Origin of the sequence: Cryobacterium sp. W22_MBD10_FK3 (assembly GCF_052113745.1) — a bacterium.
Lineage (GTDB): Bacteria > Actinomycetota > Actinomycetes > Actinomycetales > Microbacteriaceae > Cryobacterium.
The window spans coordinates 111,213-166,669 of record NZ_JBGQOH010000002.1 but is presented as its reverse complement, the minus strand read 5'-3'; the positions used below and the strand labels follow the sequence as shown (position 1 = coordinate 166,669).

The following is a 55,457-nucleotide window of genomic DNA, read 5'->3' as shown; positions in this document are numbered from 1 at the left end:
CCCTCGACGCTAGCCACAGCCGCGCCGCCGGACATCCCCCACCAGACGGAGTAGGGCCGTGACCGTCTCGCGAAAGCGGCTCAACGGTTGCTTCGACGTCGCTGAAGCAGCCACACGGGCGCTCTCGCGAGCTTGACGGCGCGCGGATGCTACGGGTCGTGGCGCGCGCGGCTGGGCTGCACGCGCGGCGGTTCCCCGGGCATCTTGGGATAGTCCGGCGGGAACGGCAGCTCCCCCAAGCCCTGAGCCAGATCGCGTTCCCACCACTCGAGCAGAGTGTCGATGCGGCCCGGCCGGTCATGCATCCGCGCCCAGGGATCACCGACGTCGCGCAGGCGATCCGGCACCGACAGAATCGTGTGCGCCGTAGGGTCTGTGCTCTCCAGTTCGTCCCAGGTGATCGGGCACGACACCGGGGCGTGCGCCAGCGCCCGGGGGCTGTATGCGCCCGCCATCGTGCGGTCCCGGTTGGCCTGGTTGAAGTCCACGAAGATGCGGCTGCCCCGCTCCTCCTTCCACCAGGCAGTGGTGACGGTCTTCGGCAGGCGGCGCTCCACCTCGCGGGCGGCCGCGATCACGGCGTGCCGCACCACCTGGAATTCGCGGGTCGGCTCGATGGGAGCGAACACGTGCAACCCGCGGTTGCCGCTGGTCTTGACGAACGCCGTGAGCCCGGCTTCGGCCAGCACCGCGCGCAGTTCGATGGCCACCGGGATCGCGTCGTCGAAGTCGGTGCCGGGCTGCGGGTCCAGGTCGATACGCAGCTGATCGGGGTTGTCGGTGTTCTCCGCCCGAGACGGCCAGGGGTGAAAGACCACGGTGTTCATCTGCACGGCCCAGACGGCGCCGGCGGGTTCGTCGATCACGAGCTGCGGATGCGTGCGCCCGCTCGGATAGACCACCGGCACCGCCCGCACGAACTCCGGCGCCCCCTTGGGCGGATTCTTCGAGAAGAACTGCTCGCCGTCGATGCCGCCGGGAAACCTCTGCAGCGACACCGGCCGGCCCCCGTTCGCCGCGACGAAGGCCTCTCCCACAGCCACGATGTACTCGGCCAGGTCGAGCTTGGTGATGCCTGCCTCCGGCCACAGCACCCGGCTCGGGCTGGACAGACGCATGGTGCGCTCGCCGTGCGGCCCGGCAACGGTGAGTTCAGTCGATTCGCTCGCCATGCGCCCCAACCTAGCCCCGATCTCGCCAGCGAACCGTGAGCCGGGCGCCGCATCTCGCGATTCTTGGGGCTCTGCTCCCGGCTCGATGATGAGATCGTGCGGGCTGGCGCCGGGGAGGCTGCAATGTCGGTGGTAGGTGAGACGATCTCAGCATGAGTAGCCCTGATGTGGCACCACCGCCGGCTTCGGACGATGACGACTACTCTCCGAAGCCCAACCTGGACGAACACGTCCGGGTCGAACTCGCCCAGATCACCGAGGAAGCCGCCGCCGAGTACCGTTCGATCGCTGCCGCCGAGGCCCGCTACGCCGCGAAGCTGGTGGAGTTGCAGGAATGGAGCGAGCAACCCCAGGTCGCCTCGAGGCTGCACGGCGACCTGGCGGGCATCCGGGCCGCCGACCAGAACGCGGCCACGATGACCGCCGATCAGGCCCGGGCGGCCGCGTTCACCCGGTGGGGCAACCCCGAGGTCGCCCGGCGCACCGTGGTGAGCGAACTGGCCTGCCTGATCCACGTGGCCGAACGCACCGTGGAACGCCGGATGGACCAGGGCCGCGCGCTCAGCTACAGCGCCCCGGCAACGTTCGACGCTCTCGCGGCCGGGCAGATCAGTTACCGGCACGCCCTGGCCCTGCTCGAACAGCTCGACACCCTCCCGATGGAGCACCAGGCCGCGTTCGAAGAAGCCGTGCTCCCGCACGCCAAACGCCTGCCGGTGGGCCGCTTCATCACCAAGGCCCACCGGTTGCGGGAGAAACTGCACCCGGAGTCCATCGTGACCCGCAGCACACAGGCCCTCGCGCAGCGGCACAGCCGCTGGGAGGCCGCCGCGGACGGGATGGGCTGGCTGCACTGGTACGGCACCGCGCACGACACCAAAGCCGCCTACGACCGGATCAACGCCATGGCGGTGTCACTGAAGAAGATCGGCGACCCCACAGCCACCGACCGTCCGGACGCCACGTCCGGCAGCGGTGTCGCGTTCGGAATCGGCGCGGCAGCCGGCATCGGCGCGGCAGCCGGCATCGGCGCGGCAGCCGGGATCGGCGCGGCAGCCGGGATCGGCGCGGCAGCCGGGATCGGTCAGGACCCGGCCGAGGAGCTCCCCACCCGCACCCTGGATCAGCTCCGCGCCGATGTCACCCGGGCGCTCCTGCTAGACGGCATCACGCCGGACGGGATGGGCGCCGGCGTCCGCGGCACGGTGATGATCACCGTGCCCGTGCTGACCCTGCTCGGCCTGGACGAGGAACCCGCCACCCTCGAAGGGTACGGGCCGATCTCGCCCGAGACGGCCCGGGAGATCGCCGGCCACGCACCCAGCTTCACCCGGTTGCTCACCCACCCGGAGACCGGGGTGGTGCTCTCGCTGGGCAAGACCCAGCACAAGAACACCAAAGCCATGAAGAAATGGCTCCGGGTGCGTGATGAAACCTGCCGGTTCCCCGGGTGCGCCCGCCCCGCGGTGACCAGCGACGTCGACCACACCGACCCGTGGGCCGACGGCGGCCGAACCGACAGCGACAACCTCGCCCACCTCTGCGAACCGCATCACCGGCTCAAACACCTCTCGCAGTGGCGGGTCACCCAGGAGCCGGGCGGGATTCTGCTGTGGACCTCGCCCGGCCAGCGCAGTTACCGCACCGATCCGGCCAACCCGATGGGACCACCCCGGCCGCGGCCACCGACGGTGGGGCCGACCACCCGGAAGCGGCCCGCCGATGACAGCTACCTGCTGCCCCGGCATCGGCCGAAGCGGCACCCGACGCCACCGGTGCCCGACAATCCGCCGTTTTAGGTCCCCGACGGTCGCGCCCGTCGCGGAGACCCCACTTCGCCCGCGAATCAGGATGGCTCGGGAGCACCGGCGATGTTCACCAACCAGGACACCCCGAACCTGTCGACGCACATGCCGAAGCTGTCTCCCCACGGCGCGACTTCCAGCGGCATCGTCACCGATCCGCCGTCGACAAGCCTGGTCCAGTAGCCGCGCAGCTGGGCAGCGTCTTCGCTGTCTCCGCTGAGCGACACCGAGAAATTGTTGCCGGGTATGTACTCCATCGCGTTCGGGGTGTCCGCCGCCATGAGCGACAGACCGTTCGGGGTGGTGAGCGCCGCGTGCATCGTCTTGTCCTGCTCACTCGGATCCTCACTGGCCTGGAATTCGGCATACGTGCTGCGGGTCAGCTCGCCGCCGAAGATCGAGTGGTAGAACTCCATGGCGTCCTTGGCATTGTCGCGGAAGTTCAAATAGGGGTTGAGCTTCGTGCTCATGATGGTCTCCTCGCTGCCGGACTCGCGCCCGTGCCGTTGGTTTCTGGAAGGAACTGTCTGGAACGCACTGTCTGGAAGGAACTGTCTGGAACGCACTGTCTGGACTGTTCTGTTTGGAATGTTCTGTCTGGAACGTGCGCCTGCCTACCCTGCAGAGATTATCGACCGGTCGGCGCGGATACGCGAGGTGCACCCCACGATCGGCCCGAACGATGAGCCGCGCCCCTAGACAAATAGTTGCGCCGCAGGCAACAGCTGGGCGGGCACGGGCCGGGAGATCAGGTAACCCTGGGCGGTGTCGCAGCCCATCGCCCGAAGCAGATGCAATTGCCCGGCCCGCTCCACCCCTTCCGCAGTCACCCGCAGGCCCAACGCGTGGGCCGTGTCGATGACCCCGCCCACCAGGAGCGCATCCTGAGGCGAGTCCTCGATCGCGTCGATGAAGGTCTTGTCGATTTTCACCGTGGTCAGCGGAAGGTCTCTCAGCATGGCCAGTGAGGAGTACCCGGTTCCGTAGTCGTCGAGCGCGATGCTCAAGCCCGCGTCACGCAACGCCTGCAGCTGGCCGATCGCCCGCGGCAGGTCGGTGATCTCGGACCCCTCGGTGATCTCCACCTGCAGAAATTCGGCGGGCACCCGATGGGCGGCAAGTGCGGCGAGGACCTGGGGAACCACCGTGCGGGCGGCGAGCTGCAGCGGTGACACGTTGATTGCGATGCTGCGTGGCTCACCGGCATCCAGCCATCGGCGCGCCTGAGCGCACGCCTGGTCTATCACCCACTCACCGATGCGGTGGATGTCTCCGGACAGCTCGAAGATCGGGATGAACTCCGCCGGTGACACCTCCCCCAACACCCTGTCGTGCCAGCGCAGGAGGGCCTCGACGGCGGTGCATTCCCCGGTGACCAGGTCAAGCTGTGGTTGAAAGTGCAGCGTGAAGGTCTCGGATTCGAACGCGGCCGTCAGCCGGCGCCGGATCAGCGCGTTGCGGGTGATCGGCGCGGCGCCCTTCCCATCGAGCCGGGCCACCTGGCGTTTGCCGGCCTTCTTGGCCTTGATCATGGCTCCGTCGGCGTGCCTGAGCAGAGCGTCGAGTTGGCTCAGCTCCAGTTCGTCGACCACGTCGACAGCCATCGAGACGCCCACCGACGCCGACAGGTGCAGCAGATGACCGTCGCTCGTGAATGGAGCGGCGGCCTGGAGCACCACCCGGTTCGCGACGTGCAGAGCCTGCTCCTCGGTGACATTCACCAGCAGCGCCGCGAATTCGTCGCCGCCGAGCCGGGCCAGCACATCAGTGGGACGCATCAGCCCCCGCAGCCGGTCGGCGAACCCGACCAGAACCTCGTCGCCCGCCCGGTGTCCGAAGGTGTCGTTGACGGCCTTGAACCCGTCCAGATCGATGAACAGCACAGCCACGCCGGCCAGGTCATCCGCGGTGAACGTCGAACCTCGCTCCTCGAGCTGGCGCCGGTTGGCGAGCCCGGTGAGGGAATCGTGCAGGGCGGCGTACCTGAAGTCGGACGACAGCCGTTCGAACAGCTGCGACACCGAGACAACACCCGGCCCCGAATCGGTCAGCACGAGCACATCCCGGTACCTGGACTCCTCGGGCAAGGTGAGGATGCGCCGGGCTGCGTGACCGAGTTCCAGGTTTCCCGGCAGCGAGAACGCATTTCCCGACACCATCTGCGCGGCCGTCGACCGCACGTGCAAGCCCCGGCCGTAACCGAGTCGCCCCGTGAGCGTGTATTCCACGTGCTCGCGGGTCAAGAGCGCATACCGGTCGCCGTCGTGCACCACCAGCGACCGCAGCGCGCGGTCGGCCCGGAAGGTGCGATCGATGTCGGCCAACGGCGTGTCCGCAGGCACCAGACGGGCAGGCGAAGTCAGCTCGCCGAGACTGACGGGCCGGTCAGCCCGCAGTTCCCGGTTTGCCGTCTGGGATTCTAAGCTCATACAAAATGAATACCGGACGCCGTGAGTGTCACCTAACCCGCTCGCCGCTGTTTGCTTCGCGTTAAGGTGCGGGGGGCACCCCCAGAATGGCCGTCTGTGCCGGCGGCAGCCCTCGACGCGAACGTGGCTGCTGGCCTACCTGGCGCGGGTCACCTGGCCGATGCCCGGTCGAACCGACGCACAAAGGCGAGGGCGGGCTCGGCCACGTCGCGCCATCCGCTGTCGATGACCAGGGAGTGGCCGCGACCGGGGATCTCGGCGATTTCGGTGATGCCTTCGTTCTTGGCCTGCAGCTTGTAACTCGCCCGGGTGATGGCGAGCGGCACCGTGTTGTCGTTCTCCCCGGCCAAGACCAGCAGCGCGCCGCGGTTGGGGTTCTTGGTATCCACCCTGGTCTCACCGCCGAACGGATTGAAGTTCGCCACCGCGGCCTGGAACAGTGGCGCCCCGGACGCGGGTACGTGATAGTCGGTGTACAGCTGCTTGGCCTCGGACTCGTCCAGGTTGTTCGCCCAGCCGTACTGGAACTGCTCGAAGGTGAGTGAGATCGCCTTTCCGCGGTTGCCCGGGTTACCCAGCACCGGGGATGCCGACTTGAGCGCCGAAGCGGGCAACGGCAGCACACCCTTGAACGGCGCGTTGTCGATCGAGACCGTGGCGAAGGCCACGCCCTCCCCCGCCAGCTTCTGGGCGATCAGCCCGCCGAACGAGTGACCGATCACCGCGGGCGTTTGGGTGAGCCGTGAGATCGCTTCGAGGTAATGGTCGGTGACCTGTTGCACCATCTTGTGGGCGAAGGCCTCGGGCGCTTCGTAGGCCTCCGCCACGGTGCGGGGGTCATCCGGCCAGCCCGGCGCGATGGTCGTGTAGCCGTTGGCTTCGAACATGTCACGCCACGACTTCCAGCTGCTGGAGAGCAGCCAGAGTCCGTGCACGAAGACCACGGGGGTGAGCCCGGACGCATTGGCCCGGTCGATCTCGTCCAACTCCCACGGCGCGAGGGTGGGCGCTTCGGTGTCAGCCATGTCGCTGGTCCTTTCTGTCGGAGAATCGGGTTCAGTCGGGTTGGGGTACAGGTCGTGAATAGCCGGGACGACCCGTCTGCGCAAGGCTTCGCTGGCGCTCGGCTACGCTGACGTTCACCCGTCACCTCGCAAAAGGACGCCCATGGACCACGTCGCCACCCTCGTCGCCGATATTCACGCCACCAAGCCGGAGGCCCTCGGCATCATCGCCGCGGCCCTGGATGCGACGGTGCAGGGCGCTCACACCGCGTCCGCTTTCGTCGCCCTGCCGCACGGCGTGCGGGTCGAGGTGGAGATCCCCAAGTTCGGGGAGGCGCCGCCCCTGGCCATCGACGTGCACGATCCGCGCGGCGAGGCCGAGGCTCGCTCGTCAGCACAATCCTTGCTTGAGCTGCTCACCGAGGCCACGGCGTGGCCAGTGCACCATCTGCACGACTGAAGAAACTCCATGCGTACGCACGGTTTTTTCCCGTACCGTGGAGTGATGAGCAATCTGACCCCCAGCACGCTGCGTCCGAGTTACGTGGAGCCCGGCAAGGACTTCGACCGCGACACCAACTACATCGAAGACCGCATCACCCGCGACGGCCGCGACGGCTGGCCGGTGGAACCCGGCCGCTACCGCCTGGTGGCCGCGCGCGCATGCCCGTGGGCGAATCGCACCGCCATCGTGCGCCGGCTGCTCGGCCTGGAGCGAGTCATCTCGCTCGGCCTGCCCGGCCCCACCCACGACAAGAACAGCTGGACCTTCGACCTCGACCCGGACGGGGTCGACCCGGTTCTGGGTATCGAACGCATCCAGGACGCATACTTCGCCCGGTTCCCTGACTACCCCCGGGGCATCACCGTGCCGGCGATCGTCGATGTGCCCTCGGGCAAGCTCGTGACCAACAACTACCCGCAGATCACCCTCGACTTCGAGACCGAGTGGGTGGAATATCACCGGCCCGGCGCCCCGGACCTCTACCCCGAGGCCCTGCGTGCCGAGATCGACGAGGTCGCCGACCTGATCTTCCACGACGTCAACAACGGCGTCTACAAGTGCGGCTTCGCAGGCAGCCAGAAGTCGTACGAGCGGGCCTACAACACCCTGTTCGAGCGGCTCGACTGGCTCGAGGAGCGACTGGCCGGCCAGCGCTACCTCGTTGGCGACACGATCACCGAGGCCGACATCCGCCTGTTCACCACGCTGGCCAGGTTCGATGCCGTTTATCACGGCCACTTCAAGTGCAACCGCAACAAGCTCAGCGAGATGCCGGTGCTCTGGGCCTACGCCCGCGACCTGTTCCAGACCCCCGGCTTCGGCGACACCATCGACTTCGAGCAGATCAAGCGGCACTACTACGTGACCCACAGCGACATCAACCCCACCGGCATCGTGCCCAAGGGGCCGGATGCGTCGGTGTGGCTCACCGCGCACGGCCGCGAGGCTCTGGGCGGCCGGCCGTTCGGCGTCGGTACCGCGCCGGAGGCGCCGCTCGAAAACGAGCGGGTACCGTCGCTCTAGGCCCCACCGCGCCAGTGATTGCGAAAATCCCCCTTCGTTTCGATGACGACGGGGGATTTCTGCAAGTGAACCGGGTTAGCGGGCGAGCCAGCCGCCGTCGACCGGCAGCGTGATCCCGTTGATGTAGTCGGAGGCGCTGCTGGAGAGGAACACCGCGGCACCGACCAGGTCGGACGCCTCGCCCCAGCGGCCGGCCGGGATGCGGTCGAGGATCGCCTTGGAGCGCGCCCCGTCCGCCCGCAGGTCGGTGGTGTTGGCCGTGGCGATGTAGCCGGGTGCGATGGCGTTCACGTTGACACCGGAGACGGCCCATTCGTTCGCCAGCGCCTTCGCCAGGCCGACGATGGCCGACTTGGATGCGGTGTATCCGGGCACGTTCACGCCGCCCTGGAAGCTCAGCAGGGAGGCGGTGAAGATGATCTTGCCGTGGCCACGGGCCACCATGTTGGCGCCGACGGCACGACTCAGAACGAACTGCGACGACAAGTTCACGGCGATGACTTCGTCCCAGAACTCGTCGGAGTGCTCGGCGGCGGGGGCCCGGCGGATGGTTCCGGCGTTGTTGATCAGGATGTCGGCGTTCAGCGCGGCCAGGTCGGTGCCGAGGGCGGTGATGGCGGCGCGGTCGGCGTAGTCGGTGTCGTAAGGGGTGAAGGTGCGGCCCAGGGCTTCCACGCGCTGGGAGACCTCGCTGCCGGTCATGGGCATGTTGACACTCACACCCACGATGTCGGCGCCGGCCGCTGCCAGCCCTTCCGCCATGGCGAGCCCGATGCCGCTGCTGGCACCCGTGACGATGGCTACCTTGCCGGTGAGGTCGAAGGGATTCGCGGTCATGGTGGTGCTCCTCTATGAGTCTGACGGATGGGACGAGTCGGGCGGATGATGTAGCGTTCTGCCGGGCGGAACTCTGTTCCACCTAGTGACTACTCTAGGGGGGATCCTCCGAAAGCGCGACCCTCGCCACCGTCTGGGTCGGCGCCGACTGACCGCGAGTACCCTCGAAAGGTGCCCATCTCCCCCGCCACCGAGCCCACAACGCTCGCGGCCGCGGACTGGCGTGAGCTGGAGCGGCGGCATCAGGAGCGCGCGGACGCCGCCACCCGGGGACGCCGGGAACGCGCCGGCACCGAGCACACCCATCCGGTCGACGACTTCCTGTTCACCTACTACCCGTTCCGTCCTGGGCTGCTCCGGCGCTGGCACCCTGGGGCGAACGTCGTGCTGCAGGGCGCGGCCGCCGACGAGCGCGCCACCTGGAAGTGGTACCGCTCGGCCGACAACGATGTGGTCGTGGACCACGCCGCCTTCACCCAGAAGAACGCGCGCAGCATCCGCTTCATAGTGAACCTTCTGGGCCGAACGGCACAGCGGGCCGGCAACTTCGGCTGCTTCGGCCTGCACGAGTGGGCCATGGTCTACCAACAGGGTGAACACCGCCACGAATCCCCGCTGCGGCTCAGCCAGGACGACACCGACACCGTGGTGGAAACCCACCGAATCAACTGCACGCACTTCGATGCGTTCCGCTTCTTCACACCCGCCGCCGTTGACCTCAACTTCGAGCAGGCCCACCCCGTTCGGCCGAGCCGGGAAAACCAGCCCCAGCTCGAGCAACCCGGCTGCCTGCACGCGGGAATGGACGTCTACAAGTGGGCCATCAAGCTGGGTCCGCTGGTTCCCGGAGACCTGTTGCTGGACTGCTTCGACCTCGCCCGCGACATCCGGGAGCTCGATATGCAGGCATCGCCGTACGATCTCACCGCGTGGGGCTACACCCCGGTGGCAATCGAAACGCCGGCCGGCAAGGCGGAGTACGTGCGACGTCAGCGCGGATTCACCGAGCGGAGCAACGTCTTGCGGGCCCGGGTGATCGCCGCGGTCGACCTGCTGCCCGACTCCTCGACCGAGGCCTGGATTCGCACCTAGCGCGCAGACTCACGGGCGTTGGAGGGACCGTGTTGCCCCGCTCGCGTTCTGGCAGCCGCAGCGACAAGTCCATCCGGCGGAACGCGTGGGTCGGCGAGGCGGGAGCATGCCTGGCCTGCCGGCTCAGGCGAGATCGCGACGGCGGATGCGCTCCAACTCGACGCCGATGCCGATGTCGGCCACGACGACCCGGCCGGCGTAGTCGGCGCCGGGGTGCGTCAAAAGCCCCGGTTTGCAGCCGCCGAAGGTGACGGTGAGGTCGGCCCGCAGCACCATGGGATCTGGCACGCTGCCGTCGTCCACGCCGATGCCGCTGGGCAGGTCGACGGCCACGACGAGGGGCGGGTGTTCGCCAGAGAGCACAGGCGCGATCGCGGCCACGGTCGTGCGCGCCGCCCCGCGCAGCGCCGGGCCGGCCGTGTTCCCGGTGCCCAGGATGCCATCCAGGATCAGGTCGGCCGCCCGGGCGAGCCCTGTGACCACCTCGGGCAGCTCGTCGACGGGCCGCAGGTCGGCGCCCCGCGCGAGCGCCGCCTCGAGCGCCTCGGGGTGCAGACGGTCACTGGTGGGCAGGATGCACAGGCCGGCACCCTGACCGGCCAGCAGCTCCGCGGCGAACAGGGCATCCGCGCCGTTATTGCCCGAACCGGCCAGCACCAGCACTCGCGCGCCCCTCACCCCGGCTCCCCCGATGCCGCCGCGGCGCGCCGTGAGGAGCGTCACGGCCTCGGCAGCGAGAGCCTCGGCCGCCCTGGCCATGAGCGGCACGCCCCGCTCCAGGAACGGGGCCTCTGCCTCGCGCACCTGGGCGGCGGTGTAGGTCTGGACGGGTGGGTTCTGCACGCCGCCACCCTACGCCGCACTCGGCCGCATCCGGCGCCCCCGCACCTGCCCGGGTCCTACGCTGGAGGCATGAATGCCTCCAGGTCGACACCGCTGCGGCCGATACTCACGCTCACCGTCAATCCAGCCCTCGATGTCAGCACCTCGACAGAGACCGTGGTCGGCGAGCACAAGATGCGCTGCGGCCTGTCCCGCCTCGATCCGGGCGGCGGCGGCATCAACGTCTCCCGCGTCATCCAGCGGCTCGGTGGCCAGACTCTCGCGATCTACGCCGCCGGCGGACCGACCGGTGATGCCTACCGCAAGCTCATCGAGGCCGAGGGCACCCCCACCGTGGTGGTGCCCATCGCGGGCAGCACCCGGGAGAGCTTCACCGTCGACGAAACGTCCACGGGCCAGCAATTCCGCTTCGTGCTGCAGGGGCCAGAGCTCACCGAACCCGAATGGCGGGCCTGTCTCGCCAGGGTGGAGGAATCCATTCCGCACGGCGGCTATGTCGTGGCCAGCGGCAGCCTGCCGCCGGGCGTGCCCGACGACTTCTACGCCAGGGTGGCCCGCCTGGCCCGCGCGCACGACGCCCGCTGCATAGTGGATGCGTCCGGCCCCGCCCTCGCGGAGGCCCTCGCCGAGGGGGTGTACCTGGTCAAGCCCAGTGGACGCGAACTCGGCGAGCTGGTGGGCTCGTCGCTGAACACCGAGGAGAGCCAGATCACCGCCGCGAGCACGCTCGTCGAACGCGGCTCGGCCGAGTTCGTGGCCCTCACCCTCGGCGGCGCCGGAGCCGTGCTCGCCTCCGCGACCGGCGTCATCCGCCTGCCCGTGCCCAAGGTGACGGTGCAGAGCACAGTGGGCGCCGGCGATAGCTTTCTCGGCGCCTTCGTGCTGCGCATCGCGCAGGGTCACGATGCACCGGCGGCGTTCCGCGCCGCGGTGGCGGCGGGCAGCGCCACGGCCATGACTCCGGCCACCGAGCTCTGCCACCGCATCGATGTTGAAAGGCTGGAGGCCGAACTGGCCCTGATCACCCTCTGAGTCGGGCCCGATCGGCGGGCAGCGAGATTAGGGTGGGTCACATGAAGCTGACCCCGATCGACCCGCCCGGCCGGAGCTTTTCTCGCTGGCTGACCGACGAAGAGGTGGGCCAGGTGCTTGCCGCGAGCCGCGGCTGGCGCCTGGGCGCCGACGGCAGTGTTGTCGCGGGCACCCTTCGCAAGACCACGGTGGCACCGTCACTGGCAGCCCTGGGCGCCACGGCCGCCGCCCATCGCTGGATCAGCCGACCGTCCCAGGCCGGCAGCGACGGCAGCGGGCCGACCCACGTGATGTGGGGCGTGTTCGAGGCGCGCACGGATGCCGAGGTGACGGCCCTGGTTGCCGCCGCCGTCGGCTGAATCCGGCGCCGCACGAGGACCACGGTCACATTGACCACCGGGTCATTGACCCATCGGTCAATGTAGGATCGAGGTGTCGCTCCCCCAGCGACTCCCCGTCCACCAGCCAGCACCGAAAGCCGCGTCATGACCCTCCTCGCCCCGCAGAAGAAGCGCACCACCATCCTCCGCACCGTCTTCCGCCTGGTGCTCGGCGCCTTCCTGCTCCTGGCCGGCATCAGCCACCTCACCGTCAACCGCGAGGCCTTCCTGGCCCAGGTGCCCACCTGGCTGCCGCTCGAGGGCGACTTCGTCGTCGTCGCCTCGGGCGTCGTGGAGATCGTGCTGGGTGCGGCATTGCTCGCCCTGGGCCGGTACCGCGTGCAGGTGGGCTTCGTCGTCGCCGCGTTCTTCATCGCCATCTTCCCCGGCAACATCTCCCAGCTGGTCACGCAGACCGACTCGTTCGGGCTGAACACCGACCTTGACCGCACCATCCGCCTGGTGTTCCAGCCCGTGCTGGTGCTCTGGGCGCTCTGGTCGACCGGCGCGTGGCAGGCCTGGCGCGAGCACCGTGCCGCGCAGCGCACCGCCCAGCGCACCGACCGGAACGCCTGAGCACATGGGCGGACCCAAGATGCCCGAACAGGAGCGCTGCGACGCGATCCTCGCCGCCGCGTACGACATCGCGGTCGCCGAGGGCCTCGACGCCGTCACCGCCCGACGGGTCGCCTCCGCGGCCGGCATCTCCCCCGGGCTGGTCTTCTTCCACTTCCAGTCGAAGGACGGCCTGCTGCAGGCACTGCTCGACGTGTTGCTGGACGGCACCCTCGACGCCCTCACCGACCCCGGCCTGGCCGACCTGGCGCCGTGGGACCGGCTCGAGCGGATGATCCGGGGCGAGCTGGAACGGATGCAGGAGTACCACGCCGGTGTCGAGCTGCTCTTCGCCTTCTACTTCGCCCGGCGGGACGACCTGTTCCGGCCTCGCATCGAGGCCTCGTTCGGGCGCTATCTGGAGGCGTTCCTGCCGGTATGCCGCGAACTCGTCTCCGCTGGTGGCGCCGCGGGTGGCGCAGCGGGTGCCGGCCTGGGCGACACGCAGGGCAGCGCCTCGGCAGACGACCTCGCGGCCACGGCCGTCGCCCTCGTGCAGGGCGCGTCGATCCAGGCCATCCGCAACCCGGCGTCGTTCAATCCAGAGGCCTTGCTTGCGACGCTGCGGGCCTTCCGACCTGCGCCGGCTGCGTAGGTCAGCTCGCCGAGTTGCCGCAAAGTCCCCCTTGACAGGTATTGAAGGGGGACTTCGCCCGAAGTCGCCGACACGCTATCCGTCGACTTCCGCCCCAGGGCCTCATGGCGGGCAGCGAAGTGGCGTTGTGCGCCAAGTCGGCGGCAGAGTGGATGCGCTGCGGATGCGCTGCGGATGCGCTCCGGAAACTAGGGCAGGTCGTCCAGCCCGGCCGGCAACGGGCCGTCGCTCACCAGGTAGAGGCGCTGGGTGGCGCGGGTCATCGCCACGTACAGGGCACCGGCGCCGCGCTCGGAGGCCTCCACGATCGCGGCCGGGTCGACCACAACAACGGCGTCGAACTCGAGGCCCTTGGAGTCCTGCGGGGTGAGCAGCGCGATGTCGCGCAGCAACCCGGCCGAACCCCGGCCGATGGCGTCACCGAATTCGGCGGAGAGGGCCTGATAGAGGGCGTCGATGGCGGGCTCGAGCACGATCACCGCGACGGTGCCGCCCACCCCCAGGGCGCGTTCGCGGCGCACGGCGTCGAGCGCATCCGTCAACACGTCGACCGGCCAGTCACTGGCGCGCACTGTGCGAGACGCCGTGATCGGCAGGCCATGCGCCACCGCCATTTTCTCGGCGGCCTCGGCGATCTGGCTGGGCGTGCGGTAGTTCACCGTGAGCTCTTCCAACCGCCAGCGGTCGGCCTCGAAGGAGGCCTCGAGCACGGGGGCGAGAGCCTCCCGCCAGCTGTTGGCGGCGGCGGCAGCCGCGGCCTGGGCGATGTCGCCCACGATGGTGAACGACCGGCGGGGCCCGCGACGCATCAGCAACCGCCACTGCATGGGCGAGAGCTCCTGGGCCTCGTCCACGATCACATGGCCGTAGGTCCAGCTGCGATCCAGCGCGGCGCGTTCGGCCGTGGTGGCCCGGTCGCCGAGCTCGGCGAAGTTGTCGGCGAGGGCCTTCGCGTTCACGAGGCCTTTCACGTCCATGTTCTTGATCGCCAGTTCGGCGTTCTCGATGTCGCGCTTGCGCTGTTCCTTGGCCTCGCGCTTCTGGGCGGCGTCGACGGCGCTGTATTCGCCGAGGTGTTCGGCCGCCTCGTCGAGCAGGGGGATGTCGGCGATCGTGAACTCGGCATCGCGCGGGCGGTAGAGCAGGGCGCGCTGAGCAGCCCGCCAGCGTGGGGTCAGTTGTTCGAGCCATTGCGGGCGGGCGTAGAGGTCCTGCACGAGCTTCTGTGGCGTGAGCGGCAGCCAGGCTGTGTTCAGCGCCACCCGCACGTCATCGGCCAGGCGCAGGTCTTCCCGCAGCATGGGCAGGTCGGTGTCGTCCATCGACCGGCCCTGCCTCTTCAGCTGCTCGAGCCATTCCCGGGCCAGCGAGTTGAGGGCGTGCTTGACGAAAACCACCCGGGCCTCGTTGTGCGGCTTGCCGCCGGAGCGGGCCCGGTGGATGGCCGATTCGATCAGCTGGGGCACCAGCACCAGGGTGTCGCCGTTCACGAGCAGCTTCTGGCTCGCGGCCGGCACCTTCTGCCGGCTCTTCACAGCGCGTGCGATGAGGTCGGCCATGAAGGTCTGGCCCTTGAGGGCGGCGACGGCCGGGGCGTCTTCGTGGCTGGCCTCGACGCCGGGGAACAGCTGGCCCACCGAGGCGAGCACCACCCCGGTCTCGCCGAGCGAGGGCAGCACGGCTTCGATGTACTGCAGGAACGAGGTGGACGGGCCAACGATGAGCACCCCGGAGTTCTGCAGCCGGTCGCGGTGGGTGTACAGCAGGTAGGCGGCCCGGTGCAGCGCTACGGCGGTCTTGCCGGTGCCGGGGCCACCCTGCACGACGAGCACACCGTTCAGCTCCGAGCGGATGATGCGGTCCTGCTCGGCCTGAATGGTCGACACGATGTCGGACATATGCCCGGTGCGCTGCGCGGTGAGCGCCGAGAGCAGTGCCCCCTCGCCCTGGTGCAGGTTGGCGGTGTCGCCGTCCAGCAGCGCGGCATCCAGAATCTCGTCTTCGATGCGGATGATGCGGCGCCCGCTGGAGAGCAGGTGGCGGCGCGAGCGGGCTCCGAGCGGCGTCGCCGCCGTGGCCTGGTAGAAGGCGCTGGCCTGCGGCACCCGCCAGTCGAGCAGGATCGGCTGCAGGTTCTCATCGCGCAGGCCCACTCTGCCGATGTACCTGTAGACCGGGGCGCCGTCTTCCGGGGCGGTTTCCAGCCGGCCGAAGGCGAGCCTGTCGTCGACCTCGCGCAGCTGCACGATGCGGTCCTCGTAGGTGCGGGCGAAGGTGTCGCGTTCGGAGCGGGACTGGTGGTTTCCACCGACGTCGAGCATCCGCACGGCCTTCAGCTGGCCCTCGGCCTCCCGCTGCAGTGCGTCAAGTCGCGCGTACAGCGTTGCGACGTAGTCCTGTTCCCGTGCGAGCTCCTGATCAACCACTCAAACACCTCTCAAATCAAACGACCAGTTTAGTCGCTGGCGATGCGGATGAGTTTCGGTCAGCTCCGCGGGTCGTCACGAGCGGATTCCGCCCGCGTCCGAGCGGCCGAAAAGCCCCGGCCGGGACCTGTGCAGGTTCCGGCCGGGGCGTTTCGGGGGCGATCTTTACGCCGCCAGCGGCATCCGCGCCGGTTCGGCGGCGACCCGCAGGGCGCCGTCGGCGACGGTGACCGCCACCACTCCACCGGCGCCGAGCTCGGAGGCCACCAGCAGGTCGGCGATCCTGTCGTCAAGCTGGCGCTGGATGACCCGGCGGAGCGGCCGGGCCCCGTACTCGGGTTCGTAGCCGGTCTCGGCGATCCAGTCCACGGCCGCTTCACTCACGGTGAGCGCGTGGCCCTGGGCAGCGAGGCGCGCCTCGGTCTGGGTCAGCAGCAGCCGCACGATCCGGCGCAGCTGTGGCTGATCGAGCTTCCGGAACAGCACGACCTCGTCGATCCGGTTGAGGAACTCCGGCCGCATGGCCTCGCGGAGCTTGGCCATCACGCGGTCCCGCAGCGCCTTCTCCGAGCCGAAGCCGTTGTGCGCTCCGTCCAGGTCGGCGGTGAAACCGAGCGCGCCGCTCCGGCTGGCCAGCACCTCTGAACCGATGTTCGAGGTCATGATCACCACCGTGTTGCGAAAGTCGACGGTGCGGCCCTGGCCGTCGGTGAGCCGGCCGTCGTCCAGCACCTGCAGGAGCAGGTTGAAGACGTCGGGGTGGGCCTTCTCGATCTCGTCGAGCAGCACCACCGAGTAGGGGTTCCGTCGCACGTGTTCGGTCAGCTGGCCGGCCTCGTCGTAGCCGACGTAGCCGGGAGGGGCGCCGACCAGGCGGCTGACGGTGTGGCGTTCGCTGAACTCGCTCATGTCGAAGCGCAGCATGGCCTTCTCGTCGCCGAAAAGCGACTCCGCCAGCGACTTGGCCAGCTCCGTCTTGCCGACGCCGGTGGGGCCGAGGAAGAGGAAGCTGCCGACCGGGCGGTGGGCGTCACCCATGCCCGTGCGGTTGCGCCGCACGGCCTTGGCGATCACGGTCACCGCGTCGTCCTGGCCGATGACCCGCTGGTGCAGGTCGTCCTCGAGCTTGGCGAGGCGTTCGCGGTCACCCGCGGTGAGGCGGCTAGCCGGAATGCCGGTGGCGCGGGCGATGATCGCGGCGATCTCGGCCTCGTCCACCACGGCGGAGGGTGCCGGCACACCGGCATCCACACCCTGACTGGCCACGGCGGCCTCGATCGACTCCGCCAGCGCCTCGGCTTCGTCCCGCAAGCGGGACGCCTCTTCGTAGGCCTCCGCGGCGACCGCGAGGGTCTTCGCGGTCTCGAGGGCGGTCTGCTGTTCGCGCAGCCCCTCGATGTCGACCCGGGAACCCAGCGCCAGCCGGGCGCGGGCGCCGGCCTGGTCGATCAGATCGATGGCCTTGTCGGGCAGGAACCGGTCGGGGATGTACCGGGCGCTCATCTCGACGGCGGCGCGGAGCGCGGCATCCGTGTAGCGCACCGAGTGGTGCTCGGCGTAGCGGTCCTGCAGGCCGGCGAGGATCAGCACGGCGTCTTCGATGCTCGGCTCCCCCACCCGCACGGGCTGGAAGCGGCGTTCGAGCGCGGGGTCCTTCTCGACCTTGCGGTACTCGTTCAGGGTGGTGGCGCCGACGACGTGCAGCTCGCCGCGCGCCAGGCGGGGCTTGAGGATGTTGCCGGCGTCCATGCCGCCCTCGCCGGCGCCACCGGCGCCGACCACCGTATGCAGCTCGTCGATGAAGACGATGATCTCGTCGCTTCGCTCGCTGATCTCATCCATGGTCTTGGTGAGGCGCTCCTCGAAGTCTCCGCGGTAGCGGGTGCCCGCGAGCATGGCCGGCAGGTCGAGTGCGATGACGCGCTTGCCGCGCAGCTGTTCGGGAACCAGGCCGTCGACGATGGCCTGGGCCAGGCCCTCGACCACGGCGGTTTTGCCCACGCCGGCCTCGCCGATCAGCACCGGGTTGTTCTTGGTGCGCCGGGAGAGGATCTCGACGGTTTGTTCGATCTCGTCGCCGCGGCCGATCACCGGGTCGAGCTTGCCGGAGCGGGCGCGTTCGGTGAGGTCGGTGCCGTAGGTGTCGAGCATCGGGGTGTCGGAGGTGCCGGCCGTGCTGCCCGCTGCGGCGTTGGCCTCGTCGGCCTCGGCCTGCTGGGCGCCGGCCTGCAGCGATTCGGCGGTGACGCCGGATTCGGCGAGCACACGGGCGGCGGGCGAATCCTGGTTGACCACGAACGCGAAGAACAGGTGCTCGGGGTCGATGTAGGTGGAGCCGAAGGCGCGGGCGACCTGGTGGGCATCCAGCAGGGCGCGCTGGGCCGACGGGGTCAGGCCGGGCGCGGACTGCGACTCCCGCTCGCTGGACTCGGGCAGGCGCTGTTCGGCGTCCGCCGCGATCGCGGCGGGGTCGCCGCCGGCACGGCGGATGGCCGAGGCGGCGGGTTCCTGCTCCACCATGACGCGCAGCAGGTGCAGGGCGTCGACGTGGGCGTGGCCGTGGTCGACCGCGAACTGCGCGGCCTGCACGAGGAGCTCGTGGGTGCGCCGGCTGAGCAGCCGGGTGATCTCGATGGGCCGTCCGCCCTGGGCGCGCTGGCCCTGCAGGTAGCGGGCCAGGAATTCGTCGAACGAGCCGTTCTCGGAACCGGCGGGGCCGAAGTATGTAGGCAAGGAAACCTCCTGGGGAATCTGAGCGAGGGCCGGACCCGGAACTGAGCCCCAAAGTTGAGTGCCCTCGACTCAAGTCAACGCCTGGGCCCGAGTTTCATTCCCGAAGCATCCTGACATTTCCCTGAATTGCTCCCGCGCGCTGCCGCGTCGAGTTCAGCAAGCCGACCCGCAGACCGCGTCGCCGGGTTTCGACAAGCTCAAACAACGCCCGGGGCGTCAGGAGGTGAGGTCGGCGCACTCGGGCGCGGCGCGGAAGGCCTGGCCCAGGGTGCTCGAGGTGTCCTGCATCGCCGTCGTGATGGTCTGCACGGTGGCGGCGACATCCGAGAGCACGGTGCCGGTGTCGCCGACGAGCGTTGCCAGCGCATCCACCAGGGCGGCACCCGTGGTTCCCTGCACCGCGCTGGCGCTGGCTTGGAGGGTCTTCAGGGACTGGTCAACAGTGTCGATCGAGTCCTGCACGGCCTTGAGCTCCGGATCGTTGCCCATGTTCTCCGGCGGCGACGTGACCGTGTCGACCAGCGCGCTCGTCGAAGCGGAGACGGTGTCCATCTGCTTCGATACCGCGGTGCCCACCGAGTCGCCGCCGGTAGCTGCCGCCGTGGCGAGCCCCTGAACGTCGTTTTTCACGGTGGTCGTGTCGCTGCAGACCGTGCCGGCCCAGGTGATCTGCGCGGCGGTCGGCGGTGCTGCCGTCTGCCCGGCCGTCGCTGTGGCCGTGGACGAGGCCGACGGGGTGGAGCTGCTCGTGGAGGAATCGGAGCTGTCAACACCGGCACATCCGGCAAGGAGCACCAGCAGAGCCATGACGACGATGGGCTTCTTCACAAGGTGCTCCTTACTGGAGGTGCTGCCTGGAGGTGCTGCACGAGGATGTCGCCGCCGGGGACTCCGGCGTTACTGGGTGTCGCCTTCGGAGTCGAGTTGGATCGCGAGGTCGAAGGCCTCCACGATCTTGCGCGCCGACGAGAGCAGCCGCGGCGTGCCGACGATCGGGGCCACGGCGACGAGCACGTCCTCGATGTCATCGACGGTCAGCCCCACCTCCGCTGCCGGTCCGACGTGCAAGAAGTACGAGCCGACGGGCGCATCCACGGCCACCAGGGCCGCGATCCTTGCGATCATCAGCGCGCGCGGGTCGAGGTCGGTGCGGGCCAGCGAGACAGCGTTGATCTCGGCCGCCACATCCAGTATCGGGGTTGTTCCTGTTGCCATGACTATCGCTCCAATTCCAGGGCCGTGCCCTGTCGGTGTTCGACTACTGCGGGGTTCTCACGCGGCAGACGGTAGCAACCAATCCAGGTGCGGCCGATGGCGCCGCCTCGGAATCCCCCGAAACGGATGAGGCCCCGCAGCCGGCACTCACCCGGCCGGAACGCTCAGCCCCGTTCGATCTCCCGGGCCAGCGACTCCAGTTCGGCGCCGCCGGCCATCAGCCGGGTCAGCTCGTCGATGCTGATGCCCGCCTTGTCGAACTCGCCGAGGCTGGCGCCGCGGTTGAGCACCAGGAATCTGTCTCCCACCGGGTACGCGTGGTGCGGGTTGTGGGTGACGAACACCACACCGAGGCCCCGGTCCCGGGCCTGCGCCACGTAGCGCAGCACCACACCGGCCTGCTTCACGCCGAGCGCCGAGGTGGGCTCGTCGAGGATGACGACCCTCGCGCCGAAGTAGATGGCCCTGGCGATGGCGACCGACTGCCGCTCCCCACCGGAGAGCGTGCCGATGGGTTGGTCGACGTCACGGAGGTCGATGCCCATCCGGCCCAGCTGCGCCAGCGTGATCGCCCGCATCTCGGCGACCCTGAGCCGCGAGAACAGTCCGAAACCTGCGCTGAGCTCGGCGCCGAGGAAGAAGTTCCGCCAGACCGGCATCAGCCCCACGATGGCGAGGTCCTGGTAGACCGTGGCGATGCCGGCGTCGAGCGCGTGCCGCGGACCTGTGAAGCGCTCGGCCCGGCCGTCGAGCAGCAGCTCACCGGAGGAGTGCGGATGCACACCGGCGAGGATCTTGAGCAGGGTGGATTTGCCCGCGCCGTTGTCGCCCAGCACGCAGAGCACCTCGCCGGCGCCGACCGAGGTGGAGACATCGCTGAGCGCGATGACCGAGCCGTAGACCTTGCCGACCCCGCGCACCTCGAGGATGGGCGCCGTGGTGGCGGCGTTCATGCGCGCACCCCGGCCTGGCGGCGCACCGACAGGTTCACCAGCACCGCGAGCAGCAGCATCCCGCCCAGGAACGCCTTGAGCCAGTTGTTGTCCCACTGCGCGAACACGATGCCCTGCAGGATCATGCCGTAGATCAGCGCGCCCAGGGCGGCGCCGATCGCGGAACCGTAGCCGCCGGTGAGCAGGCAACCGCCCACGACGGCGCAGATGATGTAGATGAATTCCTGGCCGATGCCGGTGGTGGCCTGCACGGTGGCCACGTCGAAGAGCGAGAGCATGCCCACCAGCCAGCCGGCCGCGGCCGTGCCCATGAACAGGCCGATGCGGGTGCGCTTGACCGGCACACCCGTCTGCACGGCGCTCTGCAGCTGCCCGCCGATCGCGAAGATCCAGTTGCCGTACCGGGTGCGCAGCAAGAGCCAGCTGGCGACGACGGTGATGCCGAGCCACCAGAACACCGACACCTTGAGGCTCAGCCCCAGCACCGGGACGGTCGAGCCGAAGATCGCCTTGCCCACGTCGAAGCCGGGCACCAGGGTCATGCCCTGAATCGCGACCTGGCCGGTGACGAGCTTGGTGCCGGCCAGGTTCAGCCCCTGCAGAATGAAGAACGTGCCCAGCGTGACGATGAAGCTCGGGATGCCGGTCTTCACGACGAGCACCCCGTTGAGGGCGCCGACCGCCAGGGCGATCAGCAACGCGAGCAGCATCGCCAGCCACAGGTTCATGCCCCACTGGGTGGTGAACGCGCCCACCAGCAGCCCGGTCGTGCCGGTCATGGCGCCGGCGGACAGGTCGAATTCGCCGCCGATCATGAGCAGCGCCACAGCGACGGCCATGATGCCGAACAGCGAGGCGGAGTAGAGCCAGGTGGCCACGCCGGCCGGCGACAGGAATGACGACGTCGTCAGGGAGAAATAGGTGAAGATGGCCAGCGCGGCCACGAGCGCCCCGATCTCGGGTCGGCGCAGCAACCGCACGACCGGATGTGTCGCGGCCAGCCGTTCGTCGAGCCCCGGCGCGGTGCCCGGGTTGGTGAGCACGGTCATCGGGTGCCGTTGCCGGCGAATTCGGCGACCTGGCCGGCGTTGTCCTTGATGACGAAGCCCGGCCCGGAGTACACAGGCTGGCCGCCGCCGACGACGTTGCCGTTGGTGTAGAACAGCTCGAAGAAGTCCACCGGCAGGTAACCCTGCAGGTAGGGCTGCTGGTCCACGGCGAAGAGGATGCTGCCGTTCTCGATCAGGCTCGTGACGTCGGCGGAGACGTCGAAGGTGCCGATCTGCGCGTCGCTGCCGGCATCGGCCACGGCCTGTGCGGCGGCGACTCCCACCGCCGAGTTGAGGGTCAGCACCCCGTCGATGCTCGGATCGGCCAGCAGGGCGCTCGTGATGGTGTTCTGGGCATCCGCGACGTTGGCGATGTCGACCTGCAGGTTGGTCAGGCTGCCGTCGAGGGTGTCGGCGGCGCCGGCGCAGCGGTCCTCGAGCCCGGCGTTGCCGGCCTCGTGGATGACGCAGATGACCTTTTTCGCCGACGCCTCGGTGAGCTGGGTGCCGGCCCCCTGCCCGGCGAGGTACTCGCTCTGGCCGACGTGGGTCATGGCGCCGAGTGCGGCGGATTCGTCGGCGCCGGAGTTGATGGTGATGACGGGGATGTCGGCGGCGACGGCATCCGTGATGGCGCCGGCCAGGCCCTCCGGGTTGGCCATCGACACGATGATGCCGTCGACCTTGGCGGCGATCGCGGTCTCGATCAGCTGGCTCTGCTTCTGCACGTCGGGGTCACCCTGGTAGGTGATGGTGGCGCCGTAGACGTTTCCGGCGGCCTCCGCGCCGGTCTTCACGACGTCCCAGAACGCGTCGCCGGGCACCGAGTGCACCACCAGGGCGTAGGTGCGTCCGGAGTCGCCGGCCGCCGCCGCGCCGGCTCCGGAGCCGGCTCCGGTTTGGGTGATGGGCTGGCCGGTGCAGGCGGTGAGGGCGAGCAGGGCCAGACCGGCGCCGGCGCCGACGAGGGTTCGGCGGGCAGAGATTCGGCGGGCAGAGATTCGGCGGGCAGAGATTCTCGACACGGGTGGCATCGTCCTTCGGTTTCGGGCGCGATTCAGCGCGGCCTTTTCAGGCGCAGTCCACCTTAGGCGTCCAAGCGGCCAACATTGCAGTCGGGGCGCCGGGCAGCCGGCCTCAGGCCTGCCGGGCGGTCTGCTCCAGCCGGTCGCGGTAGCCGGCCCACCAGTCCGGGCCGGCCGGCGGCACATTGTCGTTGTCGGCCCGCAGACCGACCGCCCCATCGATCAGTTCGCGCACGATGTCGGCATGGCCGGCATGCCGGTGGGTCTCGGCGATCAGGTGCACCAGGATCAGGTGCAGGGGCACCACATCCCGGCCCTCGGACCACCACGCCACCCGGCCGAGGCCGTCCAGGGGCACCGCATCGATCGTGGCCTCGGAGTGCTCCCCGACCCGCCGGTACAGGTCGACGATGCCCGTGCGGGTCTCATCGAGGGTGGCCCACATATCGGCGTTGTCCTCGGTGTCGTCGTCGGTCCACGGCAGCGGCTCCGGGAACGGCCGGGCGAAGGTCACTCCGAGATAGCCGGCCTCGACCCCGGCCATGTGTTTCACCAGGCCCAAGAGATTGGTGCCCGTCGGCACCAGCGGCCGGCGGATGTCGTATTCGCTGAGCCCCTCGAGTTTCCAGATGAGCGCCTCGCGGCCCACCTGCAGGTAGCGGCGGAGGTCTGCTTTCATATCGGCGTCGGTCATGCCGACCAGCCTCCCAGATCGCGGGGCGAGTGCACAGCGATCGGCGAGAATGGATGCATGAGTACCGCCGGCGAGTGGGTGGACGCCACCCTGCAGCGGGAAAGCTCGTGGGAGCGCGCCGACGCCGATCGCGCCCGCCTGGGCGGGCGCCTCACCTTCTACGGGGCGTCGGTGGGCGCCGTGCGCGGCACCATCCGTGATGCCGGCCGCCGCTACCCGGGGCTCGGGCACGACGACATCACCGCCCTGAGTTCCGAACTGTGGGCGGTGCCGGTCTTCGAGCGCCGGCTGGCGGCTGTCGTGCTCTTGCAGTCTCACGTGCGGATGCTGCGCGCCTCCGACCTCACTCGCATCGAGGGGTTCCTGCGTGACGCGCAGCTCGGCGCCCTGGTGGATCCACTGACGCTTGATGTGGTGGCGCCGCTCGTCGGCGCCCTGACCGGGCCGGCCAGGGGCCGCGCCCAGGGTGTTCTCGACCGCTGGGCGCAGGATCCCAGTGCCGAACTGCGCCGGGCTGCCGCACTGCTCGGGGTCTCCGGTGGTGCGGCCTAGCCTCAGGGAGTGACGACGACCTTGCCTCGGATGCTGCCGTCGGTGAGGCGGCGCATGGCCGTCGCGGCCTCGGCGAGGGGATACACCTGGTCGATGACGGGCGCGATCGCTCCGCTCTCGAGCAGACCCGCGAGGGTATGCAGGTCGTCCTGGCGCATGATCGAGACCAGGCCGGTGAGCTTCTGGGGCACGAACGGCGACAGCAGCAGAGCCCGCAGGGCCCGCTCGAACCCAGCGGTCACCCGGCCACCGCCTTCGCCGCCGACCAGCACGAGGGTGCCTCGTGGCGCGAGCAGCTTGCGCAGCGACGAGACCGAGCGGTTGCCACCGGTTTCGAGCACGAGGTCGTAGCGCTCGCCCGACCGGGTGATGTCGCCGCGAGTGTAGTCGACGGCCGCATCGGCGCCGAGCGAGAGCACGTAATCGACCTTGGTGGTGCTGGCGACGCCCGTCACCTGGGCGCCGAATGTCTTGGCCAGCTGCACGGCATAGCCACCGACGGCTCCGGAGGCACCGATCACGAGCACCCGCTCCCCCGGGCCCGCGGCACGTAGCGGGGCGAGAGCCTGCATCGCCGTGACGGCCGAGGTCGGCACCGCCGCGGCCTGCTCGAAGCTCAGGGCCGCCGGCTTGGGCTCGAGCTTGTCGGCCCGCGCGAGCGCGTATTCGGCCAGGGATCCCTCGCAGACGCCGAAGACCTCGTCCCCCCCGGCGTGAACCGGGTGACATTGGCGCCGACGGCTTCGACCCGACCGGCGACATCCATGCCGCGCACCCGGGTCTTCGGACGGCGGAGGCCGAGCGCGGCCCGCGCGACGTAGGGCAGTCCGGTCATCACGTGCCAGTCGCCGATATTGAGGCTCGCTGCCCGCACCTGAAGGAGTACGTCGTCGTCACCGACGGCCGGGCGATCGATCTCGGCGGGGTGCAGAACGTCGGCCGATCCGTAGCTGTCCTGAACGATGGCCCTCATGGTGTGCCTCCGGCTGGTGTGATGTTCGTGGTCGGGTCTGGCTCAGGAGTGCGCGAGCAGCCAGTCCAACGCCGGCGCGCACTCGGTGAGGATGGAGATGTGGCCGTCGTCGGCACAGGCCCAGATTTCGGCGTGCGGGATGGTGCGGGCGAGCCAGGCACCGTGCCCGGGCGGCACCACCCTGTCGCGGCCGCCCTGCACGATCAGCACGGGCACCGAAATCGTTGCCACGTCGAATCCCCACGGCACCACGAACGCCATATCGTCATCGATGAGCCCATCCGGGCCCTCGGCGGAGGCCTCCCCCACGTCCGCGCCGAGCGCGGACCAGTCCTCCTCGAGCGCGGCGTAGTCGCGTTCCACGAAGCTGGCCGGGTCGAATTCAGCGGTCGCCTGGTGGTGCTCGCGGGCCGCCCTGCCGGAGAGCGCTGCGCGCAGGGCGCCCTCCGATGCCATGCCGGCGAAGAAGTCCAGGCCATCGGCGTCGATGGGCGCTATCGCGGCCAGGCATGCCGCGGCGATCACCCGTTCGGGCAGCAGGGCGGCGCAGGCCAGGGCGTGCGGGCCGCCGCCGGAGGCGCCCATCACCGCGAACCTGCCCAGCTGCAGGGCATCGGCGATGGCCGCCACATCCGCCACCGCCGAAGCGACGGTGCGGCCGGGCAGCGGGGTCGAGCCACCGTAGCTGGGCCGGCCATACGAGACCAGGCGGATGTCGCGTTGGCCCGCCGCCACCAGCAATGGTTCGAGCAGGGCACCGGTTTGCGGCGAACCGTGGTGCCACAGCACCGTGAGCCTGGCCGGTGCGGCGTCGCCCGGAGTGACGAAGTCACCGAGACCGTCGAGGTCGTCGGCCCCTGCGTTGGCGGTGCCGTGGGCGCCACCACTGTCATGCACCCGGAGCACGCGGCCGTCGGGCAGTCGCAGATCCTGCACGGACACCATCGGGCCAGCGTAAGCCGGAATCAGGCGAGCTGCCAGAGGCGCGCGCGGGTCAGGCCACGATTCTCTCGCCATCGCGCTGCCCGGCCGCGGTCTCGGCCCCAGTGTCGGCCCCAGAGCCGGCCCCAGTGTCGGCCGGCAGCGGTTCGGCGCCGTTCGGCTCCGGCGACACCAACGGGGTGACGTAGGAGAACCCCGTTGTGGTGTTCTTCGTCATCGAGAGCACCAGGTCCATGTGCGGTTCGAGGGCGGTCACCTTGTCGAGCGGGGAGCCCACGATCAGCTGGAAACCGAGGCCCTTCCACGCCGCGACGGCCCGGCCGGCGAACTCGGAGTCCGACTTCACGAAGCCCTCGTCGAGGAAGACCGGGGCGAAACGCGGCCGGGTGCGGCTCTCGTCACCGAGCTGGAAGCGCAGCGCGGCGCCGACGACGAACGCGACGAGCTCCTGCGATTCGCCACCGCTCTTGCCGCCGAGGGAGGAGTATGTGCTCACCTCCACCCCGTCCGGCGTGGTGCGCACGGCGGTGATCTCCACGTGCCGGCGCACGTCCAGGAGCAGGTCGCGGTCCGAATCGCCCTTGCTGGGCCGGGTGCCGCCGCTGCGCCCTGAGGTTGTCAGGTCGAGCTCGTCCGGACGGCGAATGAGGTTCATGAACGCCTGCAGCCTGGTGAACCGGCTCTCGGTCTGCTCGTCGGTGAACTCCTCGGTCGAGCCCGAGGAGAGCACCTTGAGTTCCTTGCGGAACGCCGAGGCGTCATCCCGGTGCAGCCGGCGCAGTGAGATCTGCAGCCTGTCCCGACCGGCGCCGAACGGCAGGGTGCGCAGGATGTCGTTGATCGGCCGCAACCGGTCTTCGATCTCCTCGATCGAGGTGGTGAAGGCGCCCACGAGGGGTACGAGGTCCTGGCCGCTCCACGCGGACAGCCGGCGCTTCCACTCCTGCCGGCGTTCGTAGAGGCCGAGCGTGTAGACGGCGTCGAGGATATCGCTGTAGCTGGAGTACGACTCCATGGCCACGCCGATGTTGGGGTCAGGCCAGCGGCTCTGGAAGGTTTCGAAGATGCCGATCAGGGTGTCCCTGGCGCTGCGCGCGGTGTCGCGGTCCTGGCTGGACTGCTCGGTGAGCCGCTCACGCAGACGCTTCACACCGTTCGCGAAGGTGGCCAGATCGGCGCTGTCGCTCACGGCGGCGAACTGGGCGTCCAGGTGCGCGGAGTGGTCCTCCGGCAGGGTGAGGGACTCATCGGACTGGACGCGCTCCAGCCGGACATTCACGATGTCCTGCCGGTCGACGATCGAGGCATGCTCGTCGCTGAGGGCGGCGGCTTCACGCTCGGTCTCGTGCTTGAGCTTCTGGGCGGCCTCGAGTTCAGCCGCCAGACGTGCTTCTTCGTCCTGGAGTCCGCGCAGGACGTCGCTGCCGGCGAGCAGCCGTTCGCGTTCGGCTTCCTTGGCGACGATCCTGTCCGCTGCGCCGGCCACGTCGATGGCCGCCCAGGCGGTGTCGATCAGGTGCTGGTGGGCATCCTTCAGGCGGCGTAGGGCGATGATCTGCTCGGCCTTGGCGGAGGTCTGCTGCGCGAGAGAATCGGCGGAGGCCTTCAGCTCACGCAGCTCTTCGTCGATCTCGGCCAGGCGCACGGTGCTGGAGAACCCGATGATGGCCCGCTGCTCTTTGTTCCACCCGTGAGCGCCACGCTTGCCCTGGCGGATCTGGCCGCTCTGGGTGACCCGGGAGCCGTCACCGACGAGCTCGGCCGGACCGTTGACACAGAGCGCGTCGATCGCGGGCGCCTGCACGCGGTCCTGCACCCAGCGGCTGAACGGCGAGTCCTTGAAGGTCAGTTTGCCGGAGACGTACCGCGGGTCGTGCTGCACCTGCTGGTGCGGGTGCAGAGTGACACCTTCGAAGTGGATGCGCACCGGGATGTGCATCGGGTCGATGGCGCGGCTGAGGGCGGCCAACCGGTTCTCGTCGACGAGCAGCACCCGCACGACCGAGCCGAGGGTGACCTCTGCGGCCTGGCGCCAATCGTCTTCACCCGGGGCGATGTCGATGAGCTCGGCCACGAACGGCAGTTCCTCCGCGGGTATTCCGGCGGCATCGGCGATCATCATTCTGGCGTTGTGCAGGTGCTGGGGAACCAGGCTGGCGCGTCCCTTGAGAAAGGCGTGCTCCTGCTTGAGGGTGCGGATCTTCTCTTCGACCGGGTAGGCGGTGCGCTGCAGGGAAACCCGCTCCAGATCGAGCTCCTGCTCGGAGGCGGGGAACCTGGCGATGAACCCCTCCGCGGCCAATTGCGCGGCGGCGAAGTCGTCGGCCGACGTGATGGCGACGGCACCTGCGAGGCCGGAGTCCGCGTCGTCGGCGGGGCCGGCGACTGCGCCCAACAGGGAGATGCGGTCATTGAACCTGGAGCGTTCCGCCGCCATGTCGTCGCGTTTGGCGGTGAGCACGTCGAGCTCCACCTGCAGGCCGGCGAGCACGTCGCCGCCGTTGTCGCGCTGCTGGTGCTGCAGGTCGGCGACCCGGCCCTTCAGCTCGGTCTCGGCATCCCTGGCGGCGGTGTTCGCCGCCTGGTTCTCGCGCCGGCGGGCGCGGTTGGTGTCGGCGGCGGCGTCGAGCAGGCCGTGTTCGGTGCTCAGCTGCCAGAGCACGAACGGGGTGTCGCCGTCGCGGTGCACGCCGAAGCGGTCGATCAGGTCGGCCTTCTCGGTGGCGGTCTCGTACTCGCGGTGGAGCTCGGGCAGGCGTTCGAGCACCTTGGCCTTCTGCGCCTCGGTGACCATCGCGCCGTAGGAGCGTTCCAGGTCTTCGAAGTGGTCGACCGCCTTGTCGGCCGCGGCGAAAGTGGCGGGTTCCTCGAGCACCATCGACTTGTAGAGGCCGTCGACGGTCTTCACCTGCTGGCCGGCCTGGATGCGGGCGAGCAGCCGCAGCGCCTTGCCGCCCTCGCCGTTGGCTCCGATACCGAGCCGGGTGTAGAGGGTCTGCGAGAACGCGGCGTAGGTGTCGAACACGTCGAGGTCGCTGAACCGGTTCTTGAGGGCGCGCTTGTCGAAGCGGGCCTCGGTGACGTCGGCCAGGTCGCGCAGGTCGAGCCGGCCGTCGCGGGTGGCCATCTTCATGGTCACGTCGGCGAACTTGGTCGCCCCGCGCGGCACGAAGTAGGCGCGCAGCACCGTGAAGCGGCGCTGGTTGTCGTCGATGAAGGTCATCGCAATGGCGCCCCAGGTGGCCGAGTCGGCGCCGCGGAGCACCTGGTCGTGCATCGCTCCGGTCTCGGCCTCGCGGCTGGAGTCGGTCTTGCCGCGGAGGTAGGTCATCAGGTTGCGCTGGTCGACGCTCCGGGCCCGCCCCGACCCGGCGTCGTTGGACGCGCCGTTGAACGGGGTGTCGGAGGGCATCATCAGCGCCAGGTAGGCGTCGAGCAGGCTCGACTTGCCGGTGCCGGATGCGCCGGAGACCAGCGTGGCGTTGGCGGCGAAGTCCACAGCGTGGTGGCCCTGGAACCCTCCCCAGTTGACCATTTGGAAGGTCTCGGCGCGCCACTGCGTGGTGCCCTCGGTGGCACCGTCCATGTGGAACAGCGGGGAATCGGTCATGAGACGGCCTCCAGGGCGGGGTCGGCGGGGTCGGACGCGTCTGGCTCGGCGGCGGCGGGGTCGGCCCCGGCTTCGGCGGCGGGTTCGGCGCCGGTGTCGGCGGCATCCAGGGTGCTGTCGGCAGGGTCGGGCTGGTCGGCGCTGTTCTGCGCCACCAGCCACTCCCACAGCTCGGCGAGCCGCTCGATGGGCAGCAGCACCTCGATCACCGCCGAGATCCGGAACCTGTCGGGGTCGCTGGTCTTCAGCAGCACCCGCGCCTTGGCCAGGCTGTCCACGGCCGCCGTGGCACGACGCGCGTCGCCGAACCGGTCGGTGGCGTGTTCGGGCCGGAAGTGGGCAACGTTCTCGACGAGGTTGTCCCTGTCGACGATGACGATGTCCACGCCGCTGGCGCGTTCGCTGCGGAACCGCTGACGCAGCAGTACCAGCAGGATGGTTTCCTCGCGGCTGTATGCCACGTCGTGCAACAGGGTGGGGAACCTGTCGCCGCCCTCCCCGATCGCCTGACGCTTGAAGGCCACTTCGTAGTGCAGGTCGACGTGCAGGTCGAGGAACATGTCGTTGAGGCGGGACTTGAGCAGGCTCTGCGAGGCGAGCAGGGTGCGCCATTCGGCTGGCTGCAGGGCGGCGGAGATGTAGCGGTGCCGGAGCAGCAGCACCAGGGTGCGGCGCTGCTCCACGGTGAGCCCGCCCTCGTCGCCCTCGAACAGCGAGAAGCTCTCGTTGGTGTCGTCTTCGGCGGCGTCGTCGTTTGTCAGATCGGTCGCGTCGGTCACGTCGTCAGTCATGATCAGGTCCATAGTTCAGGGCGGCCAGGGCCGCAGTGTCGTCGTCGGTCAGGGTGATGCGCGGCACCCTGAAGGTGCGGCGGGTGCCGTCGGGGCGCACGGTTTCGAAGCTTTCGATGTCATCGATATCGGTGACGGCGTCGATCTGGGTGGCCAGCTGCAACAGGCCCAGAATCTCCACAGGCCGGCGCATGGCGGGTTCGAGGCTGTTGAAGGCGGCGCCAACGGATGCGGCGCCTTCAGTGGTGAAGGCGCTCACGATGGCGTCGCGCAGCTCCTCGAGCAGCGGACCGCCCTGGGTGCGCATGGCGTCGAGGCTCGGTGGCTCCGGGGCGAACGCCGAGACGTCCTCCAGGGGCGGCGGCGCCTTGTGGGCGGCGGGATCGTAGAACCGTTCGCGCAGATGCTCGAGGTCCAGGGTGCCGGGCATCAGCTCGGCGGTCACCGTGGACCGCGGTCCGGCGGTCTCCATCCACACCGCGAGTTCCTTGTTGATCTCCCGCAGCAGCCGTTCGAGCTCCCGGTCCTTGACCACGTCGTGGTTCACGATGTGCTCGCGCAGGGTGGTGGTCAGGCCGTTCCGCTGGGTGAGCACGTCGTCGACGCCCTTGCGGATCAGGCTGACCGTGCCCATGAAGCTGCGCCGGTCCTCCGCGCTCAGTTCGAGCGCGAACGGGTGCAGCAGGATCGACTCGAGGTCGTTCTTGAGGGCGGAGAGCAACGCGTCGTTTCGGAGCAGCACGATGGCGCCTTCGAACGCGCGGCCCTCCGCTGTCGACGACATCAGGGCATCGGTTTTGGAGAGGTACTCGTCGAGCACCTCGCTGATCGGGCGTTCCTCGGCGCGGAAGTCGTTCACGATCTGCCGGTGCATACCGGCCACGGACTCCTCGACACGCTTGAAATCGCTGGGCAGCTGGGTGATCAGGTCGATGAGGTTGGCGTAGCCCTCGTGCATCTGGTCGTTCGACGCCGCGGCGATCTCGCCGCCGGCGGCCAGGCGGTCGCGTTCGGAGGCCAGGGCAGCGATCTCCAGGTCGAGCCGGCGGATGCGTTCATCCCGGTCCGGGTTCGCCAGGGTGGCGCGGTGGCGCACGGTGTCGACGATGGTGGTGAGGCGGGATTCGCTGATCAGGGCGCGGTCGCGGGAGAGCCCGTCCACCAGCAGCAGCGCCTCGAGGGCGTGCGAGGTGAGCGAGTACTGCTCCTCGTCGTCCTCCCCGGTTTCCCGGTAGAGCCACTGGTCGTTCATCCACTGCACGCAGAGCGCCCGGCCGTTCTTGCCCGGCACCTCATGGCCGATGGACCGGAGGTCGGCGAGGTAGGCATCGACCTGGGTGTGCAACCTGTCGGCCTGCACACTGCGGCGGTCCCGGCTGAACGACGACTTGAAGACCGCGAGCACGAACGGCGCCCACTTGCGGTCGAGCAGCCGCAGGGTGGGTCGGTCGAAGGCGCTGTGCACCCGCGCTAATTCACCCGCGATGTCGCTCACTCGTACCCGTTCCTCTCGCCGGCCCGCCTGAGGGCCTCCTCAACCGTAGTCGCCCCGGCGACCGCGAAACGGCGGTGGCCCGGTGCTCGGCACTCGGGTCGCCCGGGGTCAGTACTCGCCGGGGCCCTGACCGGCTGCTTCGTCGGCCCTGAGCTTGAGCAGGGCCAGATCGATCTGAACGAACATCTCGGTGCGGTCGGCCCGGCGGCGCTGATACTCGGGGTCGGTGGCGTCGATCGACAGCCGCATCAGGCGGGTGTGCATGGCGTCCTGGATCTCGTCGCTGGCGGCGTTCTGCGCCTCCCGCACGAGAGTGCCCACCCGTTCCTCGTCCTCGGCCAGGGCGAGCAGGGCCACGGCCAGGCGTTTGTGCACCTGCCGGCGCAGCTTGAGCTGGCGGATGTCCATCAGCTGGTCCTGGGACAGGTCGTACCGCCAGGTCGCCGAGGTGAGGTCCTTGCGCTGCGCCCGCACCCGCTCAGCGGACTCCTCGTTCTCCTGCGCCAGGCCGAGCAACTCCCGCCTCGCGGTCGCGGCGAACCTGACCAGGTCGTAGTCGGCGTGCTCGCCCAGGCCCGCGACGATGATGTCGTTCTTCACGGCCATCCGTACCGAAGACAGGGCGATGAGCACCCCCTCATCGACGATGCGCGAGATCGGCGCCGGGCCGTGCTGCGTCGCATCCGTCACGGTTTCATTTTACGGTCTCACCAGCCGTGACCCGGGCCCCGCCGAACGCCCATTTTTGGGGTTCGGCTGCCGCTGCGCGGTCGCGGGACGGCCACCTAGACTGCGGCCATGGGGAAAATCTGGAACGATGCTGCCGTTCGATACCTGCAGGACCGCCGGATTTGTCCCCGCTGCGACGCGCGACTGGCCGACCAGAGGTGCCCGCAGTGCGGGGCCGACCTGACCGGCCCCCTCGGCGGCGAGGTCGCTTCGGCAAGCGGCCGGGTGATCAAGGCCCTGCTCGCGCGCGATCGCCTGCTCGACCGCATCCCCACGGTGTGGCCGGATGGCGCGCCCGTCACGGATGCCGTTCCCAGGACGGGTGTGGCGGGGGCCAGGGCCATCCCGACCGCGAGTTCCGGCCGGGCGGATGCGCCGGTGCGCGCACCAGCCGTCGCCACGGCCACCGTTCGGGCCACGGCCACCCCTGCCGCCCCGGCCGCCGGGGCGCAGGTGAGCGTGCAGTCCGTGCTCGCCTTCGCCGGTGCGGCCCTGCTCGCCGTGGCCGCGCTGGTCTTCACGTTCCTCAACCCCGACCTCACCAGCTTCGCCGTGCGCACGAGCATCACCGGAACGATCACGCTGGTCTTCCTCGGCGGCGCCTGGCTGTTCGCCCGGCGCGGCCTGCGGTTCTCGGCCGAGTCGGTGGGGGCTTTGGGCGTGGTGTTCGTGGCGCTCGACGTCTGGGCGTTCATGCAGCTGGCGCCGGCCTCCGTGAGCGGGTGGACCTTCGCCGCCCTCGGCACCCTGGTCGGTTCGGCGGTGCTGTTCGGGCTGGGTGCCCGCTCCGGCGTGCGGGTCTGGCTGTGGGCCGCTGTGGTGGGCCTGGCCCTCTCGCCCGGGCTGCTGGGCACCGGTGGCAGCGGCTGGAGCGCGATCCTCGGCAGCCTGGGCGTGGCCGTCGTCGCCCTCGGTCTGCATCCGGTGCTCGCGCGCCTCTCCCCCGGTCTCGGCTCCGCGCTGGGCGCCGAGCGCAACACGGCCACCGCCCTGCAGGTGGTCGCGGTGATCTCCGCCCTGCTGCAGTTGCTGCTGCTCTCGGTCACCACGGTGACCGCACAGGTCGTCGGTTACGCCGGCATCCTGGCCGTGCTGGCCGTGGTGGCGGCGCTGGGCAGCCGCAACGGGCTGCCCAGGCTCTGGAGCTTCGCGGCGGGCGCATTCGCCGTGGCCGCGGTGGCGATCCTGCCGCTGGCCGTGCCCTTCGGCGAGTCGGCCTGGTATCTGGCCTTGATCCCGGTGGCGGGCGGCGTCGCCCTGGTGGGGCTCAGCGCGCTGCGCTCCAGCCCGGCCGCCAGCCGCGGCGCCCTGGGCGCCGGCGCCGTCACGGTGCTGGCGCTGGCCGCGAGCCCTGCCCTGGTCACCGCCCTCACCCAGCTGTCCGGCGCGGCGTTTGCGCCCCTGCGCTGGGCCGCATCCGCCGGCGGCTACCCCGGCGGCGTCTCGCAGATCCCGAGCAGCGGTGATTTCGCCTTCGTCGCCGGGGCGCCCGATCCCTACGGCTACGGTGCCGGGCTCGTCGCCCAGAATCTCGGCCTGGCCTCGATCGTCGCGCTGGCGGCCCTCGCGGTCACGGCGTGGGCCGTCGCGCTGGTGAGTCCCGTGAAAACGTCCCCGCAGGCGCCGACCGGGCTGCCGGCGACGCCGGTGCGCCTGGCACTGTCGTTGGGCATCCTCACTCTGCTCACCGTCAGCGGGTGGGCCGGCTTCTCACTCACCGGCCAAGCGATCGTGGGCCTGGCGCTCGCCGCGGCCCTCATCGCGAGTCTGCTTGTCATTCCCGCTCTCGCCGCGGCACCCGCGATGGTCCGGCGGGCACTGGGCGTGGGCGCGCACCTGCTGCTGCTGCTGGCGGCGATCACCGGCTGGATGCAGCAGTCGACCACGGTGTGGGTGGGCGCCGCGGCCGTCGTCACCCTCGCCGCTCTCGCGCGCACCCTGCCCGCGCGCTGGCGCCCGCTCTACCTGGGTCTCGGGTACGCGTACGCACTGGTGATCGTGGCTACCGCGCTCGCCTTCGCGGGAGTGGACGCTATCGCGGTGCTCTGCCTCACCACCACGCTCGGGTTGCTCTGCGCCCTCGCCGCCACCCTCACCACCTGGCTCACCCCGCGCGGCTGGTACGCCGTGCTGCTGGTGAGCGCGGTGCCGTTCATCGCCGGCGTCGTGGCCGTGTTGCTGGTGCGCAGCGGCTGGACCGCCCTGTCCACCGGCGTGGCCTTCGCCCTCGCCCTCACCCTGCTGACCAGCCGGCGCCCTGGCCTGACCCTGGCGCTGCGCTCCTTCGCGGCCAGCCTGCTGGTGCCCTCGCTCGCCGTGGTCGTGGTCTGCCTCGGCGCCCAGCTGCTGGACACCAGCGGGTCGCCGGTGGTGCTGCCGCTCATCGCCCTGATCGTGGCCGGCACGTTCGCGGCCACCGGCCCCATCGCCCAGGCTCTGCAGGACCGTGGTCTGGCGGCCCTCGAAGCGGATGCCTGCCGCCGCTTCATCGAGGTCTCCGCCGCGGTCACCGGGGTGCTGGCCGTGCTGCTCGCCCTCGTGCGCACGGCGGCAGGCCTGTCGACCACGGTGCTGGTGCTCGTGATCCTCGGTGTGGGAGCGGCCGTCAACGCGCTCCGCACCGGCCGACGGGTGGCCTGGTGGGCGGCAGGCGCCAGCTGGACCGGTGCGCTCTGGTGTGTCTGGGCCATCCGCGGCATCGACGTGGTCGAACCCTATGTGCTGCCGCCCGCGCTCGCCATGGTCATCGTCGGCGCGATCCTGACGGCCAGGGGCCGGCCCGGCCAGACGCTGGCCGCCACCGGCCTGGCCCTGACCGTGGTGCCGAGCCTGGCGGTGCTCGTCACGAACGGGTCAGCCGGGTTCGGGCCGGCCGGGTTCGGCGTTGCAATTCCCTGGCGCGCCTACGGCTTGCTCGCCGCCGCGCTGCTGCTGGTGCTGCTCGGATTCGCCATCACCCATGCTGCGACGCGGCTTCGTAGCCTGCTCGGCGCCACCGCCGTGGTGGCCACCCTGGCAGCGGGGGCAGGCGCCGTGCAGGCCATGCGTTGGGGCCTCGGCCTGGACTACCTCGCCGGAAGCCCAGTCACCGGCATCATGCTGCCGGTGCTGGCCTTCAGCGCGGCGGCCACCCTGCTCGCGGCGTTCGCCGGCGGCATCGGCCGCCACAGCACACCGGCTGTCGACCCTGCCGCCTTCGGCGCCCCAGCCGGCACCGCTCCCGCCGGCACCCCAGCCGGCACCCCAGCCGGCACCCCAGCCGGCACCGCCGCCTCCCGGTGGCGATACGCCGCGGCCACAGCGTTCCTGGTGGCCGGGCCGATCACCGCCATCCGCGCCGATATCTTCTCGATCGGCACCCTCACGCTTCTGATGGTGGCGATGCTCGGCTTCATGCTGGTCGTGGCGGCGCGGGCCCGCACCGGGCCGGTGTCGCTGCCCCCGGTATGGTTCCTGTTCGTGCTGGCCTGGTGCACGGCCGTGGCGGGCTGGAGCGAACGTGAACTCCGCGTCGAGGCATTCTCGCTGCCCCTCGGGCTGGCGTTGCTCGGTGCCGGCATCATCGGCATGCGCCAGGGAGCGCGCGCGGTTCCCGCCTCGCTCGGCTCCTGGCCGGCCGGTTTCTCCGGCTCCTGGCGGCTGCTGGCCCCCGGCATCGTCATCACGTTCCTGCCGTCGGTGCTGGCCACCGGCACCGACCCGCAGACCTGGCGGGCCATCCTGGTGATGTCCCTCGCGCTCATAGCGATCCTGATCGGCTCAACCCGGCGCCTCGCCGCCCCGTTCCTGATCAGCCTGGCTGTGCTGCCCATCGAAGTCATCGTGGTGTTCACGGTGCAGATCGGGCAGACCATCAATCCGCTGCTCTGGTGGATCACCCTGGCCACCATCGGCGCGGTCATGCTGGTGATCGCCATCACCTCCGAGCGCAAGGGCGCCACCGGAGGCGGTCTCTCCGCCCGCCTGCGCGACCTCACCTAGTCCCGCGAGCCGCGAGATGAGCCCGAACCTGGAGGTTTTCGGTGCCGCATCTCACGGCTCGCGGAAGACTGGATTCAGTGCGTGTGCTCCTGATCGAGGGCGTCGAACTCCCGCACGAAACGTTCGCGGAGCAGCATCTTGGCCGGTTCGTCCAGCCAGGATGCCTCGACTCCTGCCAGTGACATCGAGCGCAGGGTGGTCTTGTCCAGCTGCAGCGCGGTCGAGGCGATCTCGTATTCCTGGGCCAGCGTGGTCGGGAACATGCCCGGGTCGTCCGAGGAGAGGATCACGTTCAGGCCGGCATCCAGCATCGCCTTGATCGAGGCCTGGCGCCACGGCCGCCAGGACCGACGCGAGGTGGTGAACGCCACGATGAACGGCGTCTGGTCGGCGCGCACCCGTTCCACCACGGCGTCGTCTTGGAGCACGAAGTAGCCGTGGTCGATGCGGTCGCAACCCAGCTGATCCAGGCAGGTGATGGTGTTCGCCGCGATCGGCGCGTGCTCCGAGGAGTGCGCGGTGCGCTTGAGACCGGCCGCTCCCGCGAGGGCGTACGCGTCGATGAATCGCTCCGGCGGGCCGGCGGTCTCGAGGTTGTCCAGGCCGATGCCCACGACGTACTCGTGCGGGTTGTCCACGATCTGCTGCACCAGGTGCAGGGCGTGCTCGCCGCTCTTGCTGCGGTCGATGCCGGCGATCATGCGGCCGGTCATGCCGAAGTCGCGTTCGGCCATCCGGATGCCGTCGGCGTAGGCCTCCACGGCGCCACGGTAGCCCAGCTTCTCCAGGTGCGGCGGCAGGTAGTCGAAGAACAGCTCGAGGTGCCGGGTGGCGCTGGTGCGGTGGGCGTTCTCGAACGCCTCGTAGGTGATGCGGGTGAGGTCCTCGGCGCTCCGCAGCACCGACACCACCCACTCTGAGGCCTTGAACAGCGAGTACGACGTGGCCGGTTCGTCACTGCTTCGCCCCATCGGCACCGGGATGCGGGTGTCGGCGTAGAGCGCCGGGTCCGGCGGCAGCGAGTTGATGTCCCGGAAGATCGCTTCGGCGGTGTCGGGCAGCACCAGCTTCTCCCGTCGGGCCAGCTCGGCGAAGGTCGACGCCCGCACGGTGCCGATCAGGTGGCAGTGCAGGTCGGTCTTGGGAACGCGGGCCAGGTAGCTGGCGGTGGCGGCGGGGGTGTCGATGGGCGTCATGGCTTTCACGGTGGTAACTGAAACTGGGTGATCGGACGGTACTTGCGGGAAGTGGGCGGCGACCGCCCGCCGGGGGGTTCGGGCGGCCGCCGCTGCTGGGGGCGCCGGCTAGAGCGAGGAGACCTCGCGGGCGAACCGGTTGACCCAGTCGGCACGGTTTTCCACGATCGTGTCGATGTCGAGGGTGCTGTAGCCGTCGCCGATCGGGTCGGTCGCGGCGAGGCCGGCGATCTCGGTGAGCTCGGCGGGAACCGTGGCGCCCGGGTTGACGGGCAGGTCACCGACGATCGCGGCGGACGAGGTCTGCGCCTCGGCCGAGAGCAGGTAGTCGATGAACGCGTTCGCCGCCGGGGTGTTCGGCGCGCCGACGGGGATCATGGCCCGGTTGGTGGCCATGAATTTGCCCTCGGTCGGGGCGGTCCAGGCGATCGGCGCCCCGGAGGCGACGAGGCTGGTGGCGAAGCCGCTCAGCGCGGGGGCCGCGGCGATCTCGCCCTGGCTGAGCAGGCTGGAGACCTCGGTGGAGGACGTGTAGTACTGCAGCACGTTGTCGTTCCAGGAAGCCAGGGTGCCGAACGCCTCGTCGACGTCGTAGGGGTCCTCGCCGAAGACGTCCGCGATGCCGGAGACGGTGAGCTGGCCTGCGGTGACCGAGATGTCCGGCATCGCGATCTTGCCGGCGTACTCGGGCTCGCCGAAGGTCTCCCAGTCCGCGGCCTGCTCTGCGGTCATCTGGTCGGTGCGGTACAGGGTGCCGTTCAGCTGGTAGCTGTATGCGGGGCCGTCGTACTGGGTTTCCTTGGCGAAGTCGCTGATCTCGGCGAGATTGGGCACCGCCTCGGCGTCCACCTCGGCGAACAGGTCCTTGGACTGGCCGAGGGCGGCGTAGTAGTCGGAGATGAGCATCACGTCGATGCCGGAGTTGTCGCCGTTGAGTTCGAGCTTGGAGAGCCTGTCGGCGTTGCTGCCGGTGTCGAGCTCCACGGTGATGCCGGTGGCTTCTTCGAACGGGTCCACGATGGCCTGCTGGAACTCCTCGACGCCGAACGGGAAGGTGCTCACCACGAGGGTGCCGCTGGCGGCCTCACCGGGTTCGAGAGTGGCTGTGGGGGCGGGCGAGGCGGAGCAGCCGGCCAGCAGGGCGGCCGTGGCGACGAAGGCGAGACCGAGAACCGCGGTGCGCCGACGGGGGAAAGCGTGGGACATGGGGGTTTCCTTTGGGTGGGGGGTGTGAGGAGCGAGGGATCAGTCGGTCAGGCGCACGATTTCGTGGTCGCGCGCCTGGGCCACGACGAGGTCGCCGGGGTGGAAGCCGAGGTCGTCGGCGGTGAGGGTGTCACGGCGGGTGGTCGAGACAAGCGTCACCGGGGAGCCGGTGGCATCCGTTGCCGTCATGGTGACGATATGGTCGACGCCGCGGTACACGGAGTCGGTGACCACGGCGGACACCGTGAGGCCGACCGGTGACGGCGCCCGGCCGGCGTAGGCCACCCGCAGGTGCTCCGGCCGCACGGTGATCAGGCTGCGGTCGCCCAGCTCGAGGAAGTTCTCGTAGCCGAGGAAGTCGGCCACGAACCGGTTGGCCGGCGCCGTGAATACCGTGGCGGGCGCCCCGGTCTGCATGACCTTGCCGGCGCGCATCACGACCATGGTGTCGCTCATCTCCAGCGCCTCCTCCTGGTCGTGCGTGACGAGCACCACGGTGAGGCCGGTTTCGCCCTGGATGCGGCGGATCTCGCTGCGCATCTGCACCCGGAGCCTGGCGTCGAGGTTGGACAGCGGCTCGTCGAGCAGCAGCAGCGACGGGCTGATGGCGATCGCGCGGGCCAGGGCCACCCGCTGTTGCTGGCCACCGGAGAGGGCCTTCGGCTTGCGGTCGGCCAGGTGGGCCAGGCCGACCAGGTCGAGGTTGGCCATCACGAGCTCGCGACGCTTGGTCGCGGGGACCTTCCGCAGCTTGAGGCCGAAGCCCACGTTGTCGGCCACGGTGAGGTGCGGGAACAGGGCGTAGGACTGGAACACCATGCCGAGGTTGCGCTTCTCCGGCGGCAGCCGGGTGGCGTCGGCGCCGTTGATGGTGATGGTGCCGGCGCTCGGGGTGATGTAGCCGGCCAGCATGCGCAACGTCGTGGTCTTGCCGCAGCCGCTGGGGCCGAGCAGGGTGGTGAGCTTGCCCTCGGCGATCTGCAGGTTGAGGTTGTCCACGGCGACGGTGTCGCCGTACGACTGGGTGACCCCGGTGAATTCGGCCGCACTGGTCATTTGTTGATTCCTCCGAAGATCTTGGCAAAACCGAGCGTTTTCTCGGCGACAACAGCGATGACCACGGTGCCGGCGAGGATGAGCGTGGACATCGCCGCGATCATCGGGTCGTAGGACTGCTGCACGTAATCGAGCATGGTGACGGGCAGGGTGCGGAACTCACGGCTCTGCAGCAGCAGCGACAGCGGCACATTGTTGAACGAAGTGACGAAGCTGAGCAGCCCGGCCGAGAAGATGCCCGGCCGCAGGAGCGGCAGCGTCACGGAGAAGAAGGTGCGCACGGGGGATGCGCCGAGCCCACGGGCGGCCTCCTCCACAGCCGGGTCGGCGAGGGCGAGCGAGGCCCCGGTCACCCGCACCGCATACGGCAACAGCAGCACGGTGTGGCCCACGAGCAGGGCCACGAACGAGGTCTGCTGCAGGCCGATCATGATCTGCTGATAGAGCGCCAGACCAACGACGAGCTCCGGCACCACGAGCGGCGAGAGGAAGAGCCCCTCCACCAGCGACTTGCCGGGGATCCTGCCGCGCTGGATGGCGAGGGTCACGGGCACCCCGAGCAGCAGGGCCAGCGCCGTGGACACGACGGCCAGCTGCAGGCTGGAGAGCAGGGCGCCGACGAACGGCTGGTACGCCAGGGCCTCACCGAACCAACGCAGAGACACTCCCTGCGGCGGGAAGGTGAGGGCGTCGCCGGCCGTGAACGCCGTGGAGACGACGAACAGGATCGGCACGATCATGATGGTGTAGCCGAGCACCGCCAGGGTGCCGAGGATCGGACGGCCCCTCACGCGGTCACCCCCGCCTTGCGGGAGATCAGCGACGACAGCCCGGAGACCATGAAGACCAACAGCGTCATGATCAGGGCCGTGGCGGATGCGGCGGCCCAGTCGACGCTCACGCTGGCGTAGGAGAACAGCTGGGTGGAGAGCATCCGCTGGCTGGAGCCGCCGAGCAGGTACGGCGTGGTGTACGCCGTGGTGGCTCCCGCGAACACCAGCGTGCCGGCGATGAGGATGCCGGGGCGGGACAGTGGGATCACGATCTTCCAGAGGGTCTGCGTCTTGGTGGCGCCCAGTCCCCTGGCGGCGTGGTCCAGGCCGGCGTCGACCTGCGCCACGGCGGAGTAGCAGGAGATCACGGCCAGCGGCAGGAACAGCTGGATGAGGCCGAGCACGATGGCGAGCTCGGTGTAGAGCAGCTGCGGCGGCTGGTCGGTGATGCCCAGCACCACGAGCAGCTGCCCGAAGGCGCCCTGGCTGCCGAGGATCACGAGCCAGCCGAAGGTGCGCACCACGTTGCTCAAGAGCAGCGGGAAGATCGCCAGGGCCAGCCACATGCCGGCGAAGCGGGAGGTGGACCTGGCCAGCAGGTAGGCGATCGGGAAGCCGAGCACAACGCACACGACGGTGACGATGAGGCCGATCCGCACGGTGCGCCAGATGATCGCGAGGTCATACGGGTCGGTGAGCATCGCCCCGAACCGTGCGAACACGTCAGCGGTGTCGGTCGACGGCGGTGCCAGCAGCATGATTGCCGATGGGATGGCAAAACCGAACAGAATGAACACCAGCCCCGGTATGAGCAGTAGTGCTGGTTTTCGAGACATACAGGGATAACCTTCGGCATACTAGGAGGGAATGAAACCGGTTGTGCAACCGGTTTCATTCCAACCTAAGGCAGATAGCACCCCCGTTTGGGCCACGAATGTTACGACCACGTAAAACCTCCGTGGTCACCTCGATCAGAAAGGCAGGACCTCAGTGGCAACTCTGGACCACGTCGCGCAGCACGCAGGTGTCTCCAAGGCGACCGCGTCGCGTGCCCTGAGCAAGCCTGCGCTGGTGTCGCCGGCCACCGTGGCCAGGGTGCTCGACTCGGCGCGGGTGCTGGGCTTCGTGCCCAACCGCACCGCCCAGGCGCTGGCCGGCGGCCGCACGGGACTGGTGGCCATCGTGGTGCCCACCCTCGAGAACAGTTTCTTCACGCCCATCATCCGTGGTGCGCAGGAGCAGGCCGCCGCGTCGGACCTGCACCTGACCATCGCCGTGCACGGCCTGGACTCCCCCGGCGACATCGCCGCACTCGAGACTCTGTCCAGGCAGGTCGACGGGTTCCTCATCGCGGCGCCCCGGGGTGACGATGATGTCATCGCCGCCGCGGCCGCCGGCATCCCGAGTGTGCTCATCGACCGCGAGATCCACGGCCTGCCGTCGGTCTCCGCCGACACCGCCACCGCGTTCGGCGAGCTGGCCCGCGGGTTCATCGACCGTGGGCACACCTCTATCGCGTTCGTGGGCGGGCCGGACCGGTCCTGGCAGAATGCGCAGCGCATCACGGCGGTGCGGGATGCGGCCGCCGGCCGGTGCGACCTCACCGTGCTCGGCCCATACCCGGCCACCGTCGCTTCCGGCGTGGAGGCGGCCGCGGCCGTCGTCGCCTCCGGCGCGACCGCCGTGATCTCCTACGCGGCGTCGATCTCGCTCGGCCTCATCTTCGGGCTGAACGCCCGCGGCCTCGCGGTGCCCGGCGACGTGGTGGTGAGCGCGGATGACGGCGTGGTGGCCGCCCTCGGCCTGCGCGGCGCCCCCTCGATCGAGGTCGACGGCGAAGAACTCGGCCGCCTGGCCATGCAGCGCCTGGTCGAGCAGATCGGCGAGCACGGCCACGGGCCGGGCACCGATGCCGGTACCGATGCAGGCACCGACGCGCAGGCCAAGCTCGCGGTGCCGGTGCGCTGGTCCGCCGCCGACTGAGCGGCGCCACACCGATCCCGAGTCGCCGCCAATTCCCCCTTCACACACCCTGAAGGGTGCCTTTGGCGCAACTCACCTGGTCCTGAGCTTCGCCTGCGGCAGCGGGTGTCGATTCTGCGCTCCGATCGTTCACGCCCCTCCGTCACGGCAGGAAAGCGGGAGCACGCCGGGCAATCGGCACGGCCCACCGGTGTCGCTCCGCCCGACCCGTGCCTATGCTGGGTGGACCATGCGACTCCTCCTGATCCGCCACGGCCAGACCCCCGCCAACGTGCTCGGGCAACTCGACACCGCGCACCCGGGCCCGGGCCTGACCGCGCTCGGCGAACGCCAGGCCGACGTCATTCCCGACGCCCTCAGGTTCGATTCCATCGACACCATCTTCGCGTCGACGCTGCAGCGCACCCAGCTCACCGCCCGTCCGCTCGCCATCGACCGGGGCCTCGACATCCAGGTGGCCGACGGCCTGCACGAGATCGGAGCCGGCACCCTCGAACGACGCAGCGACCCAGCCTCCATCCGCACCTACATGGAGACGGTGTTCGCCTGGGGTGCCGGGAACCTCGACGTCGCCATGCCGGGCGGTCACGACGGACACGCGTTCTTCGCCCGATTCGATGCCGACATCGCCGTGGCCGCGGCCAGCGGGGCGACCGCGGCAGTGTTCAGCCACGGTGCGGCGATCCGGGTCTGGGCCGCGGCTCGCGCCACGAACGTGCCACCGATGTTCGCCGGACTGCACGACCTCGACAACACCGGCGTGGTCGAACTGACCGGCTCGCCGGAGGACGGCTGGACCCTGCTCTCCTGGGCGGGAGTCCCCCTGGGCGGCATGCCGCTGGTCGACGCGGATGCCGTGGATCCGACCGGCGAAGCGCTCGACGCCTCCTAGCGGGTCCGCGGGGCGCCGGGCGCCCGCGGCACCTTCGGGCGTACCAGCGCGTGGCTGTCGTGCAGCAGCTGCCGCACGAGGTTGTCGTCGACGCCACCGTCGAGCACGACGGTGATCCAGTGCTTCTTATTGAGGTGGTAGCCGGGGGTGATGTGCTGCGGGAATTCCTCACGCAGCGCCCGGCCCTCCTCGGGGTCGCACTTCAGTGACACGCTCAGGGGCTCGCCGGCCAGGGCGCTGAGAGCGAAGATCTTGCCGTTGCCGCTGGTCTTGAAGACACTGGTCTCCGGCCCGAACGGAAACGTCTCGGTGGTCTGGGGCAGGCTCAGGCAGAACTCGACAAGGGCATCCGGGGTCATGCAAGCGACCCTATCCACTTCTCCAGTCGCGCGCTGCCGGCCTGCCGGGCGCCTCAGGCCAGGACGTCTGCCATCGCTCCGGCGGTCAGCTCCACCGAGCGCAGCCGGTCGTCGATCTGCTGCGACGCGTGGGCGAGGATCAGTTCGTCGGCTCCGGTGGATGCGGCCAGGTCGTCGAGGAACGTGCGCACATCCGCCGATGTGCCCACCGCCGTGTACCGCATCATGTCGGCGAGGCGGCGCCCCTCCGTGGTGGTGAGGAAGGCGTCGATCTGATCGTCGGAGTAGTCCGGCGTCGCCGGTCCGCGGGCGATCATGCTGCGCACCCTGGCGCGGCGCATGATCTCGAACTGCTGCACGGCATCGGCCCCATCGTCGGCCGCGATCACGTTGGCGGCCACCATGAGATAGGGCTCGGCGAGCTGGGCAGACGGCTGGAAGTCGCGGCGGTAGGTGGCGACGGCCTCGAACAGGGAGTCGGGGGCGAAGTGCGACGCGAAGGCGTACGGCAGGCCCAGTGCGGCGGCGAGACCGGCGCCGAAGAGTGAGGACCCGAGGATGTAGAGCGGCACGTTGGTGCCGGCTCCGGGCACCGCGCGCACGCCCGGAATGATGGATTCGTCGCGCAGGTAGGCGGCCAGTTCCATCACGTCCTGCGGGAATTGATCGGAGGCCCGAGGATCGCGGCGCATGGCCCTGGCCGTGGTCTGGTCGCTGCCAGGGGCACGGCCCAGCCCCAGGTCGATGCGGCCGGGGTAGAGCTCGGCGAGGGTGCCGTACTGCTCGGCGATGGTGAGCGGCGAGTGGTTGGGCAGCATCACGCCGCCGGAGCCAAGCCGGATGGTGGACGTCTGCGAGGCGATGTGGCCGACGAGCACGCTGGTGGCCGACGACGCGATCGTGGGCATGTTGTGGTGCTCGGCGTACCAGACCCTCTCGTACCCGTGCTTTTCGGCGGCCTGGGCGAGCGCGACACTGGCTGCGAAGCTCTGCCGCACGGTCTGGCCGGGGGCGATGGGGGCAAGGTCGAGAATGGAAAGCGGTGTCGTCATGCTCGGGGTAACGGTATTCGGGACGGAATCGTTACCCGCATTCACCGGATCCGGCCGACTCCGGGCAGAAACCGGCCGACCCTGGCCGCATAGTCCGAGTACGCCGGATGCTCCTCGACCAGCATCTGCTCCTCCCACCTGGTCTTTCCCGCCAGGAGGCCGATCAACGCCGCCCACACCATCACGTGCAACAACGACGCCCCGATCAGCACCAGCCCGAGCCCACCCGACATCAGGCCCGTGTAGATCGGATTGCGCACCACCGCGTAGACCCCGTTCGTGGCCAGCGGAGCATCCTCACGAGGGATGGGACTGGCCGTCATGGCCGGACCGAGCGTGGTGGAGCCCTGCACGGCGAGAGTGACCCCCACCGCTATGAAAGCGATCGCGCTGGCCACGACGAAGCCGTTCACCGACCACACCCTGCCATGCGGCAGAAGAACGAGTCCCGCCAGCAGCAGGATCTGCAGGACGACAAGACAGAACGCGAGCGCACGTTTCATGCCCCGAGAGTACGCCCGCCGACCAATGCTGGGCAGGCCTGCCCGCACTTCCCAGCCCCTACGCAGGACGGCCCGCAAGGCAGTGGCCGGAACCGGAATTCCTGCACTGCCCGCGGGCCGCACCTGGGGGGTGGGGTCTAGTACCAGCCGACGGATTCGGACTTCGCCCAGGCCGCGCACGGCGTGCCGTAGCTGCCCGAGATGTAGCCCAGGCCCCAGGAGATCTGGGTGGAGGCGTTCGTCGCCCAGTCGGAACCGGCCGTGGCCATCTTGCTGCCGGGCAGCGCCTGCGGGATACCGGTGGCACCGCTGGAGGCGTTGTAGGCGTTGACGTTCCAGCCGGACTCCTTGTCCCAGAGGCTGACGAGGCAGCCGAACTGGTCGGCGCCCCAGCCGTACTTGGCGGCCATCATGTCTCGGGCCACGGCCTGGGCGCCGCTCGGGTTGGAGGGGGCGGAGGGAGCGGGAGCGCTGCTGGCCTTCGGTGCGGCCTTGGCCGACTTGGCGGCCTGGGCGGCTTCAGCCTCAGCGGCGGCCTGCGCGGCGGCGGCCTCCTGGGCGGCGGTGGCTGCGGCGGCGGCCGCGGCCGCCTCCTGGGCGGCGGCCTGCTCGGCGGCGACACGATCGGCCTCGGCCGTCGCGGCCTGCACCGGCTCGACCTGGGCATTGGTCAGGTCGACGAGCTCGTAGATGCGCTCGGGTGCGAGGTACTCGTAGTTGCTGAGCATCGCGACGGGGGTGACCAGAGGTGTGGCATCGACCTTGTTCTCGGCCGCGGTGATCACCGCTGACGCGGCGGCGAGGGTGCCCGTGGCTGCCTTTTCGGCGTGGGCGTCGGCGACAGTGCTGTACGCATCGAGCTGCTCGGAGTGCAAACCGGTGCTGGCGCTGAGGGCCGCAGTCTCGGCGGCCCGGTCGTTCTGGGCCGCCATAGCGGGCTCCAGGACGAAGCCGGTGCCGGCCATCGCGCCGATGGAGAGCACGGCGAGCGCGGCGGCGGAGCGACGGGTGACGCGGGTGCGGTGGGTCTTCGCGGCCCTGGTCTCCACTGGAGCGGCGGGCAGCACGGTCGTGGGCGGCGCAGTCGTGGTGGGAATCACTGTCGTGGCGGAGGTTGCGGGGGTTTCGGGTGTTGCTGGAGTGCTGGAAAACTTTGAAGTCACGGTTTTGTATGTCTCTCACTGAGCGAATCGCAGGCACGCGTGCGCAGAGCGGTTCTTATTCGACGTTCCACGAGCGGGGGCCCGCCCGGGCGAAGTGACCACCCTGCAGTATGTTTCTGCATGGATCCTCCCCCTTTGCAGAGAAGATGCTCCTAATCTGCGTGAGCCTCTTGTGTCACGACCCGAGAAATGGATCACTTCTGGTCGGCTGGTGAGAGCGCAATTCGGCTCCCGGAAGCCGACCCGATCCGGCCATGAGCGCGCCTCAGGGTGAGGACAAAACTCGTCAAGAATTTGTCGCAATCCCCTTGAGAAAATGTCCAGAGCGCGTTCGGGCCTGTCTTGTTGACGAGAAACATCGATTCAGGGCAGTCGTCCGACACTCGGGTTCGGTATCGCTCGGCGGGCTCACCAGAGGCTTACGGCCCCCTCGAACGGGGGTAGCGGTTGTTACCGTGAGACTCCCACCCACTTCCTCCCGCACTTCCCTCAACGCTCAGGAGCCGGCATGCTGTCCCCCCAGTCCCACCCCCTCATCGAAGCCACGCTTCCCCTGGTCGGCGAACGCCTGCCCGCCATCGCGACCGGGTTCTATGCCCGCATGTTCGCGGCGCACCCCGAACTCTTCGACGGCCTGTTCAGCCGCTCGAACCAGAAGAGCGGCGTGCAGCAGCAGGCCCTCGCGGGCAGCATCGCCGCTTTCGCCGCCCACCTCGTGCAGGACCCCACCAGCGCACCGGAGATCATGCTCTCCCGCATCGCGCACAAGCACGTCTCCCTCGGCATCCTGCCCGAGCAGTACGACGTGGTGTACAAGTACCTCTTCGAATCCATTGCCGCCGAGCTCAGCGATGTCATCACGGCCGAGATCGCGGATGCCTGGACCGAGGTCTATTGGCTGATGGCGCACGCCCTGATCAAGCAGGAGACCGGCCTGTATGCCGGAGCGGCCAGCGACAAGCCGCTCGCGCCGTGGACTGTCACGCGCAAGGTGCCGGCCGGCAGCGACGCCGTGACCTTCACCCTCGTGCCGTCCGACGACACTCCGGCGTCGGCGTCACGGCCCGGCCAGTACGTGGGGGTGACCGTGCGGATGCCCGATGGCATCCACCAGGTGCGCCAATACTCGCTCTCGGCCGGCACCGACACCGACACCAGAGTGTTCACGGTGAAGCTGGACAACGACGGCGAGGTCTCCCCCGTGCTGCACCGCGACGTGCGGGTCGGCGACCAGCTCACCCTCTCCAACCCCTGCGGCGACATCACCCTCGACGCGGGCACTGGCCCCCTGGTGCTGGCCTCGGCGGGCATCGGCTGCACTCCCCTGGCTTCGATCCTGCGCTCACTCGTGGAGACCGGCTCTGAGCGCCCGGTGTTGGTCTTGCATGCCGAGAGCACGATCGAACGTTGGGCGTTGCGCGAGCAGATGCGCGCGGACGTCGCGATCCTCGAGACGGCCGAACTGGAGCTCTGGCTCGAGGAACCGAGTGCGCTGGACACCGCACGCCCCGGGTTCATGTCCCTGGACGCGGTGACCATTCCCGACGACGCGTCGGTGTACCTGTGCGGGCCGCTGCCGTTCATGCGCGCGCTGCGCGCACAGGCGCTGGCGTCCGGAGTTCCGGCCGCGCGCATCCACTACGAGGTCTTCGGCCCCGACCTCTGGCTCGCGAGCGTCTAGCCGCGCCCTCAGCGGCGGGGCTCGACGGTGACGGCGGCGATCTCTGTGACCCGCGGTCGCGCCGGGCCCTCGCCCCTTTTCACCCCGGTGATCCAACGCAGCTTCAGCCCGGCCGGCGTCGACGAGACGCTGGCGAGGCAATTCTCGAACCACGGGCCGCGGATTCCCCGCCACCGGATCGGCGGGGCGGGAACCCCCGCCGCGCGGGCGAGCAGTTCGCTGGGGCGGTTCGCGATGGCATAGGACAGCACCGCCGAAAACGATCTCAGGGGCAGGGCCAGGGGGTTGCGGATCGGTGAGCACACGGCCTGGATGATGCGGCTGCCCGAACTGCGCTCCACCTCGGCGACGTAGGAGTAGTGCACGTCCCCGGAGAGGAACGTGATGGTGTCCGGCGCCGGGCCGCGTCTGCCGTCGGCCACCTCGGTGGTCATCTGCGCCACCCGGCGGAAGCTGGACTGAAAGGCCGCCCAGTGTTCCAGGTCGAGAGCCTGCCGTAGCTTCTCACCGATGGCGGCCATCGGGGTGCCCCAGGCCCCCTCGGCGGTCGCCTCATTCCAGGCCTCCAGGTGGTGCAGGCCCGTCGGCAACAGGAAGGGCAGCGAGGTGCCCACCAGCAGATGGCGGAAGCCGCCGCGCATCCGTTGGTCGAGCCAGCCCGATTCCTCGTCGTCGACCAGGGCCCGATGGCTGGGGTCGAGCCGGCGTGCCACCCGGGAGTCGATCACAATCAGTCGGCTGTCGCCGTAGTCGCGGCAGTAGCTCCAGCGATAGCTGGCCGGCTCGGCGTCGGCCCGCTCGACGAAGGCGTCGAGCCGGTCGGTGAGGTCGAGCTCGGCGTCGCCGTCATGAGCGGCGATCATCCGCCAGATCTCGTCGGCCGCCCGCTCGGCCGGCGACAGGTTGCCCAGGTGCTGGTAGAGCCAGTACGACCCCAGCCCGGCCACCAGCCTGCCGTGCCACCAGGAGGTCTGCTCCATCTGGCGTTTCCAGCTGAGCGACGCGTTCCAGTCGTCCCGGATGTCATGGTCGTCGAAGATCATCGCGGTGGGTACCGTCGACAACAGCCACCGGTTTGCCGGGTCGGACCAGGCCAGGCCGTAGAGGTGCGCGTACTCCTCGAAGTCGGCCAGTTCCTCGCCGGGCGGCTCGCTCAGATCCCGCCTGGCACTGATGAACTCCTGCATCTCGTCGCTCGTCGTGTCGGCGTAGACCTGGTCGCCCAGAAAGAGCACCAGGTCCGGCCAGGAGAACCGGCCTGGCCGCGCGGCCATCTGCAGCGCGTAGCTGCGCAGCGCGTCCACGCCGTGGGTGCGGTTGCCTGTCGCGTCATGCGGCACGCTGGTGCGGCACGAGCCGAACGCCAGCCGCAGGGGCGCGCCCGGCGTGAGCGTGGTGATGACGGATGCCGGGAATCGCGACTCCGCCTGCGGCCAGACCTGCACCCCGTCGACGTCGACCGCGTAGGGAGTTGTGCTGCCCGGCGCCAACCCGTCCACGTGCACGAGCGCGTAGTGGTGCGCGTGCACGGCGAAGGTGCGTGCCGACCAGACCCGGCCGTCGGCCCTGACCGTGACCGCCGCGGTCGCCGCGGTCTCGACCCACAGGCTGGCCGAGTCGGCGTCGACATACCGCAGCATGGGACCGAGGATCAACGCCGGGGTCGTCATGGCTCAGGCGTGACGCTCTGGGTAGCCCTCCGCCAGGGCGGTGAAGACGGCCGACCTGACGGGGTAGTAATCCGCGAACTCCGGCGCTGCCCTGTCGTCGTCAGCCGGACCCGGCAGGGCGGCGGCGAACAGGTCGAGGTAGTACTCCCAGCCCGGGCCGATCTCCCCCAGCCCCTCCACGTCGGTGAGGTGGTGGATCAGGCTCACCCGGGTGGTCCCGGCCGCCGTGGCGAGCAGCACCTCCAGTCGCCAGTCGCCCTGCTCCTCGAGCATCGACACGGCCAGGCGGGTGGGTCGGTCGCAGGCGTCGACGCGCATCGGCAACCACGGGTCGCCCTCTTCGAAGCGCATCTGCACCTGGATGGTGCGACCGGCTGCAGCCTCTCCCTCCCAGGGGCCGAACCACTCGGTCGTGCGGGCAGGATCGGTCAGGGTCGCCCAAACCTCATCGATTCCGACCGCGAACCTGCGGGTGAGTACGAGGTCGGGGCCGTTCGCTCCGCGCACCAACTGCGGGTCGGCTGTCAGGTCGTCGGTCGCCATGTCGATACGCCCTCTCGTTGTTCGCCACCGGCAGGTCGCTCTGCCTCCCGCGTTCCCAGTCTGCCCGCGGCGGCGACGGGGCGCAGCAGGAACATCCGCACCTCGCGCCCGGAGTCGCGTTCGTAGGCGCGATAGCCCGGCCACTGCCGCTCGATCCGGGCCCACGCGTTGTCCCTGCCGTCTGGGTCGATCAGGCTCGCCCGCACCGAGAGGCGTCGGCCGCGCACGACGATGGAGGCATCCGGATGCGCCAGCAGGTTGTAGGTCCAGGCCGGATGCCGAGCGCGGGCGAAGCTGGTGCCGGCCACGATGGCACGGCCCGCCCCGTCTGGTGTATACATCAGTCGGGTCTCCCTCTGGGCACCAGACCGGGCTCCGGTGGAGTGGAGCACCAGCGAGGGCACCAGCAGCGCGCTCAGCTGCACCCTCCCGCGGCTGAGCCGGTCGATCACCCGCTCCACGGGCGGCAGCACCGTGGGCGCGGTCGACCTGAAGAGCCGGGTGCGCGTCAGCGGCGCCACGGCCGAGCGCACCAGGCCGAGAATGATGGACATGCCGCCATTCTGTCCCGGTCGCCGGTCATCGGCGAGGGCCCAGCCGGCGAGGGCCCCGTCGGCCAGGGCCCAGTCGGCGAGGGCCCCGTCGGCGAGGGCTCAGTCGGCGAGGATGAGGTACAGCGCGCGGCGCGCCTCGTCGAGCTTCTCGGTCGCCGCGGCGCGCTGGGCGTCGGTCGCCGAGGCGCGGAACTGGTGCACCACGCCGAACAGCTTGCCGACGCTCTCGTGGAAGGCCGTATCGGCGTCCGATTGCCCGGGGGTGGCCTCCCAGGCCTTCTTGAGGTCGTCGGCGTGTTCGGCCAGGTAGGCCCGGCCGGCTTCGGTGAGTTCATAGTCGGTGCGGCGTTCGGTGCCGGTCGGGACTATGAGCTCCTCGTCGACGAGCTGCTGCAGCGTGGGATAGATGGAGCCGGGGCTGGGTCGCCAGGCTCCGCCGGTCTTCTCCTCGATGGCCCGGATGAGTCCGTACCCGTTGGAGGGACCGTCGGCCAGGAGCGAAAGGATCGCCGAGCGAACGTCGCCCTTGTTCGCGCGGCGGGAGCCTCGGGGGCCGCCAGGGCCGAAGCCGGGTCCGAAGCCGCCGAAGCCGCCGCCGCCGGGACCGAAGCCCCGGCCGAAGCCGCGACCGTGGTCCTGGGGAGAGTCGTGGTGGGCGCGACTCATGCCCGGGCCGCACTCGGCGGTGCCGAACTCTGGATGGTGTGTGTGAGGAAAGCGCTTCATGATCGCATTCGTCCTTTCACGATGTCGTGCCTCGCTGATGTCGCGAGCACGCGTCGCGGAACTTCCACGACACTCAACGATATATCGGTGAGTGTCGTGGCGTCAAGGGTTCGCGCCGGCCATGGTTCAGAGGGTGGGCAGCACCTGCTCGCGCACCTTCCGCCGCAGCACCTTGCCGAGCATCGTGCGCGGGGTGTCGGTGATCTGCACGATCCGGCGCGGAATCTTGTAGGCGGCCAGGTGCTCCCGGCAGTGGTCCTGCAGGGCCTTCTCGTCCAGCGTCGCGCCGGGCTCGAGCTCGACGGCGGCGATGACCATCTCGCCGCCTCGCTCCAGCGGCTTGCCAAACACCGCGGCATCCGTCACCGAAGCGTGCAGCCGCAGCACGGTCTCCACCTCTGTGGGTGCCACGTTGAAGCCGCCGGTGATGATCAGGTCCTTGGCCCGGTCGACGATGGTGGAGAAGCCGTCTTCGTCGACGGTGACGATGTCGCCGGTGCGCAGCCAGCCGTCGGGCGTGAGGGTCTTGGCGGTTTCCTCCGGGTTGTTCCAGTAGCCCTGGAACACCTGCGGGCCCTTGAGCAGCAGCTCGCCGGGCTGGCCCTGCTCCACCTCGACGGTGGGGTCATCGGGGTCGGTGACCTTCATCAGGGTCGACGAGAACGGGATGCCGACGGTGCCGGGCCGCCGGGTGGGGTAGAACGGGTTGCCCATCGCCACCGGCGACGCCTCGGTCATGCCGAAGCCCTCCACGAGCAGCCCGCCGGACACCGACTCCCACAGCTCCACCACGTGGTCGGGCAGGTTCATGGCACCGGAGATGCAGAATCGGCAGGAGCGCAGCGAAATTCCGCGTTCCTTGGCGGCGAGCGCGGTGCGCTCGTAGATCGGCGGCACGGCGCAGTACACGGTGGCCGGGGTCTTCTTCATGGTGTCGAGCACGGTCTTCGGGTCGAACTTGGGGAACAGCACAATCAAGGCCTGCTTGTGGATGCCGTAGGTGAGGTACAGCGTGAGGCCGAAGGAGTGGAACATCGGCAGGATCGCGTAGAAGACCTCCTTGCGGTACTCGGCGCCGTGCATCCAGGCCTCGCCCTGCAGCGCGTTGCAGTGCAGGTTGTAGTGGGTGAGCATGGCGCCCTTGGGCCGCCCGGTGGTGCCGGAGGTGTACTGGATGGCGGCCAGGTCGTTCAGGCCCGGGCGCGGGTGGGTCGGGTCGATGGCCCCGTGGGTGAGCAGGTCTTTCCACGGGGTGGTTCCGGCCGCCGAGCCGGTCAGCGCCGCACGCGATTCGCGCAGGCTCTTCACTGGCAGGTACAGGGCCAGCCGCTTCACGGTGGGGAACGCCTGCAGCAGGTTGACGGACACGACGTGGTCGATCTCGATGTCGGCGGGGAACGCACGCACCGTCGGGGCGACCTTGTCCCAGGCGATCACGATGCGCGCCTGGTGGTCTTCGAACTGGTGCCGGAGCTCCGGTGAGGTGTAGAGCGGGTTGTGCTCCACCACCACGCCGCCCAAACGGAGCACGGCGTAGAACGCCACCACATGCTGGGGGCAGTTCGGCAGGATCAACGCCACCCGGTCACCGGCCCGCACTCCGAGCAGGCGCAGCCCCTCGGCCGCGCGGTCGATCTGGTCGCCGAGTTCGGCGTAGCTCGTGCGGCGCCCGAAGAACTCCAGCGCCGGCGCGTCACCGGCCTCGGCAACCGCGTGCTCGAGCATCTCGACGAGCGAGGTGGTGGGGTAGTCGATCTCGGCGGGCACGCCCGGCTGATAGTGCTTTACCCAGGGCTGTTGCTCAGTAGTGGCCATGCAGACATCCTCCCGCGAACTACTCCCCCGCGGACAGCGCAACACGGCACCGAGCACGTCTGTGCAGCTCTGCAGAATTATCGGTCACCGATTGCGGCGCCGCCGGTTGACCGTTGTGGTGCCGCGGTGGCACGGTGTGAGCGGACATCAGCGCTGCAGCGACACCGAAGGAGACATCATGCCCACAGTCAGATCGCGCGATGGCACCACGATCGCGTTCGACAGTCTCGGCACCGGACCGGCCCTCATCCTGGTCGACGGCGCCACCTGCTACCGCGATGCCGGACCGATGCGCCCACTGGCCGCACTGCTGGCCGGCGGCTTCACGGTGTTCGTCTACGATCGCCGCGGTCGCGGCGCCAGCAGCGACACGCTGCCATTCGCGGTCGACCGGGAGATCGACGACATCGCCGCCCTGATCGACGCGGCCGGTGGTCGCGCGGCCCTCTTCGGCATGTCCAGCGGCGGCGCGCTGGCCATCGCCGCCGCCGCCCGGCTGGGCGTCTCGGTGAGCGAACTCGCCGTCTACGAGGTGCCGGTGAGCATCGACCTCGATCCCGGCGCCACCGCCTATACCCGGGACCTTGCCGCGGCGCTGGCGGCGGGCAACCGCGGCGACGCCATCGAGCTCTTCCTGGCCCGGGTGGGCATGCCGGCCGAGCAGATCGCCGGGATGCGGCAGACGCCGATGTGGGCCGGGCTCGAGGCCATCGCCCCGACGCTCGCCTACGACGACGCGGTGCTCGGTGACGGCCTGCTCCCCTACCCCCGGATCGAGGCGATCCAGGCTCCCGCGGTGGTGCTCAGTGGCGAATTCGCGCTGGAGTTCATCCGTGAATCGGCCAGGGCGTTGGCCACGGCCCTGGCCCGCGGCCGGCACGTGGAGCTGCCCGGCCAGTCCCACGATGTGGACCTCGCCGTGCTCGCCACTGCGCTGCACCACAACCTCTCGAGCGCCCGGGTGACCGGCGGCACGACGGAGACCACGGATACGGTGCAGGACTGAGTCAGGCCACAGCCTCCCGGCACCCCGGCGACACGACACGGGTGGTCGAACCGGGTGACGACACGAGTTTGTGCGGCGCTCTCGTGGGCCGGGGTTGCAGGCTGCCTCCGCAATTGGGACAGGCGCCCTGGGCAAACGTCTGCACGCAGTCCGCGCACCAGGTGCATTCGAACGAGCAGATGAACACGCCGTCGGCCACCGGCGAGAGGTCGCGGTCACAGCACTCGCAGTTCGGTCTCATCTCCAGCATCGCGGTCTGCCTCTCGGTCGGTTCGGGCACGGCTGTGCAGACCCGAATCGTACCGGGATGCCGGCCTCCATCACGGCCTCAGGTGCCCACTCTGTGCGGCCGCGCGGCGAACGGCAATATGGAGAAAGGCGGGAAATAAGGATGCCCAAGCGCGATCCCGTCCTTGTAAAGTCGCTATTTCCCTATTTCCCGGTGCTCGAGATTTCCCGGTTCTCGAGGCAGATGCTGCGGCCGCGTCGGGGTTCCCCGGGGCCGAATTGCCCCAGTCCGAGTGACTGCCGGTCGCGGATTTCACCCTCCCGAACGGGGTGCTCACTCCGACCGACTAACGTAGTAGTATGACGCCTCCTGATTCAACTGCACCGACCGAGGCAGCCACTGCCCGCCCGACCATCACGTTCTCCGAGCTTGGGCTCAGCGACTCCGTTCTCAAAGCCCTCAAGGACGTAGGCTACGAGACCCCGTCGGCCATCCAGGCTGCCACCATCCCCCCACTCCTCGACGGCCGCGACGTCGTCGGCCTCGCCCA

At 69.6% G+C, this 55,457-nt stretch carries 51 protein-coding genes (1 of these 51 only partly in view); 15 read left to right on the top strand and 36 right to left on the bottom strand.

Features of this window, described 5'->3' with window-relative positions; genetic code table 11:
- Positions 1 to 149 precede the first annotated feature (149 nt).
- On the bottom strand, positions 150 to 1,172 hold the full coding sequence (ligD, locus tag ACEN2M_RS03730; RefSeq protein WP_441646786.1) for a non-homologous end-joining DNA ligase: 1,023 nt from the start codon (positions 1,170 to 1,172) through the stop codon (positions 150 to 152).
- Positions 1,173 to 1,324: 152 nt separating this feature from the next.
- Here ligD and ACEN2M_RS03725 point away from each other — a divergent pair, with 152 nt between their 5' ends.
- On the top strand, positions 1,325 to 2,971 hold the full coding sequence (locus ACEN2M_RS03725; RefSeq protein WP_441646785.1) for a DUF222 domain-containing protein: 1,647 nt from the start codon (positions 1,325 to 1,327) through the stop codon (positions 2,969 to 2,971).
- Between the two features lie 47 nt (positions 2,972 to 3,018).
- On the opposite strand, the gene ACEN2M_RS03720 is transcribed toward ACEN2M_RS03725, so the two are convergent.
- The 3 genes from ACEN2M_RS03720 to ACEN2M_RS03710 all read right to left on the bottom strand — a co-directional run bounded on the left by ACEN2M_RS03720 (position 3,019) and on the right by ACEN2M_RS03710 (position 6,431).
- Positions 3,019 to 3,447 carry a VOC family protein gene (locus ACEN2M_RS03720; RefSeq protein WP_441646784.1) on the bottom strand — a complete coding sequence of 143 codons (429 nt, stop codon included), beginning with the start codon at positions 3,445 to 3,447 and terminating at the stop codon, positions 3,019 to 3,021.
- A gap of 225 nt (positions 3,448 to 3,672) precedes the next feature.
- Positions 3,673 to 5,406 (bottom strand): putative bifunctional diguanylate cyclase/phosphodiesterase, encoded by a 1,734-nt coding sequence (locus ACEN2M_RS03715; protein WP_441646783.1) that lies wholly within the window; start codon positions 5,404 to 5,406, stop codon positions 3,673 to 3,675.
- A 149-nt stretch (positions 5,407 to 5,555) separates the two neighbouring features.
- Positions 5,556 to 6,431, bottom strand: coding sequence for an alpha/beta hydrolase (locus ACEN2M_RS03710; protein ID WP_441646782.1), 876 nt, complete (start codon positions 6,429 to 6,431; stop codon positions 5,556 to 5,558).
- A 142-nt stretch (positions 6,432 to 6,573) separates the two neighbouring features.
- Here ACEN2M_RS03710 and ACEN2M_RS03705 point away from each other — a divergent pair, with 142 nt between their 5' ends.
- Positions 6,574 to 6,870 carry a hypothetical protein gene (locus tag ACEN2M_RS03705; RefSeq protein WP_441646781.1) on the top strand — a complete coding sequence of 99 codons (297 nt, stop codon included), beginning with the start codon at positions 6,574 to 6,576 and terminating at the stop codon, positions 6,868 to 6,870.
- 45 nt (positions 6,871 to 6,915) lie between these two features.
- On the top strand, positions 6,916 to 7,938 hold the full coding sequence (locus ACEN2M_RS03700; protein ID WP_441646780.1) for a glutathione S-transferase family protein: 1,023 nt from the start codon (positions 6,916 to 6,918) through the stop codon (positions 7,936 to 7,938).
- A gap of 75 nt (positions 7,939 to 8,013) precedes the next feature.
- Here ACEN2M_RS03700 and ACEN2M_RS03695 read toward each other — a convergent pair whose 3' ends face one another.
- Complete coding sequence (locus ACEN2M_RS03695) at positions 8,014 to 8,775, bottom strand: SDR family NAD(P)-dependent oxidoreductase (RefSeq protein ID WP_441646779.1); 762 nt, start codon at positions 8,773 to 8,775, stop codon at positions 8,014 to 8,016.
- A 171-nt stretch (positions 8,776 to 8,946) separates the two neighbouring features.
- Between ACEN2M_RS03695 and ACEN2M_RS03690 the strand changes: the two genes are divergently transcribed.
- A complete protein-coding gene (locus tag ACEN2M_RS03690; protein ID WP_441646778.1) occupies positions 8,947 to 9,867 on the top strand; it encodes a 3-methyladenine DNA glycosylase in 921 nt (306 codons plus the stop codon).
- A 123-nt stretch (positions 9,868 to 9,990) separates the two neighbouring features.
- Here the strand turns inward: ACEN2M_RS03690 and ACEN2M_RS03685 are convergent, their stop codons facing one another.
- The gene (locus tag ACEN2M_RS03685) at positions 9,991 to 10,710 is read right to left on the bottom strand and encodes an NAD(P)H-hydrate epimerase (protein WP_441646777.1); all 720 of its coding nucleotides are present in this window, start codon (positions 10,708 to 10,710) and stop codon (positions 9,991 to 9,993) included.
- A gap of 69 nt (positions 10,711 to 10,779) precedes the next feature.
- Here ACEN2M_RS03685 and ACEN2M_RS03680 point away from each other — a divergent pair, with 69 nt between their 5' ends.
- From ACEN2M_RS03680 to ACEN2M_RS03665, 4 genes are all read left to right on the top strand, one after another.
- On the top strand, positions 10,780 to 11,742 hold the full coding sequence (locus ACEN2M_RS03680; RefSeq protein ID WP_441646776.1) for a 1-phosphofructokinase family hexose kinase: 963 nt from the start codon (positions 10,780 to 10,782) through the stop codon (positions 11,740 to 11,742).
- A 41-nt stretch (positions 11,743 to 11,783) separates the two neighbouring features.
- Positions 11,784 to 12,101, top strand: a complete 318-nt coding sequence (locus ACEN2M_RS03675) for a hypothetical protein (protein ID WP_441646775.1) — start codon at positions 11,784 to 11,786, stop codon at positions 12,099 to 12,101.
- A 126-nt stretch (positions 12,102 to 12,227) separates the two neighbouring features.
- The gene (locus tag ACEN2M_RS03670; protein WP_441646774.1) at positions 12,228 to 12,698 is read left to right on the top strand and encodes a DoxX family protein; all 471 of its coding nucleotides are present in this window, start codon (positions 12,228 to 12,230) and stop codon (positions 12,696 to 12,698) included.
- 4 nt (positions 12,699 to 12,702) lie between these two features.
- Positions 12,703 to 13,332: a TetR/AcrR family transcriptional regulator gene (locus tag ACEN2M_RS03665; protein ID WP_441646773.1), complete on the top strand. Its 630-nt coding sequence runs from the start codon at positions 12,703 to 12,705 to the stop codon at positions 13,330 to 13,332.
- Positions 13,333 to 13,520: 188 nt separating this feature from the next.
- On the opposite strand, the gene ACEN2M_RS03660 is transcribed toward ACEN2M_RS03665, so the two are convergent.
- The 8 genes from ACEN2M_RS03660 to ACEN2M_RS03625 all read right to left on the bottom strand — a co-directional run bounded on the left by ACEN2M_RS03660 (position 13,521) and on the right by ACEN2M_RS03625 (position 23,427).
- Positions 13,521 to 15,758: a UvrD-helicase domain-containing protein gene (locus ACEN2M_RS03660; protein ID WP_441646772.1), complete on the bottom strand. Its 2,238-nt coding sequence runs from the start codon at positions 15,756 to 15,758 to the stop codon at positions 13,521 to 13,523.
- 165 nt (positions 15,759 to 15,923) lie between these two features.
- A complete protein-coding gene (locus tag ACEN2M_RS03655; protein WP_441646771.1) occupies positions 15,924 to 18,491 on the bottom strand; it encodes an ATP-dependent Clp protease ATP-binding subunit in 2,568 nt (855 codons plus the stop codon).
- A gap of 216 nt (positions 18,492 to 18,707) precedes the next feature.
- Positions 18,708 to 19,319, bottom strand: coding sequence for a hypothetical protein (locus ACEN2M_RS03650; RefSeq protein WP_441646770.1), 612 nt, complete (start codon positions 19,317 to 19,319; stop codon positions 18,708 to 18,710).
- Positions 19,320 to 19,388: 69 nt separating this feature from the next.
- Positions 19,389 to 19,706, bottom strand: a complete 318-nt coding sequence (locus tag ACEN2M_RS03645; protein WP_441646769.1) for a carboxymuconolactone decarboxylase family protein — start codon at positions 19,704 to 19,706, stop codon at positions 19,389 to 19,391.
- A gap of 164 nt (positions 19,707 to 19,870) precedes the next feature.
- Positions 19,871 to 20,659 carry an ATP-binding cassette domain-containing protein gene (locus tag ACEN2M_RS03640; RefSeq protein ID WP_441646768.1) on the bottom strand — a complete coding sequence of 263 codons (789 nt, stop codon included), beginning with the start codon at positions 20,657 to 20,659 and terminating at the stop codon, positions 19,871 to 19,873.
- The gene (locus ACEN2M_RS03635) at positions 20,656 to 21,708 is read right to left on the bottom strand and encodes an ABC transporter permease (protein WP_441646767.1); all 1,053 of its coding nucleotides are present in this window, start codon (positions 21,706 to 21,708) and stop codon (positions 20,656 to 20,658) included. Before ACEN2M_RS03635 ends, ACEN2M_RS03640 begins: the two co-directional genes overlap by 4 nt.
- On the bottom strand, positions 21,705 to 22,733 hold the full coding sequence (locus tag ACEN2M_RS03630) for a sugar ABC transporter substrate-binding protein (RefSeq protein WP_441646766.1): 1,029 nt from the start codon (positions 22,731 to 22,733) through the stop codon (positions 21,705 to 21,707). Before ACEN2M_RS03630 ends, ACEN2M_RS03635 begins: the two co-directional genes overlap by 4 nt.
- A gap of 112 nt (positions 22,734 to 22,845) precedes the next feature.
- A complete protein-coding gene (locus tag ACEN2M_RS03625; protein WP_441646765.1) occupies positions 22,846 to 23,427 on the bottom strand; it encodes a DinB family protein in 582 nt (193 codons plus the stop codon).
- A 57-nt stretch (positions 23,428 to 23,484) separates the two neighbouring features.
- Here ACEN2M_RS03625 and ACEN2M_RS03620 point away from each other — a divergent pair, with 57 nt between their 5' ends.
- Positions 23,485 to 23,979, top strand: a complete 495-nt coding sequence (locus ACEN2M_RS03620; RefSeq protein ID WP_441646764.1) for a DNA alkylation repair protein — start codon at positions 23,485 to 23,487, stop codon at positions 23,977 to 23,979.
- A gap of 2 nt (positions 23,980 to 23,981) precedes the next feature.
- On the opposite strand, the gene ACEN2M_RS03615 is transcribed toward ACEN2M_RS03620, so the two are convergent.
- The 7 genes from ACEN2M_RS03615 to ACEN2M_RS03585 form a co-directional block, all read right to left on the bottom strand.
- Positions 23,982 to 24,575: an NAD(P)-dependent alcohol dehydrogenase gene (locus ACEN2M_RS03615; RefSeq protein ID WP_441646763.1), complete on the bottom strand. Its 594-nt coding sequence runs from the start codon at positions 24,573 to 24,575 to the stop codon at positions 23,982 to 23,984.
- Between the two features lie 20 nt (positions 24,576 to 24,595).
- Positions 24,596 to 24,952 carry an alcohol dehydrogenase catalytic domain-containing protein gene (locus tag ACEN2M_RS03610; RefSeq protein ID WP_441646762.1) on the bottom strand — a complete coding sequence of 119 codons (357 nt, stop codon included), beginning with the start codon at positions 24,950 to 24,952 and terminating at the stop codon, positions 24,596 to 24,598.
- A 42-nt stretch (positions 24,953 to 24,994) separates the two neighbouring features.
- Positions 24,995 to 25,897 carry an alpha/beta fold hydrolase gene (locus ACEN2M_RS03605; protein ID WP_441646761.1) on the bottom strand — a complete coding sequence of 301 codons (903 nt, stop codon included), beginning with the start codon at positions 25,895 to 25,897 and terminating at the stop codon, positions 24,995 to 24,997.
- Positions 25,898 to 25,946: 49 nt separating this feature from the next.
- Positions 25,947 to 29,504: an ATP-binding protein gene (locus ACEN2M_RS03600; RefSeq protein ID WP_441646760.1), complete on the bottom strand. Its 3,558-nt coding sequence runs from the start codon at positions 29,502 to 29,504 to the stop codon at positions 25,947 to 25,949.
- Positions 29,501 to 30,295, bottom strand: coding sequence for a DUF4194 domain-containing protein (locus ACEN2M_RS03595; protein WP_441646759.1), 795 nt, complete (start codon positions 30,293 to 30,295; stop codon positions 29,501 to 29,503). The genes ACEN2M_RS03600 and ACEN2M_RS03595 overlap by 4 nt, the downstream gene beginning before the upstream one ends.
- Positions 30,288 to 31,790: a DUF3375 domain-containing protein gene (locus ACEN2M_RS03590; protein WP_441646758.1), complete on the bottom strand. Its 1,503-nt coding sequence runs from the start codon at positions 31,788 to 31,790 to the stop codon at positions 30,288 to 30,290. The genes ACEN2M_RS03595 and ACEN2M_RS03590 overlap by 8 nt, the downstream gene beginning before the upstream one ends.
- 108 nt (positions 31,791 to 31,898) lie before the next feature.
- Positions 31,899 to 32,480 (bottom strand): hypothetical protein, encoded by a 582-nt coding sequence (locus ACEN2M_RS03585; protein WP_441646757.1) that lies wholly within the window; start codon positions 32,478 to 32,480, stop codon positions 31,899 to 31,901.
- 108 nt (positions 32,481 to 32,588) lie between these two features.
- Between ACEN2M_RS03585 and ACEN2M_RS03580 the strand changes: the two genes are divergently transcribed.
- A complete protein-coding gene (locus tag ACEN2M_RS03580; RefSeq protein ID WP_441646756.1) occupies positions 32,589 to 36,500 on the top strand; it encodes an SCO7613 C-terminal domain-containing membrane protein in 3,912 nt (1,303 codons plus the stop codon).
- Positions 36,501 to 36,574: 74 nt separating this feature from the next.
- Here ACEN2M_RS03580 and ACEN2M_RS03575 read toward each other — a convergent pair whose 3' ends face one another.
- From ACEN2M_RS03575 to ACEN2M_RS03555, 5 genes are all read right to left on the bottom strand, one after another.
- Positions 36,575 to 37,696: an adenosine deaminase family protein gene (locus tag ACEN2M_RS03575; RefSeq protein WP_441646755.1), complete on the bottom strand. Its 1,122-nt coding sequence runs from the start codon at positions 37,694 to 37,696 to the stop codon at positions 36,575 to 36,577.
- Positions 37,697 to 37,804: 108 nt separating this feature from the next.
- Positions 37,805 to 38,902, bottom strand: a complete 1,098-nt coding sequence (locus tag ACEN2M_RS03570) for an ABC transporter substrate-binding protein (RefSeq protein WP_441646754.1) — start codon at positions 38,900 to 38,902, stop codon at positions 37,805 to 37,807.
- Between the two features lie 39 nt (positions 38,903 to 38,941).
- Positions 38,942 to 39,958 (bottom strand): ABC transporter ATP-binding protein, encoded by a 1,017-nt coding sequence (locus ACEN2M_RS03565; protein ID WP_441646753.1) that lies wholly within the window; start codon positions 39,956 to 39,958, stop codon positions 38,942 to 38,944.
- A complete protein-coding gene (locus ACEN2M_RS03560) occupies positions 39,955 to 40,749 on the bottom strand; it encodes an ABC transporter permease (protein WP_441646752.1) in 795 nt (264 codons plus the stop codon). The genes ACEN2M_RS03565 and ACEN2M_RS03560 overlap by 4 nt, the downstream gene beginning before the upstream one ends.
- Entirely contained in the window at positions 40,746 to 41,567 is an 822-nt protein-coding gene (locus ACEN2M_RS03555; RefSeq protein ID WP_441646751.1) for an ABC transporter permease, read from the bottom strand. The genes ACEN2M_RS03560 and ACEN2M_RS03555 overlap by 4 nt, the downstream gene beginning before the upstream one ends.
- 154 nt (positions 41,568 to 41,721) lie before the next feature.
- Between ACEN2M_RS03555 and ACEN2M_RS03550 the strand changes: the two genes are divergently transcribed.
- Complete coding sequence (locus tag ACEN2M_RS03550; RefSeq protein WP_441646750.1) at positions 41,722 to 42,714, top strand: LacI family DNA-binding transcriptional regulator; 993 nt, start codon at positions 41,722 to 41,724, stop codon at positions 42,712 to 42,714.
- A 229-nt stretch (positions 42,715 to 42,943) separates the two neighbouring features.
- Positions 42,944 to 43,606 (top strand): histidine phosphatase family protein, encoded by a 663-nt coding sequence (locus ACEN2M_RS03545; protein WP_441646749.1) that lies wholly within the window; start codon positions 42,944 to 42,946, stop codon positions 43,604 to 43,606.
- Here ACEN2M_RS03545 and ACEN2M_RS03540 read toward each other — a convergent pair.
- The 4 genes from ACEN2M_RS03540 to ACEN2M_RS03525 all read right to left on the bottom strand — a co-directional run bounded on the left by ACEN2M_RS03540 (position 43,603) and on the right by ACEN2M_RS03525 (position 46,683).
- The gene (locus tag ACEN2M_RS03540; RefSeq protein WP_441646748.1) at positions 43,603 to 43,965 is read right to left on the bottom strand and encodes an MmcQ/YjbR family DNA-binding protein; all 363 of its coding nucleotides are present in this window, start codon (positions 43,963 to 43,965) and stop codon (positions 43,603 to 43,605) included. The genes ACEN2M_RS03545 and ACEN2M_RS03540 overlap by 4 nt on opposite strands.
- Positions 43,966 to 44,018: 53 nt before the next feature.
- Positions 44,019 to 45,017: an LLM class flavin-dependent oxidoreductase gene (locus ACEN2M_RS03535; protein ID WP_441646747.1), complete on the bottom strand. Its 999-nt coding sequence runs from the start codon at positions 45,015 to 45,017 to the stop codon at positions 44,019 to 44,021.
- 41 nt (positions 45,018 to 45,058) lie between these two features.
- Complete coding sequence (locus ACEN2M_RS03530; RefSeq protein WP_441646746.1) at positions 45,059 to 45,520, bottom strand: methyltransferase family protein; 462 nt, start codon at positions 45,518 to 45,520, stop codon at positions 45,059 to 45,061.
- A 137-nt stretch (positions 45,521 to 45,657) separates the two neighbouring features.
- On the bottom strand, positions 45,658 to 46,683 hold the full coding sequence (locus tag ACEN2M_RS03525) for a hypothetical protein (RefSeq protein ID WP_441646745.1): 1,026 nt from the start codon (positions 46,681 to 46,683) through the stop codon (positions 45,658 to 45,660).
- Between the two features lie 508 nt (positions 46,684 to 47,191).
- Between ACEN2M_RS03525 and ACEN2M_RS03520 the strand changes: the two genes are divergently transcribed.
- Positions 47,192 to 48,364 carry a globin domain-containing protein gene (locus ACEN2M_RS03520; protein ID WP_441646744.1) on the top strand — a complete coding sequence of 391 codons (1,173 nt, stop codon included), beginning with the start codon at positions 47,192 to 47,194 and terminating at the stop codon, positions 48,362 to 48,364.
- Positions 48,365 to 48,372: 8 nt separating this feature from the next.
- Here ACEN2M_RS03520 and ACEN2M_RS03515 read toward each other — a convergent pair whose 3' ends face one another.
- The 5 genes from ACEN2M_RS03515 to ACEN2M_RS03495 all read right to left on the bottom strand — a co-directional run bounded on the left by ACEN2M_RS03515 (position 48,373) and on the right by ACEN2M_RS03495 (position 53,672).
- Positions 48,373 to 50,034, bottom strand: a complete 1,662-nt coding sequence (locus ACEN2M_RS03515; RefSeq protein ID WP_441646743.1) for an alkaline phosphatase D family protein — start codon at positions 50,032 to 50,034, stop codon at positions 48,373 to 48,375.
- Positions 50,035 to 50,037: 3 nt separating this feature from the next.
- A complete protein-coding gene (locus tag ACEN2M_RS03510; RefSeq protein ID WP_441646742.1) occupies positions 50,038 to 50,577 on the bottom strand; it encodes an SRPBCC domain-containing protein in 540 nt (179 codons plus the stop codon).
- Positions 50,559 to 51,131, bottom strand: a complete 573-nt coding sequence (locus ACEN2M_RS03505) for a nitroreductase family deazaflavin-dependent oxidoreductase (protein WP_441646741.1) — start codon at positions 51,129 to 51,131, stop codon at positions 50,559 to 50,561. Before ACEN2M_RS03505 ends, ACEN2M_RS03510 begins: the two co-directional genes overlap by 19 nt.
- Before the next feature lie 99 nt (positions 51,132 to 51,230).
- Entirely contained in the window at positions 51,231 to 51,857 is a 627-nt protein-coding gene (locus ACEN2M_RS03500) for a PadR family transcriptional regulator (protein ID WP_441646740.1), read from the bottom strand.
- 126 nt (positions 51,858 to 51,983) lie between these two features.
- Positions 51,984 to 53,672, bottom strand: a complete 1,689-nt coding sequence (locus ACEN2M_RS03495) for a long-chain-fatty-acid--CoA ligase (RefSeq protein ID WP_441646739.1) — start codon at positions 53,670 to 53,672, stop codon at positions 51,984 to 51,986.
- Positions 53,673 to 53,850: 178 nt separating this feature from the next.
- Between ACEN2M_RS03495 and ACEN2M_RS03490 the strand changes: the two genes are divergently transcribed.
- Positions 53,851 to 54,678 carry an alpha/beta fold hydrolase gene (locus tag ACEN2M_RS03490; RefSeq protein ID WP_441646738.1) on the top strand — a complete coding sequence of 276 codons (828 nt, stop codon included), beginning with the start codon at positions 53,851 to 53,853 and terminating at the stop codon, positions 54,676 to 54,678.
- Between the two features lies 1 nt (position 54,679).
- Here the strand turns inward: ACEN2M_RS03490 and ACEN2M_RS03485 are convergent, their stop codons facing one another.
- The gene (locus ACEN2M_RS03485) at positions 54,680 to 54,919 is read right to left on the bottom strand and encodes a DUF1272 domain-containing protein (RefSeq protein ID WP_441646965.1); all 240 of its coding nucleotides are present in this window, start codon (positions 54,917 to 54,919) and stop codon (positions 54,680 to 54,682) included.
- Positions 54,920 to 55,266: 347 nt separating this feature from the next.
- Here ACEN2M_RS03485 and ACEN2M_RS03480 point away from each other — a divergent pair, with 347 nt between their 5' ends.
- A protein-coding gene (locus ACEN2M_RS03480; RefSeq protein ID WP_441646737.1) for a DEAD/DEAH box helicase crosses the window boundary here: on the top strand, positions 55,267 to 55,457 show its 5' end (the start). Its footprint extends 1,654 nt past the window's final position; the window shows 191 of its 1,845 coding nt (coding positions 1-191); the start codon lies at positions 55,267 to 55,269; its stop codon lies off the right edge, out of view.

Excerpts from the sequence above, each read along its gene's own strand:
- ACEN2M_RS03715 (WP_441646783.1), bottom strand. The coding sequence starts at position 5,406 with ATGAGCTTAGAATCCCAGACGGCAAACCGGGAACTGCGGGCTGACCGG.
- ACEN2M_RS03530 (WP_441646746.1), bottom strand. The coding sequence starts at position 45,520 with ATGAAACGTGCGCTCGCGTTCTGTCTTGTCGTCCTGCAGATCCTGCTG.
- ACEN2M_RS03705 (WP_441646781.1), top strand. The coding sequence starts at position 6,574 with ATGGACCACGTCGCCACCCTCGTCGCCGATATTCACGCCACCAAGCCG.
- ACEN2M_RS03485 (WP_441646965.1), bottom strand. The coding sequence starts at position 54,919 with ATGAGACCGAACTGCGAGTGCTGTGACCGCGACCTCTCGCCGGTGGCC.
- ACEN2M_RS03510 (WP_441646742.1), bottom strand. The coding sequence starts at position 50,577 with ATGGCGACCGACGACCTGACAGCCGACCCGCAGTTGGTGCGCGGAGCG.
- ACEN2M_RS03640 (WP_441646768.1), bottom strand. The coding sequence starts at position 20,659 with ATGAACGCCGCCACCACGGCGCCCATCCTCGAGGTGCGCGGGGTCGGC.
- ACEN2M_RS03620 (WP_441646764.1), top strand. The coding sequence starts at position 23,485 with ATGAGTACCGCCGGCGAGTGGGTGGACGCCACCCTGCAGCGGGAAAGC.
- ACEN2M_RS03665 (WP_441646773.1), top strand. The coding sequence starts at position 12,703 with ATGGGCGGACCCAAGATGCCCGAACAGGAGCGCTGCGACGCGATCCTC.
- ACEN2M_RS03695 (WP_441646779.1), bottom strand. The coding sequence starts at position 8,775 with ATGACCGCGAATCCCTTCGACCTCACCGGCAAGGTAGCCATCGTCACG.
- ACEN2M_RS03635 (WP_441646767.1), bottom strand. The coding sequence starts at position 21,708 with ATGACCGTGCTCACCAACCCGGGCACCGCGCCGGGGCTCGACGAACGG.
- ACEN2M_RS03725 (WP_441646785.1), top strand. The coding sequence starts at position 1,325 with ATGAGTAGCCCTGATGTGGCACCACCGCCGGCTTCGGACGATGACGAC.
- ACEN2M_RS03625 (WP_441646765.1), bottom strand. The coding sequence starts at position 23,427 with ATGACCGACGCCGATATGAAAGCAGACCTCCGCCGCTACCTGCAGGTG.
- ACEN2M_RS03575 (WP_441646755.1), bottom strand. The coding sequence starts at position 37,696 with ATGACGCCCATCGACACCCCCGCCGCCACCGCCAGCTACCTGGCCCGC.
- ACEN2M_RS03545 (WP_441646749.1), top strand. The coding sequence starts at position 42,944 with ATGCGACTCCTCCTGATCCGCCACGGCCAGACCCCCGCCAACGTGCTC.
- ligD (WP_441646786.1), bottom strand. The coding sequence starts at position 1,172 with ATGGCGAGCGAATCGACTGAACTCACCGTTGCCGGGCCGCACGGCGAG.
- ACEN2M_RS03720 (WP_441646784.1), bottom strand. The coding sequence starts at position 3,447 with ATGAGCACGAAGCTCAACCCCTATTTGAACTTCCGCGACAATGCCAAG.
- ACEN2M_RS03700 (WP_441646780.1), top strand. The coding sequence starts at position 6,916 with ATGAGCAATCTGACCCCCAGCACGCTGCGTCCGAGTTACGTGGAGCCC.
- ACEN2M_RS03605 (WP_441646761.1), bottom strand. The coding sequence starts at position 25,897 with ATGGTGTCCGTGCAGGATCTGCGACTGCCCGACGGCCGCGTGCTCCGG.
- ACEN2M_RS03610 (WP_441646762.1), bottom strand. The coding sequence starts at position 24,952 with ATGAGGGCCATCGTTCAGGACAGCTACGGATCGGCCGACGTTCTGCAC.
- ACEN2M_RS03595 (WP_441646759.1), bottom strand. The coding sequence starts at position 30,295 with ATGACTGACGACGTGACCGACGCGACCGATCTGACAAACGACGACGCC.
- ACEN2M_RS03710 (WP_441646782.1), bottom strand. The coding sequence starts at position 6,431 with ATGGCTGACACCGAAGCGCCCACCCTCGCGCCGTGGGAGTTGGACGAG.
- ACEN2M_RS03495 (WP_441646739.1), bottom strand. The coding sequence starts at position 53,672 with ATGGCCACTACTGAGCAACAGCCCTGGGTAAAGCACTATCAGCCGGGC.
- ACEN2M_RS03490 (WP_441646738.1), top strand. The coding sequence starts at position 53,851 with ATGCCCACAGTCAGATCGCGCGATGGCACCACGATCGCGTTCGACAGT.
- ACEN2M_RS03680 (WP_441646776.1), top strand. The coding sequence starts at position 10,780 with ATGAATGCCTCCAGGTCGACACCGCTGCGGCCGATACTCACGCTCACC.
- ACEN2M_RS03670 (WP_441646774.1), top strand. The coding sequence starts at position 12,228 with ATGACCCTCCTCGCCCCGCAGAAGAAGCGCACCACCATCCTCCGCACC.
- ACEN2M_RS03515 (WP_441646743.1), bottom strand. The coding sequence starts at position 50,034 with ATGACGACCCCGGCGTTGATCCTCGGTCCCATGCTGCGGTATGTCGAC.
- ACEN2M_RS03600 (WP_441646760.1), bottom strand. The coding sequence starts at position 29,504 with ATGACCGATTCCCCGCTGTTCCACATGGACGGTGCCACCGAGGGCACC.
- ACEN2M_RS03500 (WP_441646740.1), bottom strand. The coding sequence starts at position 51,857 with ATGAAGCGCTTTCCTCACACACACCATCCAGAGTTCGGCACCGCCGAG.
- ACEN2M_RS03675 (WP_441646775.1), top strand. The coding sequence starts at position 11,784 with ATGAAGCTGACCCCGATCGACCCGCCCGGCCGGAGCTTTTCTCGCTGG.
- ACEN2M_RS03580 (WP_441646756.1), top strand. The coding sequence starts at position 32,589 with ATGGGGAAAATCTGGAACGATGCTGCCGTTCGATACCTGCAGGACCGC.
- ACEN2M_RS03570 (WP_441646754.1), bottom strand. The coding sequence starts at position 38,902 with ATGTCCCACGCTTTCCCCCGTCGGCGCACCGCGGTTCTCGGTCTCGCC.
- ACEN2M_RS03555 (WP_441646751.1), bottom strand. The coding sequence starts at position 41,567 with ATGTCTCGAAAACCAGCACTACTGCTCATACCGGGGCTGGTGTTCATT.
- ACEN2M_RS03520 (WP_441646744.1), top strand. The coding sequence starts at position 47,192 with ATGCTGTCCCCCCAGTCCCACCCCCTCATCGAAGCCACGCTTCCCCTG.
- ACEN2M_RS03565 (WP_441646753.1), bottom strand. The coding sequence starts at position 39,958 with ATGACCAGTGCGGCCGAATTCACCGGGGTCACCCAGTCGTACGGCGAC.
- ACEN2M_RS03535 (WP_441646747.1), bottom strand. The coding sequence starts at position 45,017 with ATGACGACACCGCTTTCCATTCTCGACCTTGCCCCCATCGCCCCCGGC.
- ACEN2M_RS03505 (WP_441646741.1), bottom strand. The coding sequence starts at position 51,131 with ATGTCCATCATTCTCGGCCTGGTGCGCTCGGCCGTGGCGCCGCTGACG.
- ACEN2M_RS03540 (WP_441646748.1), bottom strand. The coding sequence starts at position 43,965 with ATGACCCCGGATGCCCTTGTCGAGTTCTGCCTGAGCCTGCCCCAGACC.
- ACEN2M_RS03645 (WP_441646769.1), bottom strand. The coding sequence starts at position 19,706 with ATGGCAACAGGAACAACCCCGATACTGGATGTGGCGGCCGAGATCAAC.